Here is a 56,994-nt window from a genome sequence, read left to right as displayed (position 1 = left end):
CGTGCACAAGCGGGCCGGTGGCACGTTCGCGACGACGATCGTCTCCTCCTCGCTGCTCTCCCGGATCGCGGCCGCGGCGGAACTCCCGTACGAGGAGACGCTCACCGGCTTCAAGTGGCTGGCCCGCGTGGACGGGCTGCGCTACGCGTACGAGGAGGCACTCGGCTACTGCGTCGACCCCGGCGGCGTCCGCGACAAGGACGGCATCTCGGCGGCGCTGCTCGTCGCCGAACTGACCGCCGAACTGAAGCAGACGGACCGTACGTTGCTCGATCTGCTCGACGACATCGCCGTCGAGTACGGCCTGCACGCCACGGACCAGCTCTCCGTACGCGTCGAGGACCTGTCCAGGATCGCGGCGGCCATGGAGCGGCTGCGCGACGAGCCTCCGGCCTCGCTCGCCGGGCTGACCGTCACCTCGGGCGAGGACCTGTCCAAGGGCACCGACCGGCTGCCGCCGACGGACGGCCTGCGGTATCTGCTGGCCGGGGACGACGACCGGGGCGTGGAGGGGGCGCGCGTCATCGTGCGCCCGAGCGGCACGGAGCCGAAGCTCAAGTGCTACCTGGAGGCCGTGGTCCCGGTCGGCGGCCAGGACGACCTGGACAGGGCGCGGGCGACGGCCCGTACGGTCCTGGCCGAGCTGAAGCGGGACGTGGCGGCCGCCGCCGGAATCTGACCGCGGCGCCCGGACGCACCCCGACCGCCCTCCGTTCCCGCCCGCAGCACGGCGGACGACGGAGGGCGGTGGCGTTCCGCGCCCCCGCGGAAGCAGGAACGAGGAGCAGGAACGAGGAGCAGGAACGAGGAGCGGTTCAGCCGGTGGCGAGGAGGACCGCCAGCAGCAGCGCCCCGGCCAGGCACGGCGCGATGATCTCGTACGCCCAGCGGACCACCGGCTCGTCCTGCGCCTCCTTGTCCCCGCCGTGGAGGTCGGCGAGTTCGCGCAGTTCGACCAGGGCCTGGTCGCCGGGCGCCAGGCGTCCGTCGCTCTGCGCCTCCGTGCCGTAGGTGTCCTGGGCCGCGATCCGGTCCGCCTGGCGCGCGGCCTTCTTGCGCCCCCGCAGGGAGACCGGGATCGCCCAGAGCTGGTACTTCCGGTCGCCCGCGAAGACCTCGCTGGTGAGCGCGGCCCGCAGGTCCTCCACCGAGGCCCAGGGCAGCGTGATGGTGCGCAGCGGGTTGCGCACGCGGAGCCTGCGCGAGCCCGCGAACACCGCGGGCCGCACGGTGTACGCCACGACCACCGGCACGACGAGCAGCATCGCGGCCAGCGCCAGCCACGGAGTGCGGCCCTCTCCGCGAACCAGCGCGTCGATGCCGAGCCAGCCGATGAGCGCCAGCAGCAATACGCCCCCGGTGATCCCGGCGGGCGAGCGGTAGATGCGGTCGGCGTACTGCGGCTCCTCCTGCCGGGGCGCGGGCTCGGGGGTGGCGGCGTGGTCGGGGCTCGTCATGAGCCCGATTCTGCCTGATCGCCCGGATGCCGGAGATTGCGTTCCGGTCTCGGATTGCGCTCGGCGACCGCCGCGAGAGCCGCCAGCGACGCGAACCCGGCCGCGAACCCCGCCATGGTGACGACGCCCCGCGGCCAGAAGATGTGGCTGTCGGTGAACGACCAGCAGGAGAGCAGCAGGACGGCTGTGGCGGGCAGCACCCGGACCCCGTGGCGCGGGAAGAGGACGAGGGACGCGGCGACGACGGCGACGCCGAGCGCGTACGCACCGCCTGAGCCGAGGGCGTCGCCCGTCCGGTAGAGGGGGTGGACGACGCCGGCGGGGACACCCGGGCCCGCGTGCTGCCGGACCGTGCCGGCGGCGATGCCGGCGACCGCGTCCAGACCGGTGTAGAAGGCGGCGTAGCCGAAGGCGCCCGCCCAGGCGATCAGCGTGGCGAGCCCGGCGGCGTCCCGGCCGGGACGCCGCCCCCACAGCGGCACCACCACGCCGAGCGCGAGCAGCGGGAAGACGGGCAGCAGCCAGATGTGCAGGGTCGTCCAGTGCGCGGCCGTGTCCCGGGTGAGCGACTGGGGGTGCGCCAGGCCGACGACGGCGAGCAGCAGCGGCGCGCCCGCGGCGAGGGCGACCCTGGCGATGACGGGGGGGCCGGTGGAGGAGGGGGTGGAGGCAGGGGTGGGGGTGGGCATGGCGGGGATCGTAGGAGGGGCACGGCACCGGCGGGACGGCTGCGGCGCCGGCGTCAGCGATCCGTAAGACCCGGGCGCCGCACGGGGATCGGCGATCCGTAGGACCCGGGCGCCGACCGGGGACCGGCCATCCGTAGGACCCGGGCGCCGGCCGGTCGTCGGGGGACCGGCCGGTGCCGTCACTCCACCTCCGCCAGCACCTCCCCCAGCCTGCCCAGCCCCTCCTCGATGCGGTCGTCCGGCAGTCCGTACGACAGCCGCAGCCGGCCCTCCGCGCCGAACGCCGTGCCCGGCGCGAGGGCGACCTGCGCGTGGTCGACCAGGGCGCCGGCCAAGTCGTCGGCGGTGTCCAGGCGGGTGCCGTACAGGGTGCGGCCGAGCAGGGACCGCGCGTCGAGGAGGAAATAGTGCGCGCCCTGCGGGTCGGGGGCCGTGACGTGCGGAAGCTCGGCGATGAGGCCGCGGGCGAGTCCGTGCCGGTGGCGCAGGACGGCGCGGATCTCGGAGAGGAACGCGTCCTCTTCGCCGCGGGCCGCGGGCAGCACGCCGTGCTGGACGGCGCTGCCGGCGCTCGACGTGGTGTGGTGCTGCAGATCGGCCAGGGCGGAGACGACGCGCTCCGGCCCGTAGGCCCAGCCGACGCGCCAGCCGGGCACCGCGAAGGACTGCGAGAACGAGCCGAAGCTGACGACATGGTCGCGTGCCCCGGCGACGAGGTGGACCGGGTGGGTGTGCTCGGCGCCGGGCAGCACCAGGTCCCCGTAGCACTCGTCGAACAGGATCCACAGGTCGTTCCGTACGGCCCACTCGGTGATCTCGGCCAGCCGCTCGGGCGGATACACCGCGCCCGTGGGGTTGTTGGGGGTGTTGAGGACGATCATCCGCGTGCGCGGGGTGCGGAGCGCCTCCAGTCCCTCGACGGTGGGGACGAAGCCGGTGTCCCGGGTGTCGAGGCCCACCGGGTTCGCGCCGACCAGCCGGATCTGGGCCATGAACGTGCCCCAGGCGGGCTGCGGTACGAGCACGTCGTCGCCCTGGTTGAGGAGTGCCAGGCAGGCGAGGTGCAGGCCGTGCCGGGCGCCCGCGGTCACCAGTACCTGCGACGGCGCGCAGACGACGCGGCGGGTGCGGGTGACACGTGCGGCGAGCGCGACGCGCAGCTCGTGCAGTCCGGCGGTGCCGGTGCGGCGGTGGGTCGGCCCGCCGGGCGCGGCGGCGAGGGCGCGGCGCAGCGAGGCCGGCGGCTCGAAGTCCAGCTCGCCCGAGGCGAAGTCGATCAGGTCGGAGTCCTCACCACGCGGACGGGCGGGAGTCTCCTGGAGGTCGGCGCGGGCGGGCCGGAATCCGAAGATCCGGCCGGCCGCGTCCGACAGGCTCACGCCTGACCCGTCACGCCCGTGCCGACGACGATCCATCCGATGTCCCCCGGGCCGCCGCCCACCGCTCCGGTCAGGCCCGTCACCGCGGCCAGGGCGAGGGCACCGGCGATCGCGAATCGGTACAGGCTGCGGGGCATACGAAGCTCCTTGCGGTCGGCAACAGGGGGTGGGAAGGTGCCCGCATCGTGAGCCGGAGAAGTCCACGAAGTGGACGGATTTCCCACTTGATGCTTTCTGTTCCTGATGGCTAGCCTCAAGGCCGCGAGGGGGTCGTGAATTGTCCGTGCAGAAACACGAACCGGGGGACGGCGCACCGGAATCGGATCAGGGGGAGCCACCCGGATCCGCGTCGGCGGACTACACGCTGGGGGACGACGACCTCCGCGTCTACCGCGCGGCCCTCGACCTCGGCAGCACCTGCCCCGGCGAGGCCGACGCGGGCGCCCTCGAACGGCTGGTGCGCCTCGGACTGCTGGCCGCCCCGCGCACGCCCGGCGGCCGCTACGAACCGGTCAACCCCGCCGCGGCACAGAGCACGCTGGTGGCCGACCTGATGCGGGACGCGCAGGAGGCGGTCGAGCGCATCTGCCGGATCCGTACGGCCCTGGCCCCGGCCGAGGCCGCGTACCGCGAGCAGTTCGGCGCGAGCCGGGGCGCGCTCGTCGAGCACACGGGCCTGGCGAACATCAACGAATCGATCCGCGCCGCCGCCCAGGACTGCGCCTCCGAGGTGCTCACCTGCCAGCCCGGCGGCGGGCGCCCTCAGGAGGTTCTGGCGGAGTCGCTGCCCGCGACCTCCTCCATGCTGGCGCGCGGGGTGCGGATGCACACGATCTACCAGCACTCCGCCCGCGCGAGCGCGGCGACCCAGGAGTTCGTACGGACGATCCAGGAGCAGGGCGCGGAGGTCCGTACCCTCGACGAGAGCTTCGACCGGCTCATCGTCTTCGACCGCCAACTCGCCTTCATTCCCGGCCCGCTGGGTCGTACGGACCGGAGCACGGCGGTGGAGATCCGCTCCCCCGCCGTCGTGGCGTTCCTCGTGGACCTCTTCGAGCGGGCGTGGCTGCGGGCGACGCCCTTCGCACCGCCCACACGCGACCGCAGGACGTCCCAGATCTCCAACGACCTGGGCCTGGCGATCCTGCGCCATGTCGTCGCGGGCGACACGGACGCGGTGACGGCCCAGCAACTGGGCATCAGCGTCCGCCGCTGCCAGGAGTACATCGCGCAGATCTCCACCCGCCTCGGCAGCCGCAGCCGGGCCCAACTCGGCTATCTGGCAGCGGTGTCCGGGCTCCTGGAGGAGCGGGAGCAGGGATAGCGCGCGGCAGGCCGGAGCCACGCCGGGGTAGCGGACGGACGCGGGTCACACCGGTGGCAGCGGTCTGCGGAGCACGCCGTACACCGACCACACCACCGACACCAGCGGTACGGCCACGACCGCGCCCAGCACACCCGCCGCGATACCGCCGCACACCACCGAGAGGGCCACGACCACGGGGTGCAGCCGTACCGCCCAGCTCATGACGAGGGGGTGGAGTACATGCCCCTCGATCTGCCCGATCACGACGATCAGGAGCACCACGACCCCGGCGACCAGCGGCCCTTGCGACGCCAGGGCCACCACCGCCGCGACGGCGAGTGCCACGGGCGAGCCGACCAGCGGGACGAAGGCGGCGAAGAACTCCAGCAGGGCGAGCGGCAGCGCGAGGGGCACCCCGAGGAGGAAGAGCGCGATGCCGACGAGGGTGGCGTTGACCGCCGCGATGAGCACGATGCCGCGCGTGTACCCGGTGAACGTCCGCCAGGCGGCCGCCCCCGCCCGCTCCACCGGGCGGCGGAGCCGCACCGGGAGCTGGCCGCGCAGCCACCGCCACATCCGGTCGCCGGAGTGGACGAAGAAGACCGAGCAGAACAGCGCCAGTGCCAGGCCGGTGAGGACTTCCACGGCCCGCCCCGCGCCGGTCAGCGCGGTGCTGATCAGCGTCGTCCGGTGGCTCGACAGGAAACTCATGATCCGGCCCTGGAGGTCCGAGAGCGCCTCGGGCCGTACGCGCAACGGCGGGCCCTCGAGCCACCGTTCGATCCTCGCCACGCCTCCGCCGAACTCGCGCCGCAGCAGCGGCCACTCCCCCGCCACGCCCTCCCCGACCAGCGAGAGCACGGCCAGGAACACCAGCAGGCTCCCGGCCATGCCGAGGGCGACGGCCGCCGCACGGGGCATCCACCGGTCGAGCAGGCCGACCAGCGGCCGCAGCAGAGCGGTGATCACGAGGGCGAGGAACACCGCCACCGCGACGAGGTGGAACCGCCCGAGCACCGCGAACACGGCGTACACGGCGACGCCCACGACGATGAGCCGCCACGCGTAGGCGGCGGCGAGGCGCAGTGCGGGAGAGACTCGCCCGGCGCTGTCGTCCGCCGCGCCCGTACCCGCGCGGGTGCGGCCGGGCGGCGGGAAGGAGCGGGTGCGCATCCGGTCCTCACCACCTCACGCCGCGGATACGCAAGACCTCCTATCACCGGCGGGATGCGGTGGAACGCGACGGCCGCACATTCCCCCCAACGGGGTGGCCCGATGGAACAGCCGGACCGCCCCGCCGCCCGGCGTGAAGCCCGGCCCGCGCCCCGGCGGAGCCCGGCCCGCAGCGCCGTGCGGAGCCCGCCCCGCCCTCCTCTGTGAGGTGGCTCGGTAGTGACAAGTTGCTACGCGCGTAGATATGCTCACCTGGTGACCATGCCCACCACTGTTCCCGCATACGGCACGGAAGCCGCCGAGCGGCTGGCCTCCATGGCGGACGTGACCGCCTCCGAGGCCGCCCTGCGCCGCTTCCTGCACGGCCTCCCGGGCGTCGACGCGGTCGGTCTGCAGAGCCGCGCCGCGACACTCGGCACCCGCTCGATCAAGACCACGGCGAAGGCGTACGCCATCGACCTGGCGATCTCGATGATCGACCTGACGACGCTCGAAGGCGCGGACACCCCGGGCAAGGTCCGGGCGCTCTGCGCCAAGGGCATCAACCCCGACCCCACGGACCGCACCGTCCCGAAGGTCGCCGCGATCTGCGTCTACCCCGACATGGTGGCCACCGCCAAGGAGGCCCTCGCCGGTTCCGGCATCCATGTCGCCTCGGTCGCGACGGCGTTCCCCTCCGGCCGCGCCGCCCTGCCCGTCAAGCTCGCCGACACCCGTGACGCCGTCGCCGCCGGCGCCGACGAGATCGACATGGTGATCGACCGCGGCGCCTTCCTCACCGGCCGCTACCTCGAGGTCTTCGACGAGATCCGGCAGGTCAAGGAGGCCTGCCGCCGTGATGGAGGCACGGCCGCCCACCTCAAGGTGATCTTCGAGACCGGGGAGCTCCAGACGTACGACAACGTCCGCCGCGCCTCCTGGCTCGCCATGCTCGCCGGCGCCGACTTCATCAAGACCTCCACCGGCAAGGTCGCCGTCAACGCCACCCCGCCCGTCACCCTCCTCATGCTGGAGGCGGTCCGCGACTTCCGGAACGCCGTCGGGGTCCAGGTCGGGGTGAAGCCCGCGGGCGGCATCAGGACGTCCAAGGACGCGATCAAGTACCTGGTGATGGTCAACGAGACGCTGGGCGAGCCCTGGCTGACGGCGGACTGGTTCCGCTTCGGCGCCTCCAGCCTTCTCAACGACCTGCTGATGCAGCGCCAGAAGCTGAGCACCGGGCGTTACTCCGGTCCCGACTACGTGACGGTGGACTGATCCCCCATGAGCGCAGCATTCGACTACGCACCCGCACCCGAGTCCCGCGCGGTCGTCGACATCGCCCCGTCCTACGGGCTGTTCATCGACGGCGAGTTCCGCGAGGCCGCGGACGGCAAGGTCTTCAAGACCGTCTCGCCGTCCTCCGAGGAGGTCCTCTCCGAGGTCGCCCAGGCCAGTGCCGAGGACGTCGACACGGCGGTCAAGGCCGCGCGCAAGGCGTTCACGTCCTGGTCGGCGCTCCCCGGCAGCGAGCGCGCCAAGTACCTCTTCCGTATCGCCCGCATCGTCCAGGAGCGCTCGCGCGAGCTGGCCGTCCTGGAGTCGCTGGACAACGGCAAGCCGATCCGCGAGTCCCGTGACGCCGATCTCCCGCTGGTCGCCGCGCACTTCTTCTACTACGCGGGCTGGGCGGACAAGCTCGCGCACGCCGGGTTCGGCCCCGACCCCAGGCCGCTGGGCGTCGCCGGCCAGGTCATCCCGTGGAACTTCCCGCTGCTGATGCTGGCGTGGAAGATCGCCCCGGCGCTCGCCGCGGGCAACACGGTCGTCCTCAAGCCGGCCGAGACCACCCCGCTGTCCGCGCTGTTCTTCGCGGACATCTGCCGGCAGGCCGGACTGCCCAAGGGCGTCGTCAACATCATCACCGGCGACGGCTCGACCGGCGCCGAGCTGGTGGGCCACCCCGGCATCGACAAGGTCGCCTTCACCGGCTCCACGGAGGTCGGCAAGGCCATCGCCCGTACGGTCGCGGGCACCGACAAGAAGGTCACCCTCGAACTGGGCGGCAAGGCCGCGAACATCGTCTTCGACGACGCCGCCGTCGACCAGGCCGTCGAGGGCATCGTCGGCGGGATCTTCTTCAACCAGGGCCACGTCTGCTGCGCCGGCTCCCGCCTCCTGGTCCAGGAGTCGGTCGCCGAGGAGCTGCTGGACGCGCTCAAGCGCCGGATGAGGACGCTGCGCGTGGGCGATCCTCTCGACAAGAACACCGACATCGGCGCGATCAACTCCGCCGAGCAGCTCGCCCGGATCCGTGCGCTCGCCGACGCGGGCGAGGCGGAGGGCGCCGAGCGCTGGGCTCCCGCATGCGAACTGCCCAGCTCCGGCTACTGGTTCGCGCCGACCCTGTTCACCGGGGTCACCCAGGCGCACCGCATCGCGCGCGAGGAGATCTTCGGCCCGGTGCTGTCGGTGCTGACCTTCCGCACCCCGGCCGAGGCCGTGGAGAAGGCCAACAACACCCCGTACGGGCTGTCGGCGGGCATCTGGACCGAGAAGGGCTCGCGCATCCTGTGGATGGCGGACCAGCTCCGGGCCGGTGTCGTCTGGGCCAACACGTTCAACAAGTTCGACCCCGCCTCGCCGTTCGGCGGCTACAAGGAGTCGGGCTTCGGGCGCGAGGGCGGCCGTCACGGTCTGGAGGCCTACCTCACCCCGTCGAAGCCGAAGGCGAGCGAAAAATGAGTGCAGCTGACCGACTCAGCGTCTTCAAGACCTACAAGCTGTTCGTCGGGGGCAAGTTCCCCCGGTCCGAGAGCGGGCGGGTGTACGAGGTGACCGACTCCAAGGGCCGGTGGCTGGCCAACGCCCCGCTCGCCTCCCGCAAGGACGCGCGGGACGCGGTCGTCGCGGCGCGCAAGGCGTTCGGCGGCTGGTCGGGCGCCACCGCGTACAACCGCGGCCAGATCCTGTACCGCACGGCCGAGATGCTGGAGGGCCGCCGCGACCAGTTCGTCGCGGAGGTCGCGGACGGCGAGGGCCTGAGCAAGGCGAAGGCGACGGCCCAGGTGGAGGCGGCGATCGACCGGTGGGTCTGGTACGCGGGCTGGTCGGACAAGGTGGCGCAGGTCGCCGGTTCGGCGAACCCGGTCGCCGGCCCCTTCTTCAACCTCTCCACTCCGGAGCCGACCGGTGTCGTGGCCGTACTGGCCCCGCAGAAGCCGTCGTTCCTCGGCCTGGTGTCGGTGATCGCCCCGGCGATCGTCACCGGCAACACGGTCGTCGTGGCCGCGTCGGAGAAGTCGCCGCTGCCCGCCCTCTCCCTGGCCGAGGTGCTGGCGACCTCCGATCTGCCGGGCGGTGTCGTCAACCTGCTGTCGGGCCGTACCGCGGAGATCGCCGCACCGCTGGCCGCGCACCAGGACGTCAACGCGATCGACCTGACGGGCGCGGACGCCGCTCAGGCGAAGGAGCTGGAGACGGCGGCGGCGGACAACCTGAAGCGGGTGCTGCGCCCGTCCCGTACGGACTGGACGGCCGACCCGGGCACCGGCCGCATGCTGGCGCTCCTGGAGACCAAGACGGTCTGGCACCCCATCGGCGTCTGACCGCCCGGCCCACGGCGCCCGCCCACGCGCCGTACGCGTCACCGAGCGAGCCCCGCCGCCTCAAGGAGGCGACGGGGCTCGCTCGCGTACTGCGTGCCGGGACGCGGGCCGGGGGCCCGTGATGCCTACTGCGCCCAGCCGCCGGGCAGCTTCCCCGCGACCGGGCCGAGCAGCGGCAGGTCGTCCATCGACTGACCGCGCGTGACGTTGTCCGTGACGGACTGGGTGCCGACCGGCTTGAAATCGGCGACCTGGGTGCCGACTCCGTTGTCGAGCGGGTCCACGCCCGTGTTCGCGAGCGGGTTGAGCTGCATGCTCTTCAGCGGCCCCGAGACACCGCCGAGGCCGTGCTTCGTGCCCTCGCGCAGCGATGTGCCGGGATCGGCAAGGGAGTTGGCGAGGCCGCCCCCGGTCGCGGCCGGGCTCGCCTGCGGGCCCTTCCCGCACTGCCCGTGCCCGTCGTGGAGAGGGCAGGCACCGGCCGCACCGCTGCCCGCCGCGAGCGCCGCACCGGCGGCGGCCACGACGAGACCGGCGCGCAGCAGAGCACCCGGAACTCCCTGGACCCGGGCTGCCACAGGGGACTTGGAGCGTGCGTGAGAGGCCATGGGCCACCTGCCACTTTCTTTCGTTGCGTGATCGAGCGACAACACACCGTAGTTGACCGGGGGCCCGGTGCGCGAATGTCGTGCCCCAGCGGGTCGCAACAGCGCACGTATGCGCGACAATGGGGTCCCGTGACCTCCCACCATCGCTCCGCGCGCGTCGTGCTGCTCACGGGTCCTTCGGGTTCCGGCAAGTCGTCCCTGGCCATCGGGACCGGGCTGCCGGTGCTCAACCTCGACGACTTCTACAAGGAGGCCGGGGACCCGACGCTCCCCCTCCTCCCCGACGGTTCGGGCACCGACTGGGACGCACCCGCGTCCTGGGACGCGGACGCCGCTGTCGGGGCCATCGAGGAGCTGTGCCGGACCGGCCGTACCAGCGTCCCGGTGTACGACATCTCCACCAGTTCGCGCGGCGGCGAGACGCTGCTGCGGATCGACGGCGCGCCGCTGTTCGTCGCGGAAGGCATCTTCGCAGCGGACATCGTGGGCCGGTGCCGTGAACTCGGCCTGCTGGCGGACGCCCTGTGCCTGCGCCTGCGCCCCTCGACCACCTTCCGGCGGCGGCTGCTGCGCGATCTGCGGGAGGCCCGCAAGCCGGTGCCGGTGCTGCTGCGGCGCGGGTGGCGGCTGATGCGCGAGGAACCGGCGATCGTGGCGCGCCACGCGGCTCTCGGGGCGCACCCGTGCGGCAAGAAGGAGGCGCTGGAGCGGCTCGGGGCGGCGGCGGCCGGACGTGTCTTCGCGGCGATGGAACGCACGCGGCCCGCAACCCTGCGCTGAGGAGCACGGCGTCGCGACGCCCACCCGTACCGCGTACTGCCGCCCGGACCGGGTGCACACAGAAGTGCGGGACCGAGTGGACCCCCCGGCCACTCGGTCCCGCTTCCCTCTCCCCGCCGGTCCCCCGACCTCTGGCGGGCCCCCGTACCCCCGTGTTCCCCCGTATTCCCCCCCGGCTCCCCTCCCCGGGTTCGTCAGGCGACCAGTTCGCCGAAGGATTCCTGCTCGCTCCGGCCGAAGCTGAGCGCCTCGTCCTCGCGCAGGCGACGGAGCGAGCGCCAGATGCTGCTCTTCACCGTGCCGACGCTGATGTCCAGAATGTCCGCGATCTCCGGGTCCGTACGGCCCTCGTAGTAGCGCAGGACGAGCATGGTGCGCTGCAGTTCGGGCAGCCGGGCCAGCGCCTGCCAGAGCACGGCGCGCAGTTCGGTGCCGCGCATCGCGTCGTGGTCGCCGGCCGTCTCGGGGAGTTCCTCCGTCGGGTACTCGTTGAGCTTCCGCCGGCGCCAGGCGCTGATGTGGAGGTTCGTCATGGTGCGGCGGAGGTAGCCACCGACCGCTGCCTTGTCGCTGATCCGGTCCCATGCCCGGTAGGTCGAGAAGAGCGCGTTCTGCAGCAGGTCCTCGGCCTCGTAGCGGTCACCGGTCAAGTGGTACGCCGTCGCGTACAGGGAGGCGCGGCGCTCCTGCACGTAGGCGGTGAACTCCGCCTCCGACAGGCTCTCCCGTCGCGCTCGCTCCTCCCCGTCCGGCTCTCCCCCGTCGTGTCCCCCGTCACGGACCCCCCCGTCACGGATCGTGGTGGCGTCGATGGCCTGCGGACGTCCCCAGCGGTGACCGCTGGAGTACGCCGGCCTCTGACGCCCGGTGCCGCGAGCGCACCCCCGCCCGCTCACGGCACCGGACTTCTCCGCCGCGGACTCGGTCCGCGGGCGCACAGAGCTCCGGGCACCGTCGTGAAGGCGCGTGACGACTGCGCTGGTGGTGCCGGCGTGCAGTGTGTTCATCTCGCGCCCCCCGTCGGTGGAGTCTGCTGGTGAATTCCGGTCCCGGGTGGTCGCCCTCCCGGTGCCCAAAAGACTGCCGGGCCAGTTTCATCGCGCTGTCCGCCGACTGTCACAGCCGTGTTACAGGGGTGACGGATGCGAGGAGGACGCCCCCCGAGAGCCCTGGTGACCGGGGTGGAGAGGGAAGGAGCCGTACCTTCGGTCGAACTCCTGGCACTCCTTGGGCCAGAATGACCACCGTGCCTTTCCTGTTGCTGATCGAGGACGACGACGCCATTCGCACGGCCCTTGAACTCTCCCTGAGCCGTCAGGGCCACCGCGTGGTGGCCGCGGCCTCGGGCGAGGACGGCCTGAAACTGCTGCGTGAGCAGCGGCCCGACCTGATCGTGCTGGACGTGATGCTTCCGGGCATCGACGGTTTCGAGGTGTGCCGCCGTATCCGGCGCACCGACCAGCTGCCGATCATTCTGCTCACCGCGCGCAGCGACGACATCGACGTCGTGGTGGGCCTGGAGTCGGGCGCGGACGACTACGTGCTGAAACCCGTCCAGCCGCGGGTGCTGGACGCGCGCATCCGCGCCGTGCTGCGCCGCGGCGAGCGCGAGTCCAACGACTCGGCGTCGTTCGGCAATCTGACCATCGACCGCTCGGCGATGACCGTCACCAAGAACGGCGAGGACCTCCAGCTCACGCCGACCGAGCTGCGGCTGCTCCTGGAACTGAGCCGGCGGCCCGGGCAGGCGCTCTCCCGCCAGCAGCTCCTGCGGCTGGTGTGGGAGCACGACTACCTCGGCGACTCCCGGCTCGTGGACGCCTGTGTGCAGCGGTTGCGCGCCAAGGTCGAGGACGTTCCGTCCTCACCCACCCTGATCCGTACGGTGCGCGGCGTGGGCTACCGGCTGGACACGCCCCAGTGACCGCCCGGACCGCCCGCCCCCGCGCCGCCCAGGAGGAGACGACGCCGTGAAGGATGCGTCGCCGCCGGGCCGGGTCCGCGGGTGGGCGGCCACCGCGCTGCGCCTGACCAGCCTGCGCCTGCGGCTGGTCGTCGTCTTCGCCCTGGTCGCCCTCACCGCCGCCGTCTCCGCGTCCGGCATCGCGTACTGGCTGAACCGGGACGCCGTGCTGACCCGGACGCAGAACGCCGCCCTCAACGACTTCCGCAAGTCGCTGGAGGACAACGCCGGTTCGCTGCCGCTGCGCCCGCCCTGCGACCAGCTCCAGCACGCCGCGAACCGGATGGCGAGCACCACCCAGCACTACGAGGTCGTGCTGATCGACAAGGAGAAGGACGGCAGCGACTGCGCCGCCCCCTCCGACTCCGAGGTGTTCGCGCTCAACGTGGTGCCCTCGGCGCTGCGCAAGGCGGTGGGCAAGCAGCGCCCGCCGGACGAGGGCGACGGGGCGCCGTACCACCTCTACTGGCAGCGGGTGACGATAGACGGAGACCCGTTCCTGGTCGGCGGCGCGAAGGTGATGGGCGACGGGCCGACCGGCTACATGTTCAAGTCGCTGGCCTCCGAGCGCGACGACCTCAACTCCCTGGCCTGGTCGCTGGGGATCGCCACCGGGCTCGCCCTGATCGGCTCCGCGCTGCTCGCCCAGGCCGCCGCCTCGACGGTGCTGCGGCCGGTGCAGCGTCTCGGGGAGGCCGCGAAGCGCCTCGGGGAGGGCAAGCTCGACACCCGGCTGCGGGTGTCGGGGACCGACGAACTGGCGGATCTCTCACGGACGTTCAACAGGACGGCCGAGTCGCTGGAGCACCGCGTCGAGGAACTGAGGACCCGCGAGGCGTCGAGCCGCCGCTTCGTCGCCGACATGTCGCACGAGCTGCGGACCCCGCTGACGGCCATCACCGCGGTCACCGAGGTGCTCGAGGACGAGGCCGACAACCTCGACCCGATGATCGAACCGGCCGTACGCCTCGTCGTCACCGAGACCCGCCGCCTCGGTGACCTGGTGGAGAACCTGATGGAGGTCACCCGCTTCGATGCGGGCACCGCGCGCCTGGTGCTGGACGACGTGGACGTGGCCGACCAGGTGACGGCCTGCATCGACGCCCGCGCCTGGCTCGACGCCGTCGAGCTGGACGCCAAGCGCGGCATCATGGCCCGCCTCGACCCACGCCGGCTCGACGTGATCCTGGCGAACCTCATCGGGAACGCGCTGAAGCACGGCGGCTCCCCGGTGCGGGTCTCGGTCCGTACGGCCGCCGAGGACACCGAGGCCGCCGAGCTGGTCATCGAGGTCAGGGACCACGGGCCGGGCATCCCGCAGGACGTGCTGCCGCACGTCTTCGACCGCTTCTACAAGGCCAGTGCGTCCCGGCCGCGGTCCGAGGGCAGCGGGCTCGGCCTGTCCATCGCGCTGGAGAACGCGCACATCCACGGCGGCGAGATCACCGCGGCCAACTCTCCCGAGGGCGGCGCGGTGTTCACCCTGCGCCTGCCGATGGACGCCTCGCGGCTGGCGCCGGAGACGGAGAACGACCGCGGCGGGAACGGCGAGGGAGGCGGACGATGAGGCGATGGCTGCGCCAGGCCGCGGCCGGGGCGCTCGTCCTCGGCCTGCTGGGCGCGGCGGGCTGCGGCATCCGCGGCACGTCCGTCCCCGTGGACGCGGGCGCGGCGCCCTCGCGCGCGTCCTGCCAGGTGTCGGGCGACGGCCCCGGATCGGACTTCGCCGGTTCGGTGCCGGTCCACGTCTATCTCGTGTGCAGCACCCAGCTCCTGGCAGTCGACCGTACGGTGCGGATGCCCGGGGACCGGTTCTCCACGGACCGCTCCGCCCTGGCCGGCGCGCTGCTGGAGGAGCTGCAGGACCAGCCGACCCCGGCCGAACAGGAGGCCGGGTTCGCCACCGAGGTCGGCGACGACCTGGCCGTCTCCGCGCCCCACGAGGGCGACCCGAAGGAGACCGTACGGCTGAGCCGGCTCCCCGACGAACTCCCGCCGTACGCTCTCGCACAGATCGTGTGCACCTACGGGGGAACCCCCGTGGCCGCCGAGGACGGTTCGGTGGTGCTCGGCGGCCCCACGGACGACGAGCCGAAGCGCTACCGCTGCACCGAGAGCATGCGGACCCGGCCGGACGTGGCGCAGACCACGGGCACTCCGGTGGAGTGACCACGGAACCGGCCCGGCTCCACGACGCGTCCTGAAGTACGTGCACCGTCTTGGCTCCGGCGACCGCCTCACCTTCCGCTACCGCGCGGCGGGGCTGCTTCTCCTCGTCGCACATCTCTCGGTCGTCGGCTGGCTCACTCTCCGCCCCCGCAGCGTTCCGTGGGTTCCCGCGGCGAATCTGCACCCGCTGGCGACGATACGGGCGGCCCTGGCGCAGGGCCCCTGGGAGACCGCGGCGTCCCTCGGCCCGGCGCTCCTGCTGCTGGCCCCGCTCGGGGTGCTGCTTCCGCTGGCGACGGGACGGCTGGCGGTGCGCGGACTCGGTTCGCTGACGCACACGGTGTTCACGGGGTTCATGGTGTCGCTGGCCATAGAGCTGCTGCAGACCGATGTGCCCGGGCGCACCCTCGACGTGGATGTGCTGCTGCTGAACACGGCGGGGGTGGCGGCGGCGTATCTGCTGTGCGTACGGCCGTTGCGCGGGCTCGTGCTGATCCGCCGCGGCCCCGGGCCCCGTAGGGCGGCTCCCCTCCCCAGGGAGGAAGGGGCTCAGGGTCCGGCCCCGACGATCCCCAGGGTCGGGATCGCCCCCTAGACCGACGCTTTGTCCCCTTCGCGAACCTACCGTTGAGGTGTCACCTCGAAACGACGATGCGCGAAGGAGTCCTCATGGCCGCCCTGGTTCGCCCCAGCGACGGACGGATGATCGGCGGAGTGTGCGCGGCGCTGGCCAGGCGCTACGACATGTCCGTCAGCACGGTACGGATGATCTTCCTGGTCTCGTGCCTGCTGCCGGGGCCGCAGTTCCTGCTCTACCTGCTGCTCTGGGTGCTGCTGCCCTCCGAGGACAAGGCCCGTACGGCCTGGTGATCCGCCCCTCCACCGCCTCTCGGCCACTCCGGCCCCGGCGACACGAGCACGGGGCGGGGGAGGCGGTGCGCCGCGGGACGGCGCGGGTCGCCTCAACCGCCCCATCCGCACCGGCACATGACGAACGGCCGCGCCCTTTCCCGTACGAGCGACGGGAGAGGGCGCGGCCGTGTCCACGGCGGGGTGGGGCCGAGGTCAGCCGATCCCGAGCTGGCCGTTGCCCAGGCCGGTGAGCGGGGTGGCGCCGAGCGGCAGGCCGCCGAGCAGACCGACCTTGGTGTCCTTCGCGGACTTGACGGCCTTGTTGCCCGCGACGGGGGCGGCGGGGGTCCCGGTCAGGCCCTTCGCGACCGGCAGCGCCGAGGTGGCCCGGCCGAGGGTGTCCTGCCCGACCGGAAGGGTCTGGGGCGCGGCGGCGGGCAGCGTGTGGGGGGCACCGGCGGGCAGGGTCTTGGTGACCTCTCCCACCGGCAGGCTCTTCAGCGCGTCGCCCGCCGGGGTGGCGGCGGAGGCCGAGCCGGCGGCGGCAGCGGCGAAGGCGGCGCCGAGCACGGCGACACCGAGGGTCTTGGCGGTTCCCTGCTTCATCGAATTACGTCCTCGTGATGGGGAAGTTGCTGTTGCGGCCGCCGGAACACGGGCATGACGGAGAAACGGCATTGCACGGGCCGTGACCGCAGTGCTTCGAAACGTAGTCACAAGGCGACGCGCGCCGCAAACAGCGGAAGCGGCCGGGCAACCCTCGCCCCGACCGCTTCCCCGATGTCCGCCCCGCGGCGCCGATCAGCCCTCGGTGGAGCCGGAGTCGCTGGTCACAGCCGGTCCGACCGGGGTCTGCCGGAACAGCCACTCGGCCTTCAACTCGGCGTATCCCGGCTTGATCACGTCATTGATCATGGCGAGACGTTCATCGAAAGGAATGAAGGCTGATTTCATCGCATTGACGGTGAACCACTGCATGTCGTCGAGCGTGTACCGGAAGGTCTTCACCAGGTGCTCGTACTCGATGCTCATGCTCGTGTTGCTCATCAGCCGGTTGTCGGTGTTGACCGTGGCCCGGAAGTGGAGGCGGCGCAGCAGCCCGATGGGGTGCTCCTCGTACGAGGAGGCCGCGCCCGTCTGGAGGTTCGAGGTCGGGCACAGCTCCAGCGGGATGCGCTTGTCGCGCACGTACGAGGCGAGGCGGCCGAGTGTGACCGTCCCGTCATCGGCGACCTCGATGTCGTCGATGATCCGCACGCCGTGGCCCAGCCGGTCGGCGCCGCACCACTGCAGCGCCTGCCAGATGGACGGCAGTCCGAAGGCCTCGCCCGCGTGGATGGTGAAGTGGTTGTTCTCCCGCTTCAGATACTCGAACGCGTCGAGGTGACGGGTGGGCGGGAAGCCCGCCTCGGCGCCGGCGATGTCGAAGCCGACGACGCCGAGATCGCGGTAGCGGTTGGCCAGTTCGGCGATCTCCAGGGCGCGGGCCGCGTGGCGCATCGCGGTGAGCAGCGCGCCGACGCGGATGCGGTGGCCGTTCTCCCTGGCCCTGCGCTCGCCCTCGCGGAAGCCCTCGTTGACGGCCTCGACGACCTCTTCGAGGGTCAGCCCGCCCTCCAGGTGCTGCTCGGGCGCGTACCGGACCTCGGCGTAGACGACGCCGTCGGCGGCCAGGTCCTCCGCGCACTCGGCGGCGACCCTGACCAGGGCGTCACGGGTCTGCATGACCGCGCACGTGTGCCGGAAGGTCTCGAGATAGCGCTCCAGGGAGCCGGAGTCGGCGGATTCCCTGAACCAGACGCCGAGCTTGTCGGGCTCGGTCTCCGGCAGTCCGTCGTATCCCGTCTCACGGGCCAGCTCGACGATGGTGCCGGGGCGCAGACCGCCGTCGAGATGGTCGTGCAGCAGCACCTTGGGGGCCCGGCGGATCTGGTCCGGGGTCGGTGTGGTGGTGGTCTCGCTCGTCATCTCCGCACTCTATCGCTTCGTCGCCTACGCGCGTAGAGCGCAAGGACGGATACCCACGGGATACCCAACCTTGACCCGGTGCGGGGTTTCGCTTCGGCGTGTCTCTGACATCTTCTGTGACATGGCTCAGCAAACGGTGCCGGTGCGGGATGCCCGGCTGGGGCGGGCGGTGGGGGCGACAGGTGCGGGAGAAACGGTGCACGGAGTGCTGCTCCTGCTGCCCGGGGGCGAACCGGAGAGCATGCGCAGACCGTCGCCGGTCACCGCTGCCTCCGCACGGCCACTGGCCCGGCGGCTCGCCCGGGAGGGCCGCGACCACGGCCTGGTGACCCATGTCGTGCGCTACCGCTACCGCGGCTGGAACGGCCCGGCCTCCCACCCGGTCGACGACGCCCGCTGGGCGGCGGACGAGGCCGTACGGCTCTACGGCGACGTGCCCGTCTGCCTGGCCGGTACGGACATGGGCGCGCGCGCAGCCCTGCACGCGGCCGACCACCAGGCCGTCAACTCCATTCTGGCCCTTGCTCCTTGGCTGCCCGGCAAGGAGTCGTCGGAGAAACCCGATCCGGTGAAACAGCTCCTCGGGCGCCGCGTCCTGCTCGTCCACGGGACGAACGACGAGCGGACCGATCCCGAGCTGTCGTACCGGTACGCGGAGCGCGCGAAGAAGGTCAACCGCGACATCTGCCGCTTCGAAGTCCACACCGACGGCCACGGGTTGCACCAGCACCGCACCGAAGTCCGCTCCCTCGCCGCGGACTTCGTCCTCGGCTCGCTCTTCGCCCGCGCCTTCAGCCGCCCGGTCGCCGACGCCCTGGCGGCTCCCCCTCCCCTGGGACTTCGGATGCCGCTGGCGGCGGGCTTCGGTTCGTCACTGCGGTACTGAGGTAGGGGCGGCGCGGGAGGGGCGCCTCCGAGCTGCCCCGTTCGCAGCCCCGCGCCCCCCGCCTCTCCCCCTTTCAGCGGGGGATCAGTTGGCCGCGCCGGGAGAGCAGGAAGCGCTTGAAGGCCGCCACCGGCGGTGTGTCCGGGCGCCCGGCGACCCAGGCGAGACCGATCTCCCGCACCGCGCGCGGCGCGGTGACGGTCAGCTCGGCGACGCCCGGCCGCGGTACGGCCGGTGGCGGCAGGAGCGCCACCCCGAGCCCCGCCGCCACCAGGCCGCGCAGCGTCTCCGCCTCCTCGCCCTCGAACGCGATCCGCGGCGTGAACCCGGCTTCCGCGCACAGCGCGTCGGTGATCCGCCGCATGCCGTAGCCCGGTTCGAGGGTGACGAACGCCTCGTCCGCCGCCTCGGCCAGGCGGACCCGGCGGCGCGTGGCGAGGCGGTGGTCGTCGGGGACGACCAGGCGCAGCTTCTGCTCGTCCAGGCGCCGGGCCACCAGGTCGGGGTCGTCCGGGACCGGTGACGTCAGGCAGAGGTCGAGGCCGCCCGCGCGCATGCGGGCGAGCATGGCCTCGCCGTAGTTCTGGACGAGCTGGAAGCGGACGCGGGGGTGCTGGGCACGGAAGGTCCGCAGCAGGCCCGGTACGGTCTCGAAGCCCAGGGTGTGCAGGAAGCCGAAGGCGACCTTGCCCGCGTCCGGGTCTGCGTCCTCGCGTACGGATTCGGCGGCGCGCTCCACCTCCGCCAGCGCGCGTTCGACCGAGCCGAGGAACGTACGGCCCGCGGGAGTGAGCGAGAGCGTACGGCCGTGGCGGGCGAACAGGTCGACGCCCAGGTCCTGTTCGAGCCGGACCATGGCCCGGCTGAGCGTCGACTGGGGCACGGCCATGCGCTGTGCGGCGCGGGTCACATGCTCGTGCCGTGCGACCCCCGCGAACTGCGCGAGCCGGGGCGCGAGCAGGGCGGACCAGGAGTCCGGGTCGAGTTCGGCCGTCCCGGCACCAGGTGTTGCGGCGATGTCTTCTTCGTTGCTGTTCCGTGACAGACGCGGTTGTGAGCTGCGGTCATGCACCATGGGAACGATTATGACGACTTCATGCATTGGACGCATGAGGCGGGGATCCCTACGTTGAATACATGCCTCCTGCAGATACCAGGGCGTCCACCACCCGCGTGGGCGCCTCACCGGCCCTGACCCCTCACGAAGCACCGAACCCCGAGGCCACCAAGCTGCGCCCCGGCGGTCCCGGCTACCGCCGGATGACCGCCGCCCTGTTCGCGGCGGGAGTCGCCACCTTCGCGCTCCTCTACTCCACCCAGGCCCTGCTGCCCGCCATCTCCGCCGGATTCGGCGTGACGCCGGACGCGGCGAGCTGGACCGTCTCCGCCCCGACGGCCGGCCTGGCGCTGGCCGTGCTGCCGCTCAGCGCGGTGTCCGAGCGTTTCGGGCGGCAGGCGATGATGACCGCGTCGCTCACCGTGGCCGCACTGGTGTCGCTGATCGTGCCGTTCGCGCCCGACCTCGGCACGCTGGTCGCGCTCCGCACCGTCCAGGGCGTCGCGCTCGCCGGGATCCCCGCGTCCGCGATGGCCTACATGGCGGAGGAAGTGCGCGCGAAGGCCCTCGTCGGCGCGATCGGCCTGTTCGTGGCGGGCAACAGCATCGGCGGCATGTCCGGCCGGATCGTCACCGGCTGGGTGGCGCAGGCCTGGGACTGGCGGGCGGCGCTCGGCGCGGTGGGTCTGCTGGCGGTGATCTGCGCGGTGGCCTTCCGGCTGCTGCTCCCGAAGGCACGGCACTTCACACCGTCCACGGTCAGCCCGAAGGCACTGGCCCGCACGGTCCGCGGCCACCTCTCCGACCCGCTGCTGTGCCGTCTGTACGCGATCGGCGCGCTGTTCATGACCGTGTTCGGCGCGGTCTACACCGTGATCGGCTACCGGCTGGTGGGAGAACCGTTCAACCTCCCGCAGGGCGTGGTCGGTTCGATCTTCCTGATCTACCTCGTCGGCACGGTCTCGTCGGCCGCGGCCGGGCGTCTCGTGGCCCGTCTGGGCCGCCGTGGCGCGCTGTACCTGGCCGTCAGCACGACGGCTGCCGGTCTGCTGCTGAGCCTGTCCGGGGCGCTCGCCGCGGTCCTCGCCGGACTGGTCCTCATCACGGCGGGCTTCTTCGCGGGCCACGCGGTGGCGTCCTCGTCCGTGAGCCGGGCGGCGACGACGGGGCGCGCGCAGGCGTCGGCGTTGTACCAGTCGGCGTACTACCTGGGCAGCAGCGCGGGCGGTGCGCTCGGCGCGCTCGCCTTCCGTACGGCGGGCTGGCCGGGCACGGTCCTCCTCGGCGTGGTGGCCGTCCTCACGGCGGCGGGCATCACGATCTACGCGACGCGCAGGGCCCTGGCGGACCGCCGCGCCCGCGCCGCGCACCCGTCGAGCGGCTGCGCGACCCCGGCCCCGGCGCGGTCGTAACCCGCGCGAGCGTGGCGTACCGCCCCGCGCCGTACGCCACGTTCACGCCCTGCGGCTCCTTCGCGCCGCGCGCTCGCCGCAAGCCGGTCCGGATTGTCGGACCGGCCTGAGAGTCTCGGCACCATGCCCAGCTACGACGTGACCCTGCTGTACACCAACTGGCCCGAGAAGAGCCCTGATTACTTCGCGCGGCTGAGGAACGCTCCGCCCCGCGGGTTCGCGTATTCGGACCGGACCTGGGATCACTACCCCCGCATCACGGGGTAGCGGGAGGCGACGACGCAGTTCCACGCGATCGCGAGTGTCGTGGCCGACGTCGCCGGGGAGAGCGGCGTGCTCCTCGACGACGCAGGCGTCGAGGAGCCCGGCGAGTGGATCGATGTCGACTGGAACCAGCAGATCGTGGCCCACCTGCTGCTCATGGCAGCCCACCGTGCGGCGTACTGCGGCCTCAGCGTGCGGGACCTGACGGATTTCCTGTCGGCGACGGCGCCCTCAACCGCTTCCGCAGGCACAGACACGGACGCGGACGCGGACACGGGGACTGACGCGGACACCGCTGCCGCGGGCTCCGGACCGGACGGGGCCGCACCTCAGGCGTAGGCACCACGCCAACCTCCGCGGGAGGCGGGCAGCATGCCGAACGGGGAAACCGCAGGTCAGGCGATGCGGTCCAGCACCACCGGGGTCGGCTGGAACGCCGCGTCCGCCGGGGCCACGAGGACGCCGCCGTCCAGGGCCTCCAGCGCGTAGGCGAACTTCTCCGGGGTGTCGGTGTGGAGCGTCAGCAGCGGCTGGCCCTCCGTCACCGAGTCGCCCGGCTTGGCGTGGATCTCCACGCCCGCGCCCGCCTGCACCGGGTCCTCCTTGCGGGCGCGGCCCGCGCCGAGGCGCCAGGCCGCCAGGCCCACCGCGTACGCGTCGAGGTCGGCCAGGCGGCCGGACTCGGACGCGGTGACCACGTGCTGCTCGCGGGCGACCGGCAGCGTCGCGTCCGGGTCGCCGCCCTGGGCCGCGATCATGCGCCGCCAGACGTCCATCGCCGAGCCGTCCGCCAGCGCCTTCGCCGGGTCGGCGTCGGGCAGCCCCGCGGCGTCGAGCATCTCGCGGGCGAGCGCGAGGGTGAGCTCGACGACGTCGACCGGGCCGCCGCCCGCCAGGACCTCCACGGACTCGCGGACCTCCAGCGCATTGCCCGCGGTGAGGCCGAGCGGGGTCGACATGTCGGTGAGCAGGGCTACGGTCCTCACGCCGTGGTCGGTACCGAGACCGACCATCGTGGAGGCCAGTTCGCGGGCGTCCTCGGCGGTCTTCATGAAGGCGCCGGAGCCGACCTTCACGTCCAGCACGAGCGAACCCGTGCCCTCCGCGATCTTCTTGGACATGATCGAGGAGGCGATGAGCGGGATCGCCTCGACCGTGCCGGTGACATCGCGCAGCGCGTACAGCTTCTTGTCGGCGGGTGCGAGGCCGTCGCCCGCCGCGCAGACGACCGCGCCGGTCGAGCCGAGGACGTCGAGCATCTCCTCGTTCGAGAGCCGGGCCCGCCAGCCGGGGATGGACTCCAGCTTGTCGAGCGTGCCCCCGGTGTGGCCGAGGCCGCGGCCCGAGAGCTGCGGAACGGCCGCTCCGCAGGCGGCGACCAGTGGGGCCAGCGGCAGGGTGATCTTGTCGCCGACGCCGCCCGTGGAGTGCTTGTCGGCGGTCGGGCGCGGCAGGGACGAGAAGTCCATGCGCTCGCCGCTGGCGATCATCGCGGCGGTCCAGCGGGCGATCTCGGCCCGGTCCATGCCGTTGAGCAGGATGGCCATCGCGAGCGCGGACATCTGCTCGTCGGCGACCTCGCCGCGCGTGTACGCGTCGATGACCCAGTCGATCTGGGCGTCGGTCAGCCGGCCGCGGTCGCGCTTGGTGCGGATCACCGAGATGACGTCCATCGAGGTCTCCATCAGACGTTCTTTCGTTGGCGTTTGAGGTCGGCGGCGCCGAACGCGTAGGGCAGCAGCTCGCTCAGCGGACGGGGTCCGGAGTCGGAGTCGATGAGGAGCTGCGGGCCGCCGTGTTCCCACAGGAGCTGGCGGCAGCGGCCGCACGGCATCAGCAGGTCGCCGTCGGGGTCGACGCAGGTGAACGCGGTGAGCCTGCCGCCGCCGGTCGCGACCAGCTCGGAGATCAGGCCGCACTCGGCGCACAGCGCCACCCCGTAGGAGGCGTTCTCCACATTGCAGCCGCCGACGATACGGCCGTCGTCCACGTAGGCCGCGGCGCCGACGGTGAAGCCGGAGTACGGGGCGTAGGCCCGGGACATGAGGTCCCGGGCCCGCGTCCGCAGGGCTTCCCAGTCGTAGGAGGACTGATTCACTTGCCCTGGCCCTTCCGGTATGGCCTGCCGATGGCTTTCGGTACCCGCAGGCGTTGCGCGGCCAGGGAGAGGACCAGCAGCGTGGCGACGTACGGGGTGGCGTCGACGACCTCGGTCGGCACCGTGTCGGTGAAGAAGTACCAGGCCGTCAGGAGGACGGCGATGCCGCCCGCCGTGAGCGCCTGCCGCAGCCGGCCGGAGCGCAGACCCCACACCATGAGCGCGACCAGCAGCGCGGCGAGGAGCAGCAGCAGACCGTGCACGGTCTCGCCGCCGCCGCGGAGCTGGAGGCTGTCGGTGAAGCCGAACAGCCCGGCTCCCATGGCGACTCCGCCCGGCCGCCAGTTACCGAAGATCATCGTGGCGAGACCGATGTAGCCGCGGCCACCGGTCTGGCCGTCCTGGTAGAAGTGCGAGGAGACGATCGCGAGGAACGCGCCGCCGAGCCCGGCGAGACCGCCGGAGACGAGCACGGCCGCGTACTTGTACGTGTAGACGTTGACGCCGAGGGACTCGGCGGCGACCGGGCTCTCACCGCAGGACCGCAGGCGCAGGCCGAACGAGGAGCGCCACAGGATGTAGAAGGTCGCGAAGAACAGGCCCACGGCGAGCAGCGTCAGCCAGGACACGTCCGTCACCAGACCGCGGAGGATGCCCGCGGAGTCGGAGACGAAGAACCAGTCGTGGCGCTCGATCGAGCCCAGCCACCCCGACAGACCCGGGATGTTGAAGGTGCCGAGGGAGTCCATCGGCGGGGACTGCTTGTCGTTGCCGCCGGCCAGCGCGGCCTCGCTGCCCTCCTTGCCGAACAGCAGCTTCGCCAGGTACTGCGCGAATCCGAGCGCCAGGATGTTGACGGCCACACCGGAGATGATGTGGTCGACGCCGAAGGTGACGGTCGCGACCGCGTGGATCAGGCCGCCGAGCAGACCGCCGACGATGCCCGCGACGACCGCCCACCAGGGCCCGTACTGCCAGCCGGCCCAGCCCGCGCCGAAGGTGCCGAGGATCATCATGCCCTCGAGGCCGATGTTGATGACGCCGGCCCGCTCCGACCACAGACCGCCGAGACCGGCCAGGCCGATCGGCACGGCCGCGGCGAGCGCGCCGCTGTACTGGCCGCTGGAGGTGAGGTCGTTGGCGCCGGTCAGGGCGCGCAGCGCGGAGAGCGCGAGGAGGACGCCCGCGATGATCAGCAGGACCACCGGGTAGCTGAGCTTCTTCCTGCCGCCGCTCTGCCGCGTGCCGCCGGGCTCGCGCGCGGGCGACTTGGCCGTGGTCGCGCTCATGCGGACACCTCCGCGTCCTTGTTCTTACGGGCCTGGGCGGCGAGCTGCGCGCCGACCTTGCGCTGCTGGCTCTTGAGCCCGTAGCGGCGCACCACTTCGTAGGCGATGACCACGCAGAGGACGATCACGCCCTGGATCACGCCGACGATCTCCTGGGCGTAACCCTCGAACTCGAGCTGGCTGCCGGTGCGCTCCAGGAAGCCCCAGAGCAGCGCGCCGAGCGCCATGCCGAGCGGGTGGTTGCGGCCGAGCAGGGCGATCGCGATGCCCGTGAAGCCGATGCCGACGGGGAAGTCGGTGCCGTAGTTGTACGAGACGCCGAGCAGGGTCGGCATGCCGACCAGGCCGGCGACGGCGCCGGAGAGCACCATGCTGGTGACGACCATGCGCTTGACGCTGACGCCGCTCGCCTCGGCCGCCGACTCGGACCGGCCGACGGCACGGAGGTCGAAGCCGAAGCGGGTGCGGTTGAGCCCGAACCAGTAGAGGAAGCCCACGATCACCGCGACGACGATGAACCCGTCGATCGGGTCGGGGGTGGTCGGGAGGGTGAAGAAGTGGCTGGACGCGGGGATGTTGGGCGTGTGGATCAGGTTGCCCTCCCGCTCGCCGAGCCGGGAGGCCGCCAGGAAGTAGCCGATCACCGAGGCCGCGATGGCGTTCAGCATGATCGTGCTGATGACCTCGCTGACACCGCGGGTGGTCTTCAACACGCCCGCGATACCGGACCAGATGGCACCGACCAGCATCGCGACGATGATGATCAACGGGATCTGGAGGAAGCCCGGCAGGGTCAGCGCGCCGCCGACGACCGCCGCGAAGAAGGCCGCGATGCGGTACTGGCCGTCGACGCCGATGTTGAAGAGGTTCATCCGGAAGCCGATGGCGACGGCGAGCGCGGACAGGTAGTACGGGATCGCCTTGTTGATGATCCAGACCTGGCTGTCGCTCTTCGAACCGTAGTCGACCATCACCTGGAAGGCGTGGATCGGGTCGTCGCCGTCCGCGACGAGGATCAGCGAGGTGATGACGAGCGCGGCGACGATGGCGAGGACGGGCGCGGCGAGCCCGAGGATCAGCCGGTCCTTGTCGAACTTGAGCTTCACTTCTCGCCTCCCTCGTCCTCGTGGTGCTCGAGGTGGCCGCGGGCGGCGCCGGTCATGGCCGAACCCAACTCCTCCGGGGTGATGGTGGCGGGGTCCGCGTCCGCGACGAGGCGGCCGCGGAACATGACCCGCAGACTGTCGGAGAGCCCGATGAGCTCGTCCAGGTCGGCGGAGATCAGGAGCACCGCCAGGCCCTCGTGACGCGCCTCGCGGATCTGGTCCCAGATCTGCGCCTGCGCGCCGACGTCCACGCCGCGCGTCGGGTGCGCGGCGATCAGCAGCTTCGGCCGGTGGCTCATCTCGCGGCCGACGATCAGCTTCTGCTGGTTGCCGCCGGACAGCGAGGCCGCGGTGACCTCGATGCCGGGGGTCCTCACGTCGTAGTCCCTGACGATGCGCTCGGTGTCGGTGCGGGCGCCCTTGAGGTCGAGCAGGGAGCCCTTGCTGTTGGGGCGCTCGGTGACGTGGCCGAGGATGCGGTTCTCCCACAACGGCGCTTCCAGCAGCAGTCCGTGGCGGTGCCGGTCCTCGGGGATGAACCCGATGCCGTCCTCGCGGCGCTTGCGCGTCGGAGCCTGCGAGATGTCGGCTCCGTCGAGGGTGATGACGCCGCCGTCGGGCCGGCGCATGCCCATGACCGCCTCGACCAGCTCGGCCTGCCCGTTGCCCTCGACGCCGGCGATGCCCAGTACCTCGCCCTTGTGGATGGTGAGGGTGATGCCGGAGAGCACGGCGCGTACCGCACCGTCGCTGTCGGTGGCCGAGAGGTGGAGATCGGAGACCTGCAGCATCGCGACGTCGGTGACCGTGGACTCCCGGGTCTCCGGCGACGGCAGCTCGGTGCCGACCATCAACTCGGCGAGCTGCTTGGGCGTCACGTCGGCGGGGTGGACGGACGCCACCGTCGTACCGCGCCGGATGACGGTGATGTCGTCGGCCACGGACAGGACTTCGCCCAGCTTGTGGGAGATGAAGAGAACCGTGAGGCCCTCCTCCTTCAGCTCCCGCAGGTTGTCGAAGAGCGCGTCGACCTCCTGCGGGACCAGGACGGCGGTGGGCTCGTCGAGGATGAGCGTGCGCGCGCCGCGGTAGAGGACCTTGAGGATCTCCACGCGCTGGCGGTCGGCGACACCGAGATCCTCCACGAGCACGTCGGGCCGGGCGTTCAGCCCGTAGGCGTCGGAGATCTCCATGACCTTGGCGCGTGCCTTGGCCCCGATGCCGTACAGCTTCTCGGCGCCGAGGACGACGTTCTCGAGCACCGTGAGGTTGTCGGCCAGCATGAAGTGCTGGTGGACCATGCCGATTCCGCGCGCGATGGCGTCGGCCGGGCTGTGGAAGGTGACCTTGTCGCCGTCGACCGTGATGGTGCCCTCGTCCGGCTTCTGCATGCCGTAGAGGATCTTCATCAGGGTGGACTTGCCGGCGCCGTTCTCGCCGACGAGGGCATGCACGGTGCCTCGTCTGACGGTGATGTCGATGTCGTGGTTGGCCACAACTCCGGGGAACCGCTTGGTGATCCCGTGAAGTTCTACGGCAGGGGCACTGTCTGCCGGCGTGCTGCTGCTGGACGCTTTGATGGCGCACTCTCCTCGGGGGAAGGAGCCGTGTTCTTGGGAGGGCGGAAAGGCGACGCTATCGCGCGCTACGGCACGCTACGCGCGTAGCGTCGGAACGAGGGCGCGGGCTCGGCAGAAGAGGTGCTCCTCCTCTGCCGAGCCCGGAAGTCCGGTCAGAGCGGACCGTCGGTCAGGGGCTTTCCTTGACCTTGACCTCGCCGCTGACGATCTTCTTCTTCGCGGCTTCGATCTGGGCCTTGATGTCGTCGATGAACCCGCCGGAAGTGGCCAGGCTCACACCGTCCTTGGAGAGCGGGTAGGCGTTGGTGCCGGTGAGCGGCTTGCCGTCCTTGACGCTCTTGACCACGTCGAACACGGCCACGTCGACGTTCTTGACGACCGAGGTCAGGATCGAGCTCTTGTACTTGTCCAGACCGGGCTGCTGGTACTGGTCGGAGTCGACGCCGATACCCCAGGTGCCCTTCTTGGCGTTGACCGCCTCGATCGAGCCCGCACCGGACTGGCCGGCGGCGGTGTAGATCACGTCGATGTTGCGGTCGAGCATGCCCTTGGCCTTGGAGTTGGCCGCGGCCGGGTCGTTGAAGCCCTTGTCGTTGTTGGCGTACAGGTACTCCGAGCTGACCTTGACGTCCTTCTTGGTGTCCTTGACGCCCTGCTCGAAGCCGGCCTGGAACTTCTGGATCAGCGCGTTGTTCACACCGCCGATGAAGCCGACCTTGTCGGTCTTCGTCTTGAGCGCGGCGGCGACGCCGGCGAGGTACGAGCCCTCGTGCTCGGAGAAGACGATCGAGTCGACGTTCTTGCCCGGGGAGACGGCGTCGACCACGGCGAAGGTGGTCTTCGGGAAGTCCTTGGCGACCTTCGTGATGGACTTGCCGTAGTTGAAGCCGACGCCGATGACCGGGTTGTAGCCGGCCTCGGCCAGCGAGGTCAGCCGCTGCTCGCGGTCGGCCTCGGTCTCGCCGTTCTTGGCCGTCAGCATCTTGGCACCGACGCCGAGTTCCTCCTTGGCCTTGTCGACACCGCGCGCGGCGGACTCGTTGAACGAGTGGTCGTCACGGCCACCGACGTCGAAGGCCAGGCCGACGCCCTTGTCCTTGCCACCGGCGGACTCGGTGGACGACTCGCCGCAACCGGCGGCGGTGAGTGCGAGTGCCGCGGTAGCGAGGCTCGCGGCAGCGATCTTGACTATCCGTCGCAAGACGGCACCCCTTCACTGACTAGATGCGCTCTGACCGGCGCTGGTTCGCCGCATCGTAACGCGCGTAGATGTCAGATAAAGGCCAGGTTCGAAGCCGTTATCGATTCGACGCGTAGCGGCATCGACGCATACGCCTACGGACCGTGAAATCCCCTTATGGACGGTGCCCGTCGAGCAGGGCAGCCGCCGTGAACAGCTCCGCACCGACCGTGATCGCTTCCTCGTCCACGTCGAAATCACCGCAATGCAGATCCCTCCGGGTCGTGTCGCCGACGGGCCGGACGCCCAGCCGCGCCATCGCGCCGGGCACATGCTCCAGATACCAGGAGAAGTCCTCGCCGCCGAGGCTCTGCTCCGTGTCCTCGACAGCGTACGGCCCCCGGCGGACGGCCATCGCGTCGCGCAGCAGCTCGGTGCTGCCCGGCTCGTTGACCACCGGCGGGACACCGCGGATGTAGTTGATCTGCGACTTGGCGCGATGCAGGGTCGCGACCTCGTCGATGGCCGCGTGCACCAGGTCGGGGGCCGCCCGCCAGGCAGGGAGGTCGAGACAGCGGACCGTGCCGGACAGTTCGGCGTGCTGCGGGATGACGTTGCAGGCGTGGCCCGCCTGGATTCGGCCCCAGGTGACGGAGAGACCGGAGCGGGCGTCGATCCGCCGGTTGATCAGCGCGGGAACCTCCGTGGCGACCTTCGAGGCGGCCGTGACCAGGTCGGTCGTCAGATGCGGCCGTGCGGTGTGGCCGCCAGGGCCGTCCAGCGCCACTTCGAGCCGGTCGCAGGCGGAGGTGATCGGGCCCGTCCGCAGGCCGACCACACCGACCTCGACCTTGGGATCGCAGTGGACGGCGAGGATCCGTCCCACGCCGTCCAGCACGCCCGACTCGATCGCGTCGGGCGCACCACCGGGCAGCACCTCCTCGGCCGGCTGGAAGATCAGCCGGACCGGGTTCGGCAGGCGGCCCTCCCGGGCCAGCTCGGCCAGGACCAGGCCCGCGCCGAGGACAGCGGTGGTGTGCACGTCGTGACCGCAGGCATGGGCCCGGTCGGGCACGGTCGAGCGGTACGAGACCGTCTTGGTGTCCGGAATCGGCAGGCCGTCGATGTCCGCCCGCAACGCCAGCATCGGCTGCGCGCCGTCCCAGCCCTCGGTGCCGATGTCGCAGACGAGCCCGGTGCCGACGGAGAGGACCCGCGGCTCGAGGCCGGCCTGCTCCAGACGGGCCATGAGGGCGGCGGTCGTACGGAACTCCTGATGACCCAGCTCGGGATGCATGTGCAGATCGCGCCGGAAGGCGATGAGCTCGGAGCGCAGGGCGTCCGGGACCGTCCCGGGCAGATCGGGATGCGCGGACAGGGCGGCTTCGGTCTCGGGGGACATCAGTTGGTTCACCCTCTGAAGAATACGACTGCCGACCGGGCAACTGTCCTTCGATCAACAAAAGTTCAGCCGGATGGGGCGGAAAAAGTCGCGGCGGGCCGCATGAGCGGACCCGCCGTTGGGTATGACCAGAGGTTCACTTTCTCAGGGCGCCGCCGCGGGCACGGACGGCAGTCGCTGCACGTCACGGGCGGTGCCGGTGACCCCGGACAGAAAGCCCTGGGCCCGCGGGGACGCCGTATCGGTCAGCCAGGCCGGATCGATGTCGCAGACCGCGACTTTGACCTCCGTACCCGCGAGGGCGAGCGGAAGGGTGTGCACCACCGTCGACGGGAAGCTCAGGATCGTCCGCCCGATGGGTCCGCGCCGGGCGATCAGCTCCAGCGGCAGGTCGGGCCGTACGATCTCCAGCCCCGTCTCCTCGGAGAGCCGCTTGAGCTTCTCGGTGCTCTCGCGGCGGTGGGCGAAGTAGCGCGTCGCGCCGTGTGCGCGGGCGAGGGAGCGGACCGCGTCGATGTAGCGGTCGAGGTCCACGACGCCGGTCTCGGCGAGCGAGGTCCCGACCAGGTCCGAGCCGCGGGTCAGCGAGGGCGGCCCGAAGCGCGCCCGGGTCCAGGCGAAGTCGTTGGCGGTGACGGAGACGCCGTCGGGCGGCTCGACGGGCATCGAGCTGAACACCTCGACGGTCCTGCGGCCCTCGCGGGGCGTGAGCCTGCGGCGCGCGAGGGCGGACACCGGGGCGAAGACGGCGTCGCGCGGCCCGCGGCCCCGGCCGGTGCGGTGCCAGCGCACCAGGCGCTCGCCGCGCGCGAGCTGCGAGACGAACTCCATGGTGGCCGTGCCGTCGTCCACGACGATCAGGTCCCGCGCGCCGGTCAGGGTCAGCAGGAGCTGGACGTACCGGGAGAACGGGTCGCCGATCACGATCCGGCGGGCCCGGCGCAGCGCGGGCGTCAGGGCGCCGATGGTCTGGAACGGCGCGGCGGCCCCGCCGCGTGCGTCCTCCCAGCGGACGGCGAAGCCCTCGTCCCGCGCCAGTTCGGCCATCCGGCGAAGCTGGCCGCGGGTCATGGGGTCGTTCGGGGAGAGGACGACGACGGTGAGGGTGCCGTCGTGCGCGGAGCGGGCGGGCTGTGGCTGCGGGCGGCCGGGCGCGTGCCGGAGGGCCGGGTCGTCCTCGTTCTCGTCGTGCCGGGTCCTCCCGTGCCGCCCGGCCGCGGCGGTCCCGGGCTGCGCGGCCGGGTCGCTTCCGGGCTGCCCTGCCGGGTCGCTTCCGGTCCGGTCGGCCGCCGCGGTGCGCCGGGAGTCGGCGTACGCCCACTCCAGGACGTTGAGGAGCTGGACGGGGCTCTCGACGAAGGCGAGGGTCTCGCCGGAGCCTCGTACACCCCCGGCACCCGCGGAACGCACGGATGCGGCGGTCGGCGGCGGCGGTGCGGAGGCCGGGTCCGCGGACGCCGGCGCGCCCGGCTCCCGGCCGTGCGCCTCCCGGGCGGAGCCGCCCGCTGCGGGGCTCGTGGACGCGCCGTCCCCCGGCTCGTCCCTCAGCCCTTCGCCACCGCCGGGCGGACGCGGGCCCGCAGATCCCGACGTCCGCTCGGGGCCCGGGTCATCCGCACCCGCCCGGCCCGCCGTACGCGCCAGGTCCGCCGTACGCGCCGGGTCCGCGGACGCCGTTGCGGCCCCCGGGCCCGCCGGGGCCGCGGGCCTCTCCGGCGTACGCCGCTCCAGGGCCCCGTCCGCCGCTCCGTGCGGTTCCGCCCGCCGCGGCGTGTCGACGGGCCCAACAGGTGCGCTCACCGCGGTCACCTCGCGTTCTCGCGCCGGTCCGCCCCGTCCTGCGGGGGCGGACCGGCTGGGGAGACGGGGCGAACCCCGTCCACATGCCTTGAGCGGGTCCCCACGCTCCGAGGTCAGACCGCGGCCGGCTCGCGGACCTCGGCCTCGCCCTCGGCGATGACACCGGGGACACGGCGCAGCTTCTTCATCGGGCCGAGCTCGCTCTCGTAGACCTTCTTGATGCCGTCGCCGAGCGAGTCCTCGATCGCGCGGATGTCGCGGACGAGGCGCTGGAGGCCCTGCGGCTCGACCGAGGCGGCCTGGTCCGAGCCCCACATGGCGCGGTCGAGGGTGATGTGGCGCTCGACGAACGTGGCGCCGAGGGCGACCGCGGCCAGCGTGGTCTGCAGGCCGGTCTCGTGGCCGGAGTAGCCGATCGGGACGTTCGGGTACTCGGCCTGGAGGGTGTGGATCACCCGCAGGTTGAGCTCCTCGGCCTTGGCCGGGTACGTGCTGGTGGCGTGGCAGAGCAGGATGTTGTCGCTGCCCAGGACCTCGACCGCGTGACGGATCTGCTTCGGCGTCGACATACCGGTCGACAGGATGACCGTGCGGCCGGTGGAGCGCAGGGCGCGCAGCAGCTCGTCGTCGGTGAGCGAGGCCGAGGCGACCTTGTGGGCCGGGACGTCGAACTTCTCGAGGAAGGCGACGGCCTCGGTGTCCCACGGGGACGCGAACCAGGCGATGCCCTTGTCCTTGCAGTACGCGTCGATCTGCCGGTACTCGTCCTCACCGAACTCCACGCGGTGGCGGTAGTCGATGTAGGTCATGCGACCCCAGGGGGTGTCGCGCTCGATGTCCCACTGGTCGCGCGGGGTGCAGATCTCCGGGGTGCGCTTCTGGAACTTCACGGCGTCGCACCCGGCGTCGGCGGCGGCGTCGATGAGCTTGAACGCGTTCTCCAGCTCGCCGTTGTGGTTGATGCCGATCTCGCCGGTGATGTAGACGGGACGGCCCGGTCCGGCGATCTTGTCGCCGAAGGTGCGGAGGCGCGAGGTGGTGCTCATGTAGGACAAATCCTTCTCTAGAGGGAGGGGCCGAGAATCCATGAGGCGATCTCTCGGATCGCCCCGTTGCCACCGGGGGTGGAGGTGACCGCGCGTGCGGCGCCGCGCACGACGTCGTGCGCGCCGGAGACCGCGACCGGCCAGCCGACGAGGCCGAAGCACGGGAGGTCGTTCACGTCGTTGCCGACGTAGAGCACGCGCTCAGGGGCGATGCCCTGCTCCTCGCACCACTGCTTGAGTGCGAGGTCCTTCCGGTCGATGCCGTGCAGCACGGGGAGCTTGAGCTTCCGTGCCCGTGCGGCGACGACCGGGTTCTGCTCCGTGGACAGGATGAGCATGTTCAGCCCGGAGCGGCGCAGTGCCGCGATCCCGAGGCCGTCGCCGCGGTGCACGGCGACCATCTCCCGTCCTTCGGAGTCGACGAGCACCCTGTCGTCGGTCTGGGTGCCGTCGAAGTCGAGTACCACCGCGTCGATGTCGTCGCGGGTGGGGAGCGCGCCGGGGCGCGGCGCGTCGAGGAGCGGCGCGAGGGCGCGGGCGCGCGCCAGGTCGTGCGGGTCGTCGACCTCCAGCACGCGCGCGGGGTCGGTCCGTACGAGTTCGGTACGGCCGAAGAAGCGGTGCCCGGCCTCGCGGAAGCCGGTCGCGTCCATGGCGTACGCGGCGCCGGTCTCCAGCAGGTCCTGCGGCCGGTCCTGGCGGCGCGGGCGGTACGCCTTGTCGTGGTTGATGCCGTAGCCGCCGTCCAGGTCGGCCTCGCCCACCCCGTCGGCGCCGTCCCGCCACACGAAGCCGTGGAAGGGCGCGACGGTCAGCGCGCTGTCGGCGCCCTCCTCGACGATCGCGGCGGCGACGCCGTCGATGTCCTCGCGGGCGATGAACGGGCTGGTGCACTGGACGAGCAGCACCGTGTCCACCGCGCGCCCGTGCATCGCCTCGTGCGCGTCCATCGCGTGCAGTACGGCGGCCTCGCTGGTCGCGGTGTCGCCCGCGATGGCGGCGGGCCGCTGCACGACGTCGGCGCCGGCGCCGCGCGCCGCGGCGGCGATGCCCGCGTCGTCGGTCGAGACGACGACATCGGTGACGACCCGGCTCGCAAGGCACTCGCGTACGGCGCGCACCACCATGGGCACGCCCCCGACGGCGGCGAGGTTCTTCGCGGGCACGCCCTTCGACCCGCCTCTCGCGGGGATGACGGCCAGCACGGTGGGGGGCATCGGGGCTCCTTCGGGGAGTTCGGCGGCTCGCGTCCGCGCGGCCGGGATCAGGTCGGTCACAGCTCCCCCATCCGCCGGATGACCGGAGCCACCCGCTGGACGCCGTGCCGGTAGGCGCCGCGCGCCGCGTCCCGTACGGCGCCGCGCACGATCCGCCGTACGCCGCCGGTCTCCTCGCTCACCGCGCTCGCCCCGGGCAGCGGCTCGCCGGTCGGGTCGAGGTGGTGGCGGGCGAGGATGCCGGGCAGATAGCCGGGCGCGGTGGCGGACGTGTAGTACGGCGTCAGGTGCGGCAGCGACCGGTCCGCGAGGAGTGCGGCGACGCGCTCGCGCGCGGCGGTGAACGCGTCCTCGTAAGCCCCGTCGGCGGCGACGCCCTGGCAGCTCAGCCACAGCGCGTCGGGCTCCGGGCGGTGGCCCGCGTCCAGCTCGTCCCAGGAGGCGAGGCAGCCCGAGCCGAGGAAGTGGTGGTTGCCCAGCGCCTCGCGGACGCCGAGGTCGGTGAGGACGGCGGTGGGGATGCGGCGGTGCAGGGACTCCAGGGCCGCGGTGGAGCTGATGGTGACGAGCAGGTCGGTGCGGTCCAGCACCTCGCCCATGTGCCCGTAGACGAGGCGGCAGTTGGCGGGCAGGCCGCCGGGGATCTTCGCCGCGAGCTTCTGGTACGGGAGTTCCTCGATGTGCGTGGTGTGCTCGCCGGGCTTGCTCCGCAGCTTGACCTGGACCTCGCGGTCGGGGTGCCGGCGGGCGTGCTCGGCGGCCCGCCGCAGCAGGTAGAGGCGGTCGGCGCGGGTGACGGGCACGGAGGGCTGGGCGGCGAAGACGACGGTGTACGGGCGGCTCCCCCGGGCGTTCCCGTCGTAGGGCGCGCCCCCGAGGAAGGGGAGCGCGGTCTCGACGACACTCGAGGTGTCGGCGCCGACGCCCCGGTAAACGGAACGGAAACGCATCGCGTCGTGCCGGGAATTGGCCAGCACGAGATCGGCGCCGTGGCGCAGCAGCAGGCCGTCGGCCAGCTTCTCGTAGACGACGCCGACGTAGCCGGTGACGACGACGGGGCGCATCGCCCGGCCCGCCCAGGTGCGGGCGAGACCGTGCAGCACGGCCTGGACGGCGCCGCCGACGCAGGCGAGGACCACGACGTCGTACACCTCGCGGCCCATGGTCCGCAGGAACTCCACCGCGGTGACCTCGCGCAGCGAGTCCGCGCTCACGCCCACCTCGCCGAGCTGGCGGGGGGTGGGCGTCGCTCGGCCGCGCAGGAGGAAGCCGTCGAACGCGATGTCCGGCACGAGGCGATGGGCGGTGAGGGCACCCCACTTCCATCGGGTGTCGGAATCGGCGAGCACGGCTACCCGCGTACGGTGGCTGCTAGTGGCTGGCACGTCGATGACGCTAGGAAGCCATTCCGATTCGCGGCCCAACTCAGGCGCAACAAAGGGTTAACAGCACATCGACGAATGGAGAATCGGGCCGCGGGAGCGTTCGGTTAACTGTTCCGCCATGTTTCGTTCACCCACAGGCTCACCACAGGTCAAGACGAATGCCAGGGGCGCACCTAGCGTCTCGCGAGTGGTCAAGCTCTCCGTCATCGTGCCGTTCTTCAACGTGCAGACATACGCGCCCGACACCCTGAGAAGTCTCCGCGCGAACGCCGGACAGGATTTCGAATTCATTCTCGTCGACGACTGCTCGTCCGACGGGACTCCGGAAATCCTGGACCGTGCCGCGCGCGATCTCCCGGGAGCCGTCGTCGTACGGCACGAGCAGAACGGAGGGCTCGCCACCGCGCGCAACACCGGCATCGACGCGGCGCGGGGCGAGTATCTGACGTTCCTCGACGGCGACGACTGGCTGCGGCCCGGCTACTACCAGGAACTCCTCGCCGCCATCGAGGAGTTGGAGTGCGACTTCCTGCGCACCGACCATGTGCAGTGCACCGCGCGCGCCCGCTCGGTCCACCGCGTCCCGCACGGCCGCCGCAACGTCGTCATGGACCCGCGCGCCGCCATCCTGCCCGCGGACCGCAGCACCTCGGTCGACTACGCGTACGCCTGGGCGGGGATCTACCACCGGCGCCTGGCCGACGAGGGGATTCTGCGGTTCCGGGACGGCCTGCGCACCGCGGAGGACCGGCCGTGGATCTGGCGGCTGCACCGCGAGGCGAAATCCTTTGCGGTCGTGGGGCTGCTCGGCGTCCATTACCGTCGCGGCGTCGCGTCGTCCCTGACCCAGATCGGCGACGTCCGCCAGCTCGATTTCATCCGGGCTTTCGATCAGGTCGTGGAACAAACCTCACGGGACCCGGAAGCCGACCGGCTTCTCCCGAAGGCGGTGCGCACGTATTGCGCGATCATTTCCCATCATCTCGGCAGCATCGAGAGGTTCGAAGCACCCGTGGCACGTAAGTTGCGGTCCATGAGCGCGGCCGCGCTGAAGCGCATGCCGCAGGACGTACTGCAGGACGCACTCGACTCGATGGACCACGAGCGCGCATCCCGGCTGCGGCGTCTGCGCCGCCGGCCCGTGGGCGCGGAGGTGGCCGCCTGATGTCCGCTCCCACCCCCCGCGGCCCGTCCTCCCCCGTGCCCTCCCCCTCGCCGTCTCCCCGCAGGCTGTCCTCCGGCCGGACGACGCAGATCTACTTCGCCTCCACCCTCTACGGCGCCGCGACGCTCGCCGCCGCTCTCGACGCGGACCTCTTCGGCCCCGCCGACCAGCGCATCCTGCTGGTCAGCAACAACGCCGCGACGCCCGAGACCACCCCCGCCCTGGACTCCATGCCGGGCTTCGGGCGGCTCCGCGGCCGCTTCGACCGGGTGCTGTCGTGGAACGAGACGATCAGCCCGTTCCACCCCGGCGGCTGGTCCCCGCGCCCGGACGACATCCCGCTGTGGGAACGCCATCTGCGGCTGCTGTGGGACCTCGGCGACGACGACGTCGAGCTGGCCGTCGAGTCCATCCAGGTCAATCCGGCCCTGGCGCTCGCCCAGCTCTTCACGGGCGCGCCCGTCGACGTCTACGCCGACGGCCTGATGAGCTACGGCCCCACACGCAACAAGCTCGACCCGCTGGTCGGCACCCGTATCCGCCGCCTGCTCCACCTGGACCTGGTGCCGGGCCTGCGGCCGCTGCTGCTCACGGAGTTCGGCGTCGAACCGCAGATCGTCCCCACGGACGCCTTCACGCGGGTGCTGGCGGAACTGGCGGAGGACTCCGGCACCGCTGAGCCGTCCGGCAGCCCAGAGCCGTCCGGCCTCGCCGGCCTTCCGGACCCGGCGCCGGATCCCGTCCCGGACATCGAGTCCCCGGCGCTGCTGCTCGGGCAGTACCTCTCCGCGCTCGACATCCTCACCGGCGAGGAGGAGGAGCAGCTGCATGTGACGATGTTGCGCGGCGTCGCCGAACTGGGCCACACCCGCGTGGTGTTCAAGCCGCACCCGACCGCCCCGGCCCGCTGGTCGCGGATGCTCGAGAAAGAGGCCGGTGAGCTGGGCGTCGAACTGACCGTCCTCGACTCGCCGTTGCTCGCCGAGGTCCTCTACCAGCGGATGCGCCCGGCCCTGGTCGCGGGCTGCTTCTCCACCGCGCTGCTGACGGCCACCGCGCTGTACGGGCTCCCCGTCGCGCGGACCGGCACGGGCGTCCTGCTGGAGCGGCTGGCCCCGTACCAGAACAGCAACCGCGTCCCCGTGACGATCGTCGACGCCCTGCTGCCGGAGCTGACGGACCCGTCCGCCGTCAGGGCCTGGACCCCGCCCACGGCCGCCGAGGTCGAGGACCGGCTGACGGGTCTGGTCCGGGCCGTGGGGTACGCGATGCAGTCGCAGATCTACCCGGACCTGCGCCCGGACGCCGAGCGGTATCTGTCCACGCGCCTCGACACGGACACCTGGCGGTACTTCAAGCGGCGCCGGCTCACCTCGCTGGCGCTGCCCGGCGCGATCCCGTCGCAGCTCGCCTTCCTGCCGCGCAACGCGACGGTGCGCAGGGTGGCGCGCAGGGCGCGGGCCGTGCAGCGCAGGCTCGCGAAGAAGAGGGCGGCGTTCGGATGAGCGCCGCGGCGGGGACGACGACGCGCCCGGCGCCGGGCCCGCCGGGTTCCGCGGGTCCGTCCGCGGACGGACCGGCCCACGGGCACCCGCCCCAAGGAGGTGCCGCCACCGCGGGCAGGAGTCCGGGGGCGCGCAGCATACGCGGCGCGCCCCCCTCTCCCCGCCTCCGCGCCCTGGACGGACTGCGCCTGATAGCCGCGCTGATGGTCGCCGTCTACCACTTCGGCGGCCGCGACGGCGAGATCAGCGAGGCGTGGGGCACATCGGCGGCGGTCCAATTCCCCACGGCCTCACAGTTCTTCGCGTACGGCTGCCTGGGCGTACAGATCTTCTTCGTCATCAGCGGCTTCGTGATCTGCATGAGCGGCTGGGGCCGCCCCCTCCGCGCGTTCTTCGCGTCGCGCGTCTCGCGCCTCTTCCCCGCGTACTGGGCGGCGATCATCCTGGTGACAGCGGTCTTCGCCCTCCCCTGGGTCGCGTACGAGGCGGTCTCACCGAGCGACGCGCTGGTGAACCTGACGATGCTGCAGCAGCCGCTGGGCGTCGACCGCGTCCTCGGCGTCTGCTGGACCCTCTGGGCCGAACTCCGCTTCTACGCGCTCTTCGCGCTCTTCGTCGTCCTGCCGGGAGCGAACCGGCAGCGCATCGTGCTGTTCTGCGCGGTCTGGACGCTCACGGCGGTGATCGCGGACGCGGCGGACAACCCGCTGCTGGACATCGTGCTGATGCCCGAGTACGCGCCGTTCTTCATCGGCGGCATCGGGCTCTACCTCGTCCACCGGGACCGCCGCGACACGACGGCCTGGGGCATCGTGGGCGCGAGCTGGCTGATCGGCCAGCACTACGCGGTGAGCCGCCTGTGGCACCCGCCGGACCCGGAGTTCTTCTCGTACCGCCCGTCGTACGGGATCGTCGCCGTGGTGACGCTGGGCTTCCTGGCGGTGGGCGCGATCGCGCTGGGCCACCTGCGGTGGGCGAACTGGCGCTGGCTGACGGTCGCGGGCGCCCTGACGTACCCCTTCTATCTGGTCCACGAACACCTGGGCTGGGTCGCGGTCCACGCCCTCCACCGCACGCTGGGCCTCCCGTCGTACGCGACGCTGACGGGCGCGATCGCCGCGATGCTGGCGGTGGCGTGGCTGCTGTACCGCTGCGTGGAGACGCCACTGACGCCGCGGATCAAGCGGGCGCTTGCGACACGGCGGGGGTGAGGGGGCGGTCGGGAGACCCTCCCCTCACGCGAATGAGGCCCGTCCCCCTGACGGGGGCGCGGTGGAGCGGGTGACCGATGCCGCGGATGTGGAGCGGCATCCTTCGCAGCCCATGGCGCGGGCTGCCGGCCGTCGGCTGCTCGCGTGACCGAAGCCCCTGCTGCGTCGGTCCCGGAGCTTCTCGTCAGCTGATCAGCTCCGCAGCGTCGACTCGGCGAAGGTGAGCAGGTCGTCGAGCCCGATCTCTCGCGGAACGCCGGCCTCGGTGTCCCACTCCGCGATGTACCAGGCACCGTGCCACTCGACGCGCCAGACGCTCCCGTGGCAGTTCTCGAACTCCACAAAACTGCCTGGGGCGTTGTCGATTTCGCGTAGCTCCTGCGTGAGCACGCGCGGCTCCGTGAAGCCGCGGCCGGAGCCCGCACTCTTGCCGAGCGTCCGCGTGTTGGCGAAGCGCATCTTGAGAAACGGAACAGGTTCCCTTCGGAAATCCGTCGTTCGCAGCATCCTGATGTAGCGCGTTTCGGCATCGTCGAGGGTTTCAGCGCCGGAGAACTCGCAGCTGTAGGCCGGGAAGACCACGCGAACGACCGGATTGAGTTCCGGACGCTCGAAGGCGTAGAAGTCATGTACCTCGACCGATGCCATGGCCACCGCATCGAAATCGTGTCCGGCAGGGGGCGTGAAGCCGCCCACCGAGCCGAGGTAGCGATTCCGGGCAGCCATGGCCTCTTCATGCTCACGCGAGAATCTCAACACCGCGACGGCGAGGTCACGTTCGTATGAGTCACGGGCACTGAGCTGCAACAACCGCTTCCCGTCGGAGGACAGCGCTCCTGCGAAGTCGATGCCGGGCGCCGGGGACCAGTGCCACGCGGATGCCATTCCGGGGATCGGCACAGCGTTGCGGAACCCGGCGACTGCCGCCTCGAGATTCACGCCCTACCTGCCCGTGGGCATCAACTCAGTGGTCACGCCCTGAAGTAGGCCAGAAAGTCGGCCACCGCTTCTGGCGGGTTGGCCGCCTCGGTGGTCCCAACCTCCCATCCCGGGCAGTCCATGTCGAAGATCACGATGGGCACCCGACGCCCCATGACGTGTTTGAGACACCCGGAGGAGTGCAAATGACGGGCCGTGTCGACGCAGACGTCGGCGAAGTGCTGAGCGAGTTGCTCGTCCAGGCCCTCCTGCTCGCTCTCCGAGATTTCGGCCGCGTCGTCGTACCAGAGCCCGAGCCCTTTGACTTCGTCCACGTACAGCTGAGCCCCGGTGGGGTCGTCCGGGGTGTTGCCGAGTGTGCCGAATCCTTCGAGCAGCCAGTAGGCGTAATTCCAACGGGCCTCCTCCAGATGACGGCCCGGTTCACTGTTCAGCTCCTGCCGGTACTGGCTCTCGGTGTTGTAGCCGATCGCCACGTACGGGCAGCGAGCGTCACCGTCGGTACGCCAGATCCGGAACGAGACCACGTAGATCTCGGACCTCAGGTCTTCCGGGAACGCTTCCAGGGTGCGCTCCGCTGCCTGTTTCAGGTACTGCAGGAAGGACAAGGTGTTCTCCGTCGACACGGTGTCAGAAGTCCGCTCTCACATACCCGCCGGTGCACCGCACTCAGAAGCCCATCGGATTCGGGTGCGGGTTTGCCGCGGCGTCCTCCGACCAGACCAGGCGCTTCCCCAGGTCGTCGCCCATCAGTTCCGTCAGTCGATCCACGGCCCAACCGTTCCAGTACACCGCGCCAGGGGTCTCGGGGATCCGGAATGCTGAGAGCTCCCGAGGCAGGGCCTCCGGGCGGAACACCGTCTTCTTCAGTGGATCCCTCGACTTCTTGGGCTTGGACGACTGTTTCACGTCCACGCAGTCCACCACGTTCTCCACGAGATAGAGGACGTAGCCGTCGTCATCCGCGTTGGCATCCTCTACGCCTACGGGCACGAAGCTTCCTGCCGCCGAGAACTCGTCGCCGACGAGGCCGACCACGCGCAGGCTGAACATCGGTGCTCCCAGGAGCCCGCTGGGGAATTCCGCCGGGCGCCACCGAGGATGTCCGCTCCAGCGCGCGTTGACCGATGTGGGACGGTCCGAAGCCGAACCACCGCGGAGCCATTTGGCCAGTCTGATGTGCTGGCTCATGTCGAGCTGCAGCCTGCGGGTGTCCCCTCCCCCGGGTAGCAACCGGTAGACCGAGAGGGGTTCGGAATTTTCGCTCATTTCCTATGCCGTCCAATAGGCGCCCGGACCGGGCGCTCCTGTCGAGAGTTCGTCCGCGACCTGCCGGCCGATACTGCGCAGTTCCCTCCTGAGCTCGGTGCGGATGGCGCGTGCACCATATCCGTCCGCTGACCTGGAGGCGACGAGGTCCTGGAGATGGTCGTCGAGACGCTGCAGGAAGTCCTGGCGGTGAGTGAAGTTGTGCGGGCTGGGATGGCCGAGGGGGATACCGTTCGCCGCGTCGTTGACATTGACCCGATACCTCTCCAGCAGAGCACGGGCGTTTGCACCCGGCGCCCAATGGCCTCGTGTGCCTCCGGACGGAACGAGATGTGCCGCGGCTTGCCCTCGAGCCGGCCCCCGCCCTTCCCGCCTGAGGTTCCTGCGGAGCCGTCTTGCGTTCTGCCGACAGGTCAAGAGCCCCAAATAGTCTATCCACGCAAGGGGGTTCAGCACGTAGGTGCAAGGGTTGGGCCCGGCTTCCATTCCCAGTGGATCGGGGCTGATGTAGTGGGCGGTCGCCGGGTCGTAGTGGCGGTGATAGTTGTAGTGGAGCTGGGATTCCGGATCGAAGTACTGTCCCGGGAAACGGAGAGGAGTTGAGGTTTCGGCGCTCGCACTCCACGTGGTGAGGCCCCAGAGGGTTGCGTCGGCGCGCCAGGCGATGTCACCTGCTTCCGAGACGAGCTCCGTCGGGGTGCCGACCAGATCCGTGACGATCGCGAAGAACCGCTCGTCGATGACGTCCTGCGGCGCGCCCGCTGCTGATCTGCGCTCCTGTTGCGCCAATGGGCGCGTCCCATCGCGCTCCCAGGTGAGTGTCACCTCCTCGGTGCTGCCCGCGGCGGATGTGGTCTGCTCCACGAGGTGGGGGCCGTCCCAGGTGAAGCGGGTCTCCTCGAGCACGGTCTCCCTGTCCGCGCCGAGCCGCTGCTTCGCGATGCGCCGTCCGAGAGGGTCGTAGAGATACCGCCAGCACGTGCCGTCGGGTGTGATCACGGCCGTGAGTCGGTCCTCCGCGTCCCAGGTGAAGCGCCAGATATCCGGCTTACGGGAGAGCCGTGTGCGACGCCGCAGGACGACGCGCCCGGCGGCGTCGTACTCGTAGTGGACGGACCCGGCGCGCGTGACGCGATTGCCCGCGTACGTACGGTCTCCTCGGCCTTCGGCCAGGGGCTGCCGGTCCGGCCACTGCGCGGACGTCTGGTTACCGGCCGCGTCGTAGGCATAGGACTCGCTCCAGTCGTCGGCACGTACGCCTGTGACCCGTCCAGGGAGATCCAGATCGAAGCTGCGCCGGCCACTGGCCCCGTCCTCAAGAGACGTCAGGTTGCCGTCGGCGCGGTACTCGAAGCTCCTGCGTTCCAGGGGACCGGATCCGCCGGGACCGGTCAGGGTCTGCGCGACGAGGCGGTCGCCGCGGTCCCACTGATGAGCGAGGGTCAGGCCGTGAGGGCCTATCCTCCGGATGGTCTCGCGACCCTGCGGATCGTACGTGGAAGCGATGGCACGCCCGGAGGCCCGGAGAAGCGTGCGGTTACCGGCGGCGTCGTAGGTGAAACCGGTTGACACCCCTGCGGGCGTGGTACGGAGTGTCGGACGGCCGACACTGTCGTAGGTGGTGGTGAGCACCTTCCCGTCCACCACCTGCTCGGTGATGCGGCCGACGCGGTCGTACTGGTACGTCAGCAATGCGTCGGGGCCGACAGCCCGGAGCAGCCGCCCGGCGGGATCGTTGGTGTAGGTCGTCTCCCTGCCGTCCACCGCCTTGCCTATCGGGCTTCCCACGCTGTCGTAGGTGAACGTCAGGCTCTGACCGAGGGGGTTGACCCGGCGTATGAGACGGCCGGTTGCATCGTGGATGTAGCGGAGGGTCCGGTCGTCGAAATCGGTCTCCGAGACGAGGTTGCCTGCTGCGTCGAAGACGTAGTCCCACGTGAGCCCCTTGGGGTTGGCGACCTGTATGAGGCGCAGCTCGCTGTCGTGGGTGAAGCCGTAGCTGACTCCGTCAGGGCCCGTGCGAGAAGCCGGTACCCCGAAATGGGAGTAGGTGAAGCGGGTCACGTGCCCCAAGGCGTCCGTGTAGGTGAGGCTGTTGCCCTCTCCGTCGTACGTCCAGGCCTCGGTGGTGCCGTCGGGACTGGTCCGTTCCGCCAAGTGCCCTTCAACGGTCCAGTTCAGGTGCGTTGTGGCACCCAGTGGGTCGGAGACGGCTGTGATCCGGCCGAAGGAGTCGTAGGCATACCGCGTCTCGGCTCCCAGTGGGTCGGTCTCGGAGATCGGCAGACCGGCGGCGTTGTTGGTCAGGTGCCGTGTCGTCCGCAGGGGGTCGACGACAGATGTCACGGCGCCGGTGCCGTCATGAGTGAACAGCGAGGTGCCACCATCGGGCGCCGTGACGGATACGCAGTTGCCGCGCTCGTCCCAGTCCTGCCGCCAGACCGCACCATTCTGGTCGGTCTCCTCGATCGGCAGGTTCAGTTCGTTGAAGCGGGCCGAGGTCCTCGAACCATCCGGCATGAGGACCGCGGTCAGGTTGCCCGCCTCGTCCCACTCCATATGCGTGCTGTGGCCCAACTGATCCGTGTGGGAGAGGAGGTCGTCCCGGCGGCTCCACTCCTGGAGTACCACGTGGCCGAGCGGACCGGTCTCGGCGAGGAGCTGATACGCGTCGTTGAACCGGTATCGAGTCGCGTGCCCGAGTGAGTTGACTGCGGTCGTGGTCAGTGCGGTGTCGTCGTACTCGAAGGTGTAGTCGAGAATGTTGTCGACGCCATGTGTGGCAGTGCAGCGGTCGTGGTCGTCGTACGCGTACCGGTACCAGGTGCCGTTGCGGTCCTCCCACCCGGAGACTCGGCGACGCGCGTCGTAGAAAAGCTTCTGCGACTCTCCCGAGGAGTCACAGATCCTGTCCAGATTGCCGCACTCGTCATAGCCGTAGCGCAAGAGGGTGGGCTGCTCGGGATGGCTGCGCAGCGTCAGCTCGGTGATCCGGCCGTTCTCGCACGCCATCCCGACGCGATAACCGCCGTGATGAGCCACCTCGTCGGGAGTTCCGTCGGGGTGGTAGGAAATGGTGACCGTGTTGTGGTTCCGGTCGCTGACTACCGCGAGTGGCAATTCCGAAGAGGGCCGATCGGCCAGCGGCCGGAAGGTCAGAGTCCTGCCGGTCTCCGGAGTGTGCACGGTGATGTCGCCGCCGTGCGTTCCGTCCCAGCTCAGGGGCCACTGCGGGCCCTCCACCGGCAGAACCGGCGTGTCCGGGCCAGGCACGGGGTACTCGAGGATCATTCCGTCGCTGCTGGCGAACCGTATCCCGGATGCATCGAGCAGGAGCCGCTGGTCGAGCGTCGAGGTCCAGCTCCGCCCGAAGAACCGGCCGTTGTGGACCCCCGTACGGTGATGGCGCTCGAGGACGAGAGGAAGTTGTCCTGGCAGCTCGACGTCGGTAGCGGACATGACCATCTGCCCGGTGGCCATGTCGATCGGGTCGCCGCAGGTGAAGAGCTTCTTCATCTGCCGGCCCATCGAACGCGCGCCCTTGCCAAGCCCCTTGGCCCCGAGCGCCATGCCCTTGAGCCCGGTCTTGGCCATGGAGAGCCCGCCCTTGAGGCCCTTGGCGAGACCACCGAGGGTGGTCAGACCCTTCATGCCGGGTATGCAGTCCAGGGCGGCGAAGGCGACGTCCCAGAGGGTGGCCTGGCCGTTGAGATATTTGTTGAGGGTGTCGGCAAGGACGACCAAGGCGGCGATCAGGACGATCGCGCCGAGGATGGGCCCGCCGATGATCATCGCGACGATGCCCAGCACGGCGACGACGACCTTGCAGACGGCGACGATGGTGTCCCAGTTGTCCGAGACCCAGTCGATGCCCTCTTCCCACCAACTCCGGTTCTCGATACCCGCGTCGGACGCCTCTTCCAGCTTCTTCTTCGCCTTCGTCGCCGCGTCCTCACGCAGCTTCTTGGCATCCGCGGCCATCTTCTTCGCCGCATCGAGAGCGTTCTGCGCGTTGTCGACGGCCGTCTGGGCGTCGCGCTGCTCGTCCTTGGCGTTCGTGGCGTTACGGGTCGCGGCGCGGACGTCCTTCTCATCCGGAGGCGGAACGTCCTTCTTCTTGCCCGAGTCCTCGTACTCCTTGGCCTTCTTCGACGCCCGGTCCACCCACCCGTTCGCCGTGTCCAACCGCGTATTGGCCGAAGAAAGATTGCGACGGGCCTCACGGCCCTTCTCCAGAGCGCGCCGGGAATCGTCCTGCGCCTTGTCCAAGTCCGGCCAGTAGGCTGCCAGGGCATCGCCGGCCAGGTCGTAGGACTTCTTCAGCTTCCGCAGATTCTTCGGAACATCCTCGAACTCCGCGGTGAACGCATCAGCGGACTTCCCCGCCCACTTCAGCAGCGCATCATCACCAGCCATGCCCTTGATCTGCCGCAACGCATCCCCGACATCATCGGCGAAATCGTGAAGACGCCGCGCCAGAGACTTCACCCGCTCCGGATCACCCGGAACCGGATCCTCCTCCAGATCCAGGACATGCCAATCCGTCGGCCGATTCCCCACCCCGAACAACCCCCGCCATGCAGACCAGAACCCCGTGTGGATCCGAATCTAGCTGCCCTCTGCAGCCAGGCAACAGGGCTCAACAAGTCTGGCCCCAGGCTGACTTGCACTTGAGGGGGGGTGGGCGTCCACCACCGAGGAGTCCGGCCACCCCATCACATTGCTTGGGTAGCCATGACGGCGCGCGCGAGGCGTACGCCGTCACGGCTGCTTGCTGATCTGCCCCGACGTCCATGCGGGCATAGTGACCGAGGACATCGCGGATGTGGCCGCCTGCCAGGCGCCCATGAGCGCATGGAAATCAACGGTTGATCGCTTGAATCTCCTGCACAGTGACGTCCTCAACGGTCTCGAACGCACCGTCAGGCAGGTCCCCGCCCGAGCCGTTCGATCCCTCCCAGGACATCTCCCACGTCACCGTCGCCTCCAGCTCGTACGGTCCGGAGTTGAGGCACGATCAACATCTCCTTGTGGCGGGCGCCGTCATGGAGTTCAGACGCTCGGCCGGCACATCAGCCGGTCTGACAGGTCTTGGCTCTCTCCGTGTAGGCGTAGCGGATGACCTGCCAGTCGCCCGACGTACTTTTCGCCAGGCCCAGGGACCACTTGCTGAAGTCGTCGAGAGAAGGCGTCGTCCTCGCGACCTTGCCCGACTTGCGGTTCTTGGCGTAAGCCTTGCGCTGGTCCTCGCAGTACGTCACGCCCGCAGTGGTCTTACCGGTGACCTTGATGACCGGGCGGTAGTAGCGGAACGACCCTGTGATGGTCTTCGACTTCCCGAAGTCGTCGATCGTGTCGGCGAATGCGGCGCCCTGCGACCCCGCCCAGTACCGCTCGAAATTGCCCGTACCGCCGTCGCCCTTGACCTGCGCCTCGAGGACGGCCTTGATCGCGTACGTCGTGGCGTGCAGCGCTTCCTTCTCCGTGGCATTGCTGCCGACGAACCCCTCGATACTCACCTCGACATCCGACGGCAGGTCGAACGCCGGCGCACCCGTTGCCGCTGCCTCGGAAGCCGTCGGGGAGGGGGCAGCGCTCGGGTCCCCGCCCTCGCTCTTTCCGGGCTTGCCCCCGTCGCCTTCCTCACCGCACCCCGTGAGCAGCAAGGCCGCCGCCGCGGTCAGGCCGACGGCAGCATGAAAACCCCAACGAATCACGGTCAACTCCCCCATGTCGTACGGCTCATGCGCTCCGGTCCGTACGGTGACGTCACATGCGGGCGCACGATCATGTGCCCCACGAGTAATCCGGATCAGCGTAGCGGCTGCTGCCCACCGCCCCCCATCTCGCCTTCTGCCGACCGCAGTTCGTCAGGCACGCCGCACACAGCCTGTGGACCGCCCCCGTCCGAGGGCGGTCCACAGCGGTGACGACGACACGCGCCGCGCGGCTAGATGACCAACGACAGCAGCAGCACGAAGACGATCCCCACCACCGAGATGATGGTCTCCATCACCGACCACGTCTTGAACGTCTGGCCGACCGACATCCCGAAGTACTCCTTCACCAGCCAGAATCCCGCGTCGTTCACATGGCTGAAGAAGAGCGAGCCCGCGCCGATCGCGAGAACGAGCAGCGCCACGTGCGTGCTGCTCATGTCCGCGGCCAGCGGGGCGACGAGGCCCGCGGCCGAGATCGTGGCGACCGTCGCCGAGCCCGTGGCGAGGCGGATGCAGACGGCGATCAGCCAGGCGAGGAGCAGCGCCGAGACGTTCCAGTCCTTGGAGAAGTCCATGATCATCTGACCGACGCCGACATCGACGAGCGTCTGCTTGAAGCCGCCGCCCGCGCCGACGATCAGGAGGATGCCGGCGATCGGGACGAGCGACTTCTCCGTCGTCGTCGCCAGGCGCTCCTTGGTGAAGCCCGCTGCGCCGCCCAACGTGAACATGCCCACGATGACCGCCGCGAGCAGCGCGATCAGCGGCGAGCCGACGACGTCGGCCGCCCGCTGCACGGGGTTCTCCGGATCGTCGACGACGATGTCCACCAGCGCCTTGGCCAGCATCAGGACGACCGGCAGCAGCACCGTGGCCACGGTGGCGCCGAAGCGCGGGCGGCGTTCCAGCGACTCCGAGGGGCGCTCGGGGATCAGGCCCTCCGGCGGGGTGACGTTGACCCAGCGGGCGGCGTAGCGCGCGAAGAGCGGTCCCGCGATCGCCACGGTCGGGACCGCGACGAGGACGCCGAGCGCCAGCGTGATGCCGAGGTCGGCGTGGACGGCGTCGATCGCCGCGAGCGGCCCGGGGTGCGGCGGTACGAGGCCGTGCATCACGGACAGGCCCGCGAGCGCCGGGATACCGATCCGCATCAGCGAGAAGTTGCCGCGCTTGGCGACCAGCAGGACCACGGGGATCAGCAGGACGATACCGACCTCGAAGAACAGCGGCAGTCCGATGATGCTCGCGATGAGCGCCATCGCCCACGGCATGCTGCGCGGGCCGGCCTTGGCGAGGATCGTGTCGACGATCTCGTCCGCGCCGCCCGAGTCGGCGAGCAGTTTGCCGAGGATCGAGCCGAGCGCGATGAGGACACCGACGCCCGCGACCGTGGTGCCCAGGCCGCCCGTGAAGCTGAGAATTCCCTTGTCGAGCGGTGCGCCCGCGACGGCGGCGAGCACCAGGGAGCCGATGGTCAGAGCGAGGAAGGCGTGCACCTTCCAGCGGGTGATGAGCAGGACGATGACGGCGATTCCGGCGAGAACGGCTATGCCGAGCTGCGCATTGCCCGCCGAGGTGATCGGCTCGACGGGGTCCGCTGCCAGCATCTCGGCACTGAGACGACCTGACACGGGGGTTCCTTAGGGGACTTGGGGACAGGGGGGACGGGGTACCTGTCCGCCGGACCTACGGGTGGGGGCACGGTCCGGGGGCAGGGGCGGGGGACGGTTCTCCCGGTGCGGAAGGCGGCTGCCTCTCGGCGGCAGACGGCTGCCCGGGACCGGGGGACGATTCCCCCGGAGACGCCGACTGCCGTCCGGGAGCGGGGGACGGTTCTCCCAGATGCGCCGGCTGCCGCCGCCGGAGGACGGCGGCGGCCCGAGCGGTGATGGACTGCGGATCCTCGGTGACCTGCACCGCGATCCCGTACTCGTCCGGCTGGAGCTCCTCCAGCGCGGCGAACTGCGAATCGAGCAGGGCGCCGGGCATGAAGTGGTCCCGGCGCTGCTCCAGCCGCTCGGCGATCAGCGCGCGGCCGCCGGTCAGGTGGAGGAAGAAAAGGCCGGGGGCGGCGGCTCGGAGCCGGTCGCGGTAGCTGCGCTTAAGAGCGGAACAGCTCACGACTCCGCCGTGTCCGGTGCGACTGCGCGCCCAGGCGCCGATGGCGTCGAGCCAGGGCTCGCGGTCCGCGTCGTCCAGCGGGGTGCCGCCGGACATCTTGGTGATGTTGGCAGAGGGGTGGAAGACGTCGGCCTCGGCGTACGGGACGCCGAGTTCGTCCGCCAGCAGCGCGCCGATCGTGGACTTGCCCGTACCGGACACGCCCATGACGACCACCACGATGTCGGGGCTGTTCACGCCGCTCAGCACCTCGCTGTCCTCTTCGACCTCGACGCCGCCCCACACTCAAGCCCATTGATACGACGTATTCAAGGGTCCGTGACTTAATAGTCATACTTAATTGGGTGGAGGTTCGACGCGTAGGCTGATCCCGCACGGGGCCGGAGAGACGGGGAGACCATGGAGAGCCGCGAGGCCAGGGGGAACCAGGGGCAGGGCCTGCACGCCAAGCTGCTGGCGTCACTGGGTCCGGCGATCACCGCGGGCGACTACCCCCCGGGCACCGTTCTGCGCACCGACGAGCTGGAGGAGCGCTTCGACGTCTCCCGCACGGTCGTCAGAGAAGTGATCCGGGTGCTGGAGTCGATGCACCTCGTCGAGTCGCGCCGCCGCGTCGGCGTGACCGTCCTGCCCGCCGAGCAGTGGAACGTCTACGACCCGCAGGTCATCCGCTGGCGGCTGGCGGGCGCGGACCGGCCGCGCCAGCTCCGCTCACTGACCGTGCTGCGCTCGGCCGTCGAACCGGTCGCGGCGCGGCTGGCCGCCGAGCTGGCCACCGCCGAGGAGTGCGCCGAGCTGACCCAGCACGCGCTGGGCATGGTCGCCACGTCGCGCGGCCAGCAGCTCGAGGGCTACCTCGTGCACGACATGGCTTTTCACCGGGTGGTCCTCCGGGCGTCGCGCAACGAGATGTTCGCGCGCCTCGGGGACGTGGTGGCGGAGGTGCTCGCCGGACGCACCGAGCACCACGTCATGTTCACCGACCCCGACCCCGCAGCCGTCACCCTGCACGTCCAGGTCGCCGAGGCCGTACGGGCCCGGGACGCGGCCCGCGCCGAGGAGCTGACCCGGGAGATCACGATCGGCGCCATGGCCGAACTGGACGTGCTCGCACCGAAGTAGCCGCGCCGCTCAGGAGCCGCGGCGGCCCAGCGGCCCGACGTCCCGCAGCGGTCGGCCCGGATTCCGGGAGCCCGGGTCGCGCCGTGCGTCAGGCCGCGGAAAGGGAGAGCCGGAAGACCTAACCCGCACTGCTCAGTGACAGCTTCGCCGCGAACCCCAGGAACAGTGCCCCCGCCGCCGACGTGGCCCCCGCCGACAGCCGCTTGCGCCGCCGGAACTGGGCGGCCAGCGCGCTCCCGCCGAATATCAGCGCGGTCAGGTAGAGGAAGCTGCACAGGGTGGCCAGCGTGCCCAGCAGCAGGAAGGACAGCGCCGGGTGGGAGTACCCGGGGTCCACGAACTGCACGAAGAAGGAGACGAAGAACAGGATCGCCTTCGGGTTGAGCAGACTGATCACCAGCGCGCGGCGGTACGGGCGCTCGGCCTCCCCGTCGACGACCTCTCCCCCGGCGGCCGAACCGGCTGCCGAACCGGCCGCCGCCGCGCCCGCTCCGGAGGACTCCACTGCCATGGCCGGGGTGTCCGCCCGCGAGACGAAGCCCCCGTCGCCGCTCAGCTCGGAGCGCCGCTCGCGCCACATGCCCCACGCCGAGCGCAGCATGCCGATCGCCATCCACGTCAGATAGCCGGCACCGGCGTACTTCACGACGCCGTAGAGCAGTTCATTGGCCTGCAGCAGCGAGGCCACGCCCGCCGCCGAGAGCACCATCAGCACCGCGTCGCCGCAGAACACACCGCAGGCGGCGCGGTAGCCCGTGCGCACGCCGCGTCGCGCCGCGACCGAGATCACGTACAGCGAGTTCGGCCCCGGCAACAGGATGATCAGTACGAGTCCGGCCAGATACGTCGGAAGGTCAGTCACGCCCAGCATGAACGGGAGTGTGGCATGCGCCTCCGACATCGCGCACAGCCGTCCACATGCCAGAAACGGGTCAGAAGACCTCAGTAGGGACGTACGCGCCCCAGACGTCGCGCAGCGCGTTGCACACCTCACCCAGCGTGGCCCGCGCGGCGAGTGCGTCCTTCATCGGATACAGGACGTTGTCCGTGCCCTCGGCCGCCTTCTTCAGGGCGCGCAGTGCCGCGTCCACCGCGCGCTGGTCGCGTTGCGCGCGCAGGGCGGCCAGCCGCTCCGCCTGCCGGTCCTCGATCGCCGGGTCGACGCGCAGCGGCTCGTAGGGCTCCTCCTCGTCCTGCCGGAAGCGATTGACCCCGACCACGACGCGCTCGCCCGCGTCCGTTTCCTGCGCGATCCGGTACGCGCTGCGCTCGATCTCGCCCTTCTGGAAGCCCTGTTCGATCGCGTGCACCGCGCCGCCCAGGTCCTCGACGCGCTCCATGAGGGCCAGGGTCGCGGCCTCCACCTCGTCCGTCAGCCGCTCGACCGCGTACGAACCGGCGAACGGGTCGACGGTGGCGGTGACATCGGTCTCGTGCGCCAGCACCTGCTGGGTGCGCAGCGCCAGCCGCGCCGACTTGTCCGTGGGCAGCGCGATGGCCTCGTCGAAGGCGTTGGTGTGCAGGGACTGCGTGCCGCCGAGGACCGCCGCGAGGCCCTGCACCGCGACCCGTACCAGGTTCACCTCGGGCTGCTGTGCGGTGAGCGCCACGCCGGCCGTCTGGGTGTGGAAGCGCAGCATCATCGACTTGGGGTTCCTGGCGCCGAACTCCTCCCGCATCACCCGCGCCCAGATCCGACGGGCCGCCCGGAACTTGGCGACCTCCTCGAGGAGCGTGGTCCGCGAGACGAAGAAGAACGACAGGCGGGGCGCGAAGTCGTCCACGTCCATCCCGGCCGCCATCGCCGTACGGACGTACTCGATGCCGTCGGCGAGCGTGAAGGCGATCTCCTGCGCGGGCGTGGCCCCGGCCTCCGCCATGTGGTAGCCGGAGATCGAGATGGTGTTCCACTTGGGGATCTCCGCCCGGCAGTAGCGGAAGATGTCCGCGGTCAGCCGCAGCGACGGCTCGGGCGGGAAGATGTATGTGCCCCGGGCGATGTACTCCTTGAGCACGTCGTTCTGGATGGTGCCGGTGAGCTGCGCGGCGGGGACGCCCTGTTCCTCGGCCACGAGCTGGTACAGGAGCAGGAGCACCGCCGCGGGCGCGTTGATCGTCATCGAGGTCGAGACCTCGCCGAGCGGGATCCCTCCGAAGAGCGTCCGCATGTCGTCGATCGAGTCGATGGCCACCCCGACCTTCCCGACCTCGCCGTGCGCGAGGGGCGCGTCCGAGTCGTGGCCCATCTGGGTGGGCAGGTCGAAGGCGACGGACAGTCCGGTGGTGCCGTGGGCGATCAGGTCCCGGTAGCGGGCGTTGGACTCGGCGGCCGTGCCGAAGCCGGCGTACTGGCGCATGGTCCACGGGCGGGTCGTGTACATCGTCGGGTACACGCCGCGTGTGAACGGGTAGTCACCGGGCTCCCCGAGTTGCTCGGCGGCGCCCCAGCCGGGCGGTGCGTCCTCCGGGCCGTAGACGGGCTCGACGGGGAATCCGGACTGCGACTCACGCGCCATCAGCTGTGCCTCCGTGCTCTCCAGCGGCCCCCGCGGTCTTCGTGGTCTGCGTGCGCTCCTCCGGCCGCCGGTCGCGCTCCCGCGCGCCGCTGCCGCCCCCTCACAGCATGTACCCGTGGTTCATCCACAGGCAGCACAGGGAACACATGAATGCGGAAAGATCAGGAAAACAGGGGGCCAGGAGGGGGCGCTTCATGCACTGGGGTGGGGTCATACGCCGGGCGGTCGCGGCCTCGGCCGTCGCCGCGCTGACCGCGGGTCTGTCCTCCGGCTGCCGGTACGAGCCCCCGCAGGGCAACGGCCCCGCGCGCACCGCTCCCGGCCCCGGTGACGCGGACGCCAAGTCGGCCCGGACGGCCCTGCCCGCGCCGGCGAAGCCCGGGAAACCCGCGCGCCCCGCCCGTCCGGTGACGCCGGCCGCCGAGCCCGCCGCGCCCGGGGCACCCGCCCGCCCGCTGGTGATGGCGAACGGCAGCCGGAGCGGTCAGGTCCGGGAGTTGCAGGCCCGCCTGCGCGAGCTGGGGCTCTTCGGCCGCAACCCGACCGGCTTCTACGGCTCGATCACGACCGCCTCCGTGGCGTCCTTCCAGGCCCGGCGCGGCCTCGCCCGTACCGGCGCGGTCGACACGGCGACCTGGGCGGCACTGCGCTCGGTGACCGCGCAGCCGTCCCGCACGGCGCTCTTCCCGTCCACGAGCAAGCCGCTGGACCGGCCCGATCCACGCTGCCTCAGCGGGCGCGTGCTGTGCATCAGCAAGAGCAGCAGCACCCTGGCGTGGATGGTGGACGGCCGGGTCGTCTCCGCGATGGACGTGCGGTTCGGCTCGCAGTACACACCGACCCGGGAGGGCACCTTCAAGGTGACCTTCAAGAGCCGCCACCACGTCTCGACGATCTACAAGACCCCGATGCCGTACGCGTTGTTCTTCAGCGGCGGCCAGGCGGTGCACTACTCCGCCGACTTCGCGGCCCGCGGCTACAGCGGCGCCTCGCACGGATGCGTCAACGTACGGGACAAGGCCAGGATCGCCGCGGTCTTCGCCCAGGCGCGTACGGGCGACAAGGTCGTCATCCACCGCTAGAGGGGCGGGAGTCGCCGGGGCGGGACCTGGTGAGGGACCGCGGACATCAGGCCGCCGGGCGGGCGCGCGGAGTGTGGTGGAGAAGGTGAGGGAGAGAAAGGGCGCGGGCAGGGCCGGGGGAACGTGCCCCGCCCGCGCCATATGCGTGGAGCCGCAGGTACGGGGGGAACCCCGGCTCACACACCGCCGATGACCAGTCGGCTCACTAGCTACTGCGCCGGGGGGCCGAAAAGTGTCACACCCTTGGTTGAAGAGTGGACTGTGCAGGTGCGGGGGATGCACGGGAGCGGACTCCGGGCGCGCACGACGGACCCCGAGCGCCTCGGGTGAGACCCCACGCGCCCCGGGGAGACACCATGCGCCCCGGGAGAGAACCCGTGCGCCCCGCACGGACAGGAGACCCACGTGCACCGCGGCCGAGAGGCACCGGGCACCGCCCCCGGCCAGGGCGCACCGTGCACGCGCACACGACACATCGCACCGCGCCATACGCAGAGGGGGGCAGCAGAAACAGACAGGAAGAGGGCGGAGATCACGGAGCGCGCCCGATGGACACGGCCCGGCGGCCCGCTCGCAGGGCTTCCGCCCGCGGCTCAGACGCTGACGTACGCGCCGGTGTTCAGGTGCAGCGAACCGATCCGCAGATCGGCGGACGCGGTGACGACGTCCCCGTCCGACTCTCCGGGCGACTGCTGGGACCCGGGCGAGAAGGCCGACGGCTGCTTGTCACCCGCCTCGGGCAGACCGGCGTCCCCGCCGTCACCGTCGTTGTTCTTGCCGTCGTCGCCGTTGTCGTCGTCGCCCTTGCCGCCGTTGTTCTTGCCGTCGTGGTGGCCGTCGTCCCCGTCGGTGCCGTCGCGGAAGTCACCGTTCAGCAGGCGCTCGCAGGAGCGGTCCAGGTTCTTGCGGCCGCCCGCGCGCTCCTCGAGAAGGTGCTCCGTGCGCTCGTCGAGGGTGCCCGCTTCGTGCTTGCGGCAGAGCAGGAGGGCGAGGTCCAGCTTGCTGCCCTCGAGATCACCCTTGCCGCCGGGCAGCGGCCAGGCGTCGTCCTTCGAGGAGCCGTTGCCGGGAGTGCTGGGCCGGGTCTCGTCCGGCCGTCCGCCGCCCTGGCCGTCACCGGGGTCGGTGGCGTCGTCGGAGGGGCTGGTGCCCGAGGGGCGCTCGGAGGGCGTCAGGGTCGAGTCGGTCTCACCGGGCGGGGTGGAGAGGGCTTCGCCGGTCGCGCCCGCGGTCACGCTCTGGGCGGGCTGCGGTTCGCCGTCCCCTCCGCCGAACGGCGTGGGCAGCGCGCCCGTTCCCGCCGCGACGGCGACGCCTCCCAGCGCACACGCCGCCATGGCCACGGCCAGGCCCGCCCGCAGCGACCGGCCCATACGGGCGGGCCACTGAGGTCTCGCGAGGCGAATGATCTGCGTCGTGTCGGCGGCGTGGGCGCCTCTGCGGGAGCGTGTCACGGTCCGGACGGCGCCGATTTCCTCGCGCGTAGATGCGGAGTACGCCGCACCGTTCCGTGCTTCGACAGCCTTGCGGAAGGCGGCCGTCGCCGCTGCCTCGCCCGGCATCTCGCCGACGACCCCGTGGTGGGCGACGCCTCCGGGCGCGCCCAAACGGTTCGCCTCGACCATGACGTCGGCCAGCACCTCGGCGAGGCGCTCGGCCTGCGCCCGGGCGAACGCGTCGTGCGGTCCGACGGCGGCATCGCCCGGCTCGCCACGGAGCAACCGCTCCGCAGCGTCCTGGTCCAGCCACTTGTACCGATCGTCGGCCATCACATGTCCTTCTGCGTTCGCACACCGGAATCCGTCACACCGGCGGACGTGACCTGCCCCTGGTGTCCCTCCCGTTGGGGAGGCACCCCGTCGAGTCCGCCCGGGCTCCCGGAGGGGTCCGGGCAGGGCTCGCAGGCCGGGTCCGAAACGGAATCAGAAGCCGGACCGGAAGCCGGGTCCGGAGGGTGACCGGGAGCTGCGGGGAACGCTACGCCCGGGGCCTGTGGGACAGGACGGGAAACGTAAGCGGAAGGCGAAGCGGAACCCCCGTTCGACTCGGGGAGTTGATCGCCCTCCTTGGGCTCTTCCGTCCCGATCAGCTCCGCGAGCCGCCGGAGTCCGCGGTGCGCGGCCGTTCGAACGGCGCCGGGCCGCTTGCCGAGCACGTCCGCGGCGCTCTTCGCGTCGAGCCCCACCACGACCCGGAGCACCACGGCCTCGGCCTGGTCCTGGGGCAGTTTGGATATGAGGCGGAGCGTGCGGCCGGTGCCGATCGATTCCATCGCTTCGCGCGCGGTGTCCGCGTCGGCCGCTTTGTCGGCAAGTTCCGTTTCGTCGCCGCCGATCGACGGCCGGCGGCCCCGCATACGAATGTGATCCAGCGCACGGTTACGGGCTATGCGTGCGGCCCAGCCGCGGAACCGGTCCGCGTCACCGCTGAACCGCTCCAGGTCGCGGGCTATCTGCAGCCATGCCTCGGACGCGACGTCCTCCGCGTCCGGCTCGCTGACCAGCGTCCGCACATAGCCGAGGAGCCGCGGGTGCACCGCTCTGTACACAGTCCGGAACGCGGTCTCGTTCCCGTCCTGTGCCGCGTGAACCGCGGCAGTCAGCTCCGCGTCGTCCCCCAGCACGCCCTCATCCTGCTTCACTCGCCCTGCAATGGCCGCGGGCGCCGATCGCGATGCCGGTCATCCACGTC

The 56,994-nt window shown here is 71.1% G+C and carries 51 protein-coding genes and 1 pseudogene (1 of these 52 cut by a window edge); 20 read left to right on the top strand and 32 right to left on the bottom strand.

Features of this window, described 5'->3' with window-relative positions; all coding sequences use genetic code 11:
- On the top strand, positions 1-679 hold the final stretch of the coding sequence (locus tag ABZ822_RS17850) for a phospho-sugar mutase (RefSeq protein WP_360854238.1). The gene continues 1,022 nt to the left of window position 1, outside the view; 679 of the gene's 1,701 nt are visible here — the last part of the coding sequence; its start codon lies off the left edge, out of view; its stop codon occupies positions 677-679.
- Positions 680-815: 136 nt separating this feature from the next.
- On the opposite strand, the gene ABZ822_RS17845 is transcribed toward ABZ822_RS17850, so the two are convergent.
- From ABZ822_RS17845 to ABZ822_RS17830, 4 genes are all read right to left on the bottom strand, one after another.
- Positions 816-1,457: a PH domain-containing protein gene (locus tag ABZ822_RS17845; protein WP_360854156.1), complete on the bottom strand. Its 642-nt coding sequence runs from the start codon at positions 1,455-1,457 to the stop codon at positions 816-818.
- On the bottom strand, positions 1,454-2,146 hold the full coding sequence (locus tag ABZ822_RS17840; protein ID WP_360854153.1) for a hypothetical protein: 693 nt from the start codon (positions 2,144-2,146) through the stop codon (positions 1,454-1,456). The genes ABZ822_RS17845 and ABZ822_RS17840 overlap by 4 nt, the downstream gene beginning before the upstream one ends.
- A gap of 179 nt (positions 2,147-2,325) precedes the next feature.
- Positions 2,326-3,525: an aminotransferase class I/II-fold pyridoxal phosphate-dependent enzyme gene (locus tag ABZ822_RS17835; RefSeq protein ID WP_360854150.1), complete on the bottom strand. Its 1,200-nt coding sequence runs from the start codon at positions 3,523-3,525 to the stop codon at positions 2,326-2,328.
- Positions 3,522-3,662 carry a hypothetical protein gene (locus tag ABZ822_RS17830; RefSeq protein WP_360854147.1) on the bottom strand — a complete coding sequence of 47 codons (141 nt, stop codon included), beginning with the start codon at positions 3,660-3,662 and terminating at the stop codon, positions 3,522-3,524. The genes ABZ822_RS17835 and ABZ822_RS17830 overlap by 4 nt, the downstream gene beginning before the upstream one ends.
- A 146-nt stretch (positions 3,663-3,808) precedes the next feature.
- On the opposite strand from ABZ822_RS17830, the gene ABZ822_RS17825 reads away from it, so the two are divergent.
- Positions 3,809-4,849, top strand: coding sequence for a hypothetical protein (locus tag ABZ822_RS17825; RefSeq protein ID WP_360854144.1), 1,041 nt, complete (start codon positions 3,809-3,811; stop codon positions 4,847-4,849).
- Positions 4,850-4,894: 45 nt separating this feature from the next.
- Here the strand turns inward: ABZ822_RS17825 and ABZ822_RS17820 are convergent, their stop codons facing one another.
- Positions 4,895-6,004, bottom strand: a complete 1,110-nt coding sequence (locus ABZ822_RS17820) for an AI-2E family transporter (RefSeq protein WP_360854141.1) — start codon at positions 6,002-6,004, stop codon at positions 4,895-4,897.
- A 261-nt stretch (positions 6,005-6,265) separates the two neighbouring features.
- Between ABZ822_RS17820 and deoC the strand changes: the two genes are divergently transcribed.
- Genes deoC through ABZ822_RS17805 form a run of 3 tightly spaced genes read left to right on the top strand, consistent with a single transcriptional unit; the run spans position 6,266 to position 9,591 of the window.
- Positions 6,266-7,261 carry a deoxyribose-phosphate aldolase gene (gene deoC / locus ABZ822_RS17815; RefSeq protein WP_360854235.1) on the top strand — a complete coding sequence of 332 codons (996 nt, stop codon included), beginning with the start codon at positions 6,266-6,268 and terminating at the stop codon, positions 7,259-7,261.
- 6 nt (positions 7,262-7,267) lie between these two features.
- Complete coding sequence (locus ABZ822_RS17810; protein WP_360854138.1) at positions 7,268-8,728, top strand: aldehyde dehydrogenase family protein; 1,461 nt, start codon at positions 7,268-7,270, stop codon at positions 8,726-8,728.
- Positions 8,725-9,591, top strand: a complete 867-nt coding sequence (locus ABZ822_RS17805; RefSeq protein WP_360854135.1) for an aldehyde dehydrogenase family protein — start codon at positions 8,725-8,727, stop codon at positions 9,589-9,591. Before ABZ822_RS17810 ends, ABZ822_RS17805 begins: the two co-directional genes overlap by 4 nt.
- Before the next feature lie 125 nt (positions 9,592-9,716).
- On the opposite strand, the gene ABZ822_RS17800 is transcribed toward ABZ822_RS17805, so the two are convergent.
- Positions 9,717-10,199: a hypothetical protein gene (locus ABZ822_RS17800; RefSeq protein WP_360854132.1), complete on the bottom strand. Its 483-nt coding sequence runs from the start codon at positions 10,197-10,199 to the stop codon at positions 9,717-9,719.
- A 129-nt stretch (positions 10,200-10,328) separates the two neighbouring features.
- On the opposite strand from ABZ822_RS17800, the gene ABZ822_RS17795 reads away from it, so the two are divergent.
- A complete protein-coding gene (locus ABZ822_RS17795; protein WP_360854129.1) occupies positions 10,329-10,979 on the top strand; it encodes an ATP-binding protein in 651 nt (216 codons plus the stop codon).
- 194 nt (positions 10,980-11,173) lie between these two features.
- Here ABZ822_RS17795 and ABZ822_RS17790 read toward each other — a convergent pair whose 3' ends face one another.
- Positions 11,174-11,986 carry a SigE family RNA polymerase sigma factor gene (locus ABZ822_RS17790; RefSeq protein WP_360854126.1) on the bottom strand — a complete coding sequence of 271 codons (813 nt, stop codon included), beginning with the start codon at positions 11,984-11,986 and terminating at the stop codon, positions 11,174-11,176.
- 239 nt (positions 11,987-12,225) lie between these two features.
- Here ABZ822_RS17790 and afsQ1 point away from each other — a divergent pair, with 239 nt between their 5' ends.
- From afsQ1 to ABZ822_RS17765, 5 genes are all read left to right on the top strand, one after another.
- The gene (gene afsQ1, locus ABZ822_RS17785; RefSeq protein ID WP_360854123.1) at positions 12,226-12,903 is read left to right on the top strand and encodes a two-component system response regulator AfsQ1; all 678 of its coding nucleotides are present in this window, start codon (positions 12,226-12,228) and stop codon (positions 12,901-12,903) included.
- Between the two features lie 46 nt (positions 12,904-12,949).
- Complete coding sequence (locus ABZ822_RS17780) at positions 12,950-14,509, top strand: HAMP domain-containing sensor histidine kinase (RefSeq protein ID WP_360854120.1); 1,560 nt, start codon at positions 12,950-12,952, stop codon at positions 14,507-14,509.
- The gene (locus ABZ822_RS17775; RefSeq protein WP_360854117.1) at positions 14,506-15,111 is read left to right on the top strand and encodes a hypothetical protein; all 606 of its coding nucleotides are present in this window, start codon (positions 14,506-14,508) and stop codon (positions 15,109-15,111) included. The genes ABZ822_RS17780 and ABZ822_RS17775 overlap by 4 nt, the downstream gene beginning before the upstream one ends.
- A 40-nt stretch (positions 15,112-15,151) precedes the next feature.
- Positions 15,152-15,706 (top strand): VanZ family protein, encoded by a 555-nt coding sequence (locus tag ABZ822_RS17770; protein ID WP_360854114.1) that lies wholly within the window; start codon positions 15,152-15,154, stop codon positions 15,704-15,706.
- 74 nt (positions 15,707-15,780) lie between these two features.
- Positions 15,781-15,981 (top strand): PspC domain-containing protein, encoded by a 201-nt coding sequence (locus ABZ822_RS17765; protein WP_360854111.1) that lies wholly within the window; start codon positions 15,781-15,783, stop codon positions 15,979-15,981.
- A gap of 195 nt (positions 15,982-16,176) precedes the next feature.
- Here ABZ822_RS17765 and ABZ822_RS17760 read toward each other — a convergent pair whose 3' ends face one another.
- Together ABZ822_RS17760 and ABZ822_RS17755 are read right to left on the bottom strand one after the other, a co-directional pair.
- Positions 16,177-16,569 (bottom strand): ATP-binding protein, encoded by a 393-nt coding sequence (locus tag ABZ822_RS17760; protein WP_360854108.1) that lies wholly within the window; start codon positions 16,567-16,569, stop codon positions 16,177-16,179.
- A 195-nt stretch (positions 16,570-16,764) separates the two neighbouring features.
- A complete protein-coding gene (locus ABZ822_RS17755) occupies positions 16,765-17,931 on the bottom strand; it encodes an adenosine deaminase (RefSeq protein WP_360854106.1) in 1,167 nt (388 codons plus the stop codon).
- A 121-nt stretch (positions 17,932-18,052) separates the two neighbouring features.
- Here ABZ822_RS17755 and ABZ822_RS17750 point away from each other — a divergent pair, with 121 nt between their 5' ends.
- Complete coding sequence (locus ABZ822_RS17750; RefSeq protein ID WP_360854103.1) at positions 18,053-18,817, top strand: alpha/beta hydrolase; 765 nt, start codon at positions 18,053-18,055, stop codon at positions 18,815-18,817.
- Positions 18,818-18,890: 73 nt separating this feature from the next.
- Here the strand turns inward: ABZ822_RS17750 and ABZ822_RS17745 are convergent, their stop codons facing one another.
- Positions 18,891-19,892, bottom strand: coding sequence for a LysR family transcriptional regulator (locus ABZ822_RS17745; protein WP_360854100.1), 1,002 nt, complete (start codon positions 19,890-19,892; stop codon positions 18,891-18,893).
- Positions 19,893-19,954: 62 nt separating this feature from the next.
- Between ABZ822_RS17745 and ABZ822_RS17740 the strand changes: the two genes are divergently transcribed.
- From ABZ822_RS17740 to ABZ822_RS17730, 3 genes are all read left to right on the top strand, one after another.
- Positions 19,955-21,286 carry an MFS transporter gene (locus ABZ822_RS17740; protein ID WP_360854097.1) on the top strand — a complete coding sequence of 444 codons (1,332 nt, stop codon included), beginning with the start codon at positions 19,955-19,957 and terminating at the stop codon, positions 21,284-21,286.
- A gap of 123 nt (positions 21,287-21,409) precedes the next feature.
- Positions 21,410-21,553: a hypothetical protein gene (locus ABZ822_RS17735; protein ID WP_360854094.1), complete on the top strand. Its 144-nt coding sequence runs from the start codon at positions 21,410-21,412 to the stop codon at positions 21,551-21,553.
- A gap of 39 nt (positions 21,554-21,592) precedes the next feature.
- Positions 21,593-21,889, top strand: coding sequence for a hypothetical protein (locus ABZ822_RS17730; RefSeq protein ID WP_360854091.1), 297 nt, complete (start codon positions 21,593-21,595; stop codon positions 21,887-21,889).
- Positions 21,890-21,945: 56 nt separating this feature from the next.
- Here ABZ822_RS17730 and ABZ822_RS17725 read toward each other — a convergent pair whose 3' ends face one another.
- The 11 genes from ABZ822_RS17725 to ABZ822_RS17675 form a co-directional block, all read right to left on the bottom strand.
- The gene (locus ABZ822_RS17725) at positions 21,946-23,223 is read right to left on the bottom strand and encodes a thymidine phosphorylase (RefSeq protein WP_360854232.1); all 1,278 of its coding nucleotides are present in this window, start codon (positions 23,221-23,223) and stop codon (positions 21,946-21,948) included.
- Positions 23,224-23,234: 11 nt separating this feature from the next.
- Positions 23,235-23,648, bottom strand: coding sequence for a cytidine deaminase (locus ABZ822_RS17720; protein ID WP_360854088.1), 414 nt, complete (start codon positions 23,646-23,648; stop codon positions 23,235-23,237).
- Positions 23,645-24,937, bottom strand: coding sequence for an ABC transporter permease (locus ABZ822_RS17715; protein WP_360854085.1), 1,293 nt, complete (start codon positions 24,935-24,937; stop codon positions 23,645-23,647). Before ABZ822_RS17715 ends, ABZ822_RS17720 begins: the two co-directional genes overlap by 4 nt.
- The gene (locus ABZ822_RS17710; RefSeq protein WP_360854082.1) at positions 24,934-26,043 is read right to left on the bottom strand and encodes an ABC transporter permease; all 1,110 of its coding nucleotides are present in this window, start codon (positions 26,041-26,043) and stop codon (positions 24,934-24,936) included. The genes ABZ822_RS17715 and ABZ822_RS17710 overlap by 4 nt, the downstream gene beginning before the upstream one ends.
- The gene (locus ABZ822_RS17705; protein WP_360854229.1) at positions 26,040-27,623 is read right to left on the bottom strand and encodes an ABC transporter ATP-binding protein; all 1,584 of its coding nucleotides are present in this window, start codon (positions 27,621-27,623) and stop codon (positions 26,040-26,042) included. The genes ABZ822_RS17710 and ABZ822_RS17705 overlap by 4 nt, the downstream gene beginning before the upstream one ends.
- A gap of 169 nt (positions 27,624-27,792) precedes the next feature.
- Entirely contained in the window at positions 27,793-28,824 is a 1,032-nt protein-coding gene (locus tag ABZ822_RS17700; RefSeq protein WP_360854078.1) for a BMP family ABC transporter substrate-binding protein, read from the bottom strand.
- A gap of 154 nt (positions 28,825-28,978) precedes the next feature.
- The gene (locus ABZ822_RS17695) at positions 28,979-30,205 is read right to left on the bottom strand and encodes an amidohydrolase (protein ID WP_360854226.1); all 1,227 of its coding nucleotides are present in this window, start codon (positions 30,203-30,205) and stop codon (positions 28,979-28,981) included.
- A 144-nt stretch (positions 30,206-30,349) separates the two neighbouring features.
- Positions 30,350-31,615 (bottom strand): hypothetical protein, encoded by a 1,266-nt coding sequence (locus ABZ822_RS17690; protein WP_360854224.1) that lies wholly within the window; start codon positions 31,613-31,615, stop codon positions 30,350-30,352.
- A gap of 503 nt (positions 31,616-32,118) precedes the next feature.
- The gene (locus ABZ822_RS17685) at positions 32,119-33,051 is read right to left on the bottom strand and encodes an N-acetylneuraminate synthase family protein (RefSeq protein WP_360854075.1); all 933 of its coding nucleotides are present in this window, start codon (positions 33,049-33,051) and stop codon (positions 32,119-32,121) included.
- Between the two features lie 17 nt (positions 33,052-33,068).
- The gene (locus ABZ822_RS17680) at positions 33,069-34,268 is read right to left on the bottom strand and encodes an acylneuraminate cytidylyltransferase (protein ID WP_360854072.1); all 1,200 of its coding nucleotides are present in this window, start codon (positions 34,266-34,268) and stop codon (positions 33,069-33,071) included.
- A gap of 56 nt (positions 34,269-34,324) precedes the next feature.
- Entirely contained in the window at positions 34,325-35,653 is a 1,329-nt protein-coding gene (locus tag ABZ822_RS17675; RefSeq protein ID WP_360854070.1) for a DUF6716 putative glycosyltransferase, read from the bottom strand.
- Between the two features lie 187 nt (positions 35,654-35,840).
- On the opposite strand from ABZ822_RS17675, the gene ABZ822_RS17670 reads away from it, so the two are divergent.
- From ABZ822_RS17670 to ABZ822_RS17660, 3 genes are all read left to right on the top strand, one after another.
- Positions 35,841-36,818 (top strand): glycosyltransferase family 2 protein, encoded by a 978-nt coding sequence (locus ABZ822_RS17670; RefSeq protein ID WP_360854067.1) that lies wholly within the window; start codon positions 35,841-35,843, stop codon positions 36,816-36,818.
- Positions 36,818-38,323, top strand: a complete 1,506-nt coding sequence (locus ABZ822_RS17665; RefSeq protein ID WP_360854064.1) for a polysialyltransferase family glycosyltransferase — start codon at positions 36,818-36,820, stop codon at positions 38,321-38,323. The genes ABZ822_RS17670 and ABZ822_RS17665 overlap by 1 nt, the downstream gene beginning before the upstream one ends.
- 137 nt (positions 38,324-38,460) lie before the next feature.
- Positions 38,461-39,534, top strand: a complete 1,074-nt coding sequence (locus ABZ822_RS17660) for an acyltransferase (RefSeq protein WP_360854221.1) — start codon at positions 38,461-38,463, stop codon at positions 39,532-39,534.
- Positions 39,535-39,726: 192 nt separating this feature from the next.
- On the opposite strand, the gene ABZ822_RS17655 is transcribed toward ABZ822_RS17660, so the two are convergent.
- The 7 genes and pseudogenes from ABZ822_RS17655 to ABZ822_RS17625 all read right to left on the bottom strand — a co-directional run.
- Positions 39,727-40,473, bottom strand: coding sequence for a hypothetical protein (locus tag ABZ822_RS17655; protein ID WP_360854061.1), 747 nt, complete (start codon positions 40,471-40,473; stop codon positions 39,727-39,729).
- Positions 40,474-40,505: 32 nt separating this feature from the next.
- The gene (locus ABZ822_RS17650; RefSeq protein WP_360854059.1) at positions 40,506-41,081 is read right to left on the bottom strand and encodes a hypothetical protein; all 576 of its coding nucleotides are present in this window, start codon (positions 41,079-41,081) and stop codon (positions 40,506-40,508) included.
- A gap of 61 nt (positions 41,082-41,142) precedes the next feature.
- On the bottom strand, positions 41,143-41,526 hold the full coding sequence (locus ABZ822_RS17645) for a hypothetical protein (RefSeq protein ID WP_360854056.1): 384 nt from the start codon (positions 41,524-41,526) through the stop codon (positions 41,143-41,145).
- A gap of 219 nt (positions 41,527-41,745) precedes the next feature.
- Entirely contained in the window at positions 41,746-46,302 is a 4,557-nt protein-coding gene (locus ABZ822_RS17640; RefSeq protein ID WP_360854053.1) for a DUF6531 domain-containing protein, read from the bottom strand.
- Positions 46,303-46,814: 512 nt separating this feature from the next.
- On the bottom strand, positions 46,815-47,474 hold the full coding sequence (locus ABZ822_RS17635; protein WP_360854050.1) for a hypothetical protein: 660 nt from the start codon (positions 47,472-47,474) through the stop codon (positions 46,815-46,817).
- A gap of 218 nt (positions 47,475-47,692) precedes the next feature.
- On the bottom strand, positions 47,693-49,069 hold the full coding sequence (locus ABZ822_RS17630) for a gluconate:H+ symporter (RefSeq protein ID WP_360854218.1): 1,377 nt from the start codon (positions 49,067-49,069) through the stop codon (positions 47,693-47,695).
- Positions 49,070-49,313: 244 nt separating this feature from the next.
- Positions 49,314-49,820: pseudogene (locus ABZ822_RS17625) on the bottom strand (gluconokinase); the annotation flags it as partial.
- 162 nt (positions 49,821-49,982) lie between these two features.
- Between ABZ822_RS17625 and ABZ822_RS17620 the strand changes: the two are divergent.
- The gene (locus ABZ822_RS17620) at positions 49,983-50,705 is read left to right on the top strand and encodes an FCD domain-containing protein (protein WP_360854047.1); all 723 of its coding nucleotides are present in this window, start codon (positions 49,983-49,985) and stop codon (positions 50,703-50,705) included.
- A gap of 118 nt (positions 50,706-50,823) precedes the next feature.
- Here the strand turns inward: ABZ822_RS17620 and leuE are convergent, their stop codons facing one another.
- Together leuE and ABZ822_RS17610 are read right to left on the bottom strand one after the other, a co-directional pair.
- A complete protein-coding gene (gene leuE / locus ABZ822_RS17615) occupies positions 50,824-51,576 on the bottom strand; it encodes a leucine efflux protein LeuE (protein WP_360854044.1) in 753 nt (250 codons plus the stop codon).
- Between the two features lie 61 nt (positions 51,577-51,637).
- A complete protein-coding gene (locus tag ABZ822_RS17610; protein WP_360854041.1) occupies positions 51,638-53,221 on the bottom strand; it encodes a methylmalonyl-CoA mutase family protein in 1,584 nt (527 codons plus the stop codon).
- Between the two features lie 194 nt (positions 53,222-53,415).
- Here ABZ822_RS17610 and ABZ822_RS17605 point away from each other — a divergent pair, with 194 nt between their 5' ends.
- Complete coding sequence (locus ABZ822_RS17605) at positions 53,416-54,303, top strand: L,D-transpeptidase family protein (RefSeq protein WP_360854038.1); 888 nt, start codon at positions 53,416-53,418, stop codon at positions 54,301-54,303.
- Between the two features lie 593 nt (positions 54,304-54,896).
- On the opposite strand, the gene ABZ822_RS17600 is transcribed toward ABZ822_RS17605, so the two are convergent.
- Both ABZ822_RS17600 and ABZ822_RS17595 read right to left on the bottom strand, forming a co-directional pair.
- Complete coding sequence (locus tag ABZ822_RS17600; protein ID WP_360854036.1) at positions 54,897-56,072, bottom strand: hypothetical protein; 1,176 nt, start codon at positions 56,070-56,072, stop codon at positions 54,897-54,899.
- A complete protein-coding gene (locus ABZ822_RS17595; RefSeq protein ID WP_360854215.1) occupies positions 56,072-56,926 on the bottom strand; it encodes an RNA polymerase sigma factor in 855 nt (284 codons plus the stop codon). Before ABZ822_RS17595 ends, ABZ822_RS17600 begins: the two co-directional genes overlap by 1 nt.
- Positions 56,927-56,994 lie beyond the last annotated feature (68 nt).

Source organism: Streptomyces sp. NPDC047108 (genome assembly GCF_040643575.1).
GTDB lineage: Bacteria > Actinomycetota > Actinomycetes > Streptomycetales > Streptomycetaceae > Streptomyces.
The sequence above is the reverse complement of the archived record's forward strand: the minus strand, read 5'-3'. Positions and strand labels throughout refer to the sequence as shown.

Bases quoted from the DNA above. Each gene is read 5' to 3' on its own strand.
- ABZ822_RS17645 (WP_360854056.1), bottom strand. From the start codon at position 41,526: ATGTTCAGCCTGCGCGTGGTCGGCCTCGTCGGCGACGAGTTCTCGGCG.
- ABZ822_RS17620 (WP_360854047.1), top strand. From the start codon at position 49,983: ATGGAGAGCCGCGAGGCCAGGGGGAACCAGGGGCAGGGCCTGCACGCC.
- ABZ822_RS17740 (WP_360854097.1), top strand. From the start codon at position 19,955: ATGCCTCCTGCAGATACCAGGGCGTCCACCACCCGCGTGGGCGCCTCA.
- ABZ822_RS17840 (WP_360854153.1), bottom strand. From the start codon at position 2,146: ATGCCCACCCCCACCCCTGCCTCCACCCCCTCCTCCACCGGCCCCCCC.
- ABZ822_RS17685 (WP_360854075.1), bottom strand. From the start codon at position 33,051: ATGAGCACCACCTCGCGCCTCCGCACCTTCGGCGACAAGATCGCCGGA.
- ABZ822_RS17765 (WP_360854111.1), top strand. From the start codon at position 15,781: ATGGCCGCCCTGGTTCGCCCCAGCGACGGACGGATGATCGGCGGAGTG.
- ABZ822_RS17845 (WP_360854156.1), bottom strand. From the start codon at position 1,457: ATGACGAGCCCCGACCACGCCGCCACCCCCGAGCCCGCGCCCCGGCAG.
- ABZ822_RS17665 (WP_360854064.1), top strand. From the start codon at position 36,818: ATGTCCGCTCCCACCCCCCGCGGCCCGTCCTCCCCCGTGCCCTCCCCC.
- ABZ822_RS17735 (WP_360854094.1), top strand. From the start codon at position 21,410: ATGCCCAGCTACGACGTGACCCTGCTGTACACCAACTGGCCCGAGAAG.
- ABZ822_RS17680 (WP_360854072.1), bottom strand. From the start codon at position 34,268: ATGCCCCCCACCGTGCTGGCCGTCATCCCCGCGAGAGGCGGGTCGAAG.
- ABZ822_RS17805 (WP_360854135.1), top strand. From the start codon at position 8,725: ATGAGTGCAGCTGACCGACTCAGCGTCTTCAAGACCTACAAGCTGTTC.
- ABZ822_RS17820 (WP_360854141.1), bottom strand. From the start codon at position 6,004: ATGCGCACCCGCTCCTTCCCGCCGCCCGGCCGCACCCGCGCGGGTACG.
- ABZ822_RS17810 (WP_360854138.1), top strand. From the start codon at position 7,268: ATGAGCGCAGCATTCGACTACGCACCCGCACCCGAGTCCCGCGCGGTC.
- ABZ822_RS17760 (WP_360854108.1), bottom strand. From the start codon at position 16,569: ATGAAGCAGGGAACCGCCAAGACCCTCGGTGTCGCCGTGCTCGGCGCC.
- ABZ822_RS17630 (WP_360854218.1), bottom strand. From the start codon at position 49,069: ATGCTGGCAGCGGACCCCGTCGAGCCGATCACCTCGGCGGGCAATGCG.
- deoC (WP_360854235.1), top strand. From the start codon at position 6,266: ATGCCCACCACTGTTCCCGCATACGGCACGGAAGCCGCCGAGCGGCTG.
- ABZ822_RS17715 (WP_360854085.1), bottom strand. From the start codon at position 24,937: ATGAGCGCGACCACGGCCAAGTCGCCCGCGCGCGAGCCCGGCGGCACG.
- ABZ822_RS17635 (WP_360854050.1), bottom strand. From the start codon at position 47,474: ATGGGGGAGTTGACCGTGATTCGTTGGGGTTTTCATGCTGCCGTCGGC.
- ABZ822_RS17610 (WP_360854041.1), bottom strand. From the start codon at position 53,221: ATGGCGCGTGAGTCGCAGTCCGGATTCCCCGTCGAGCCCGTCTACGGC.
- ABZ822_RS17755 (WP_360854106.1), bottom strand. From the start codon at position 17,931: ATGACGAGCGAGACCACCACCACACCGACCCCGGACCAGATCCGCCGG.
- leuE (WP_360854044.1), bottom strand. From the start codon at position 51,576: ATGCTGGGCGTGACTGACCTTCCGACGTATCTGGCCGGACTCGTACTG.
- ABZ822_RS17830 (WP_360854147.1), bottom strand. From the start codon at position 3,662: ATGCCCCGCAGCCTGTACCGATTCGCGATCGCCGGTGCCCTCGCCCTG.
- ABZ822_RS17790 (WP_360854126.1), bottom strand. From the start codon at position 11,986: ATGAACACACTGCACGCCGGCACCACCAGCGCAGTCGTCACGCGCCTT.
- ABZ822_RS17695 (WP_360854226.1), bottom strand. From the start codon at position 30,205: ATGTCCCCCGAGACCGAAGCCGCCCTGTCCGCGCATCCCGATCTGCCC.
- ABZ822_RS17725 (WP_360854232.1), bottom strand. From the start codon at position 23,223: ATGGACGTCATCTCGGTGATCCGCACCAAGCGCGACCGCGGCCGGCTG.
- ABZ822_RS17775 (WP_360854117.1), top strand. From the start codon at position 14,506: ATGAGGCGATGGCTGCGCCAGGCCGCGGCCGGGGCGCTCGTCCTCGGC.
- ABZ822_RS17800 (WP_360854132.1), bottom strand. From the start codon at position 10,199: ATGGCCTCTCACGCACGCTCCAAGTCCCCTGTGGCAGCCCGGGTCCAG.
- ABZ822_RS17745 (WP_360854100.1), bottom strand. From the start codon at position 19,892: ATGGTGCATGACCGCAGCTCACAACCGCGTCTGTCACGGAACAGCAAC.
- ABZ822_RS17605 (WP_360854038.1), top strand. From the start codon at position 53,416: ATGCACTGGGGTGGGGTCATACGCCGGGCGGTCGCGGCCTCGGCCGTC.
- ABZ822_RS17600 (WP_360854036.1), bottom strand. From the start codon at position 56,072: ATGGCCGACGATCGGTACAAGTGGCTGGACCAGGACGCTGCGGAGCGG.
- ABZ822_RS17750 (WP_360854103.1), top strand. From the start codon at position 18,053: ATGGCTCAGCAAACGGTGCCGGTGCGGGATGCCCGGCTGGGGCGGGCG.